This window comes from Streptomyces sp. AM 2-1-1 (assembly GCF_029167645.1).
Classification (GTDB): domain Bacteria; phylum Actinomycetota; class Actinomycetes; order Streptomycetales; family Streptomycetaceae; genus Streptomyces.
Map to the genome: position 1 here is coordinate 3,774,480 of NZ_CP119147.1, position 57,516 is coordinate 3,831,995.

Here is a 57,516-nt window from a genome sequence, read left to right on the forward strand (position 1 = left end):
ACTCCTCGACGAGCACGCGCAGATCGCCGCGATGGACCCGGCGAAGCTGCCGGCGGTCCGCGCCCAGATCTGGACGCTCATCCAGGCCGCGAAGCTCGACCACGACCTCGGGCTCGACGACCGCCCCGAGGACGAGGGCTTCGACGAGTTCATCATGCATCTCGACGGCTGGCTCTGCGAGATCAAGGACGTCCAGATCCGCGACGGCCTGCACGTGCTGGGCAACCCGCCGGCCGGCAACGACCGGGTCAACCTCGTCCTCGCGGTGCTGCGCGCACGCCAGATCTGGGGCGGTACGGCCTCGCTGCCCGGCCTGCGCGAGGCGCTCGGCCTGGACGAGTCGGCCGCCACCCGCACCGCCGCCGACGAGGTGGAGGAGCAGGCGCGCGCCCTGGTCCAGGCGATGGAGGACGCCGGCTGGGAACCGTCCGCCGTCGCGGAGGTCGCGGCCGGACACCCGTCCGCCGTCGCCGACATCCTGGACTTCGCGGCCACCGAGGTGGTGCCGCGCCTCGCCGCCACCACCGACGAACTCGACCACGCCGTTCACGCGCTGAACGGCGGCTTCGTGCCGGCCGGGCCCTCGGGTTCGCCGCTGCGGGGCCTCGTCAACGTGCTGCCGACCGGCCGCAACTTCTACTCCGTCGACCCGAAGGCCGTGCCCTCCAAGCTCGCCTGGGAGACCGGCCAGGCGCTCGCCGACTCGCTGCTGGAGCGTTACCGCGCCGACAACGGCGAGTGGCCCTCCTCGGTCGGCCTCTCGCTCTGGGGCACCAGCGCGATGCGCACCGCGGGCGACGACATCGCCGAGGCGTTCGCGCTGCTCGGCATCCGTCCGGTCTGGGACGACGCCTCGCGCCGCGTGACCGGCCTGGAGCCCATCGGCCTGAAGGAGTTGGGCCGCCCGAGGATCGACGTCACGCTCCGCATCTCCGGCTTCTTCCGGGACGCCTTCCCGCACACCGTGGGGCTGCTCGACGACGCCGTACGGCTGGCCGCCTCGCTCGACGAACCGGCGGAGCACAACTTCGTACGCGCCCACACCCAGGCGGACCTCGCCGAGCACGGTGACGAACGCCGGGCCACCACCCGGATCTTCGGCTCGCGCCCGGGGACGTACGGCGCCGGCCTCCTCCAGCTCATCGACTCCCGCGACTGGCGCACCGACGCCGACCTCGCCGAGGTCTACACGGTGTGGGGCGGCTACGCCTACGGCCGGGAGCTCGACGGGCGTCCGGCCCGCGAGGAGATGGAGACCGCGTACAGGCGCATCGAGGTCGCCGCGAAGAACACCGACACCCGTGAGCACGACATCGCGGACTCGGACGACTACTTCCAGTACCACGGCGGCATGGTGGCGGCCGTGCGCGCGCTGAAGGGCACCGCCCCCGAGGCGTACATCGGCGACTCCACCCGCCCGGAGACCGTCCGCACCCGCACCCTGGTCGAGGAGACCTCCCGCGTCTTCCGCGCGCGCGTGGTCAATCCCCGCTGGATCGAGGCGATGCGCCGCCACGGCTACAAGGGTGCCTTCGAACTCGCCGCGACCGTCGACTACCTGTTCGGCTACGACGCCACGACCGGGGTCGTCGCCGACTGGATGTACGACAAGCTCACCCAGACGTACGTGCTCGACCCGGAGAACCGGGAGTTCCTCCAGCGGGCCAACCCGTGGGCGCTGCACGGGATCGCGGAACGCCTCCTGGAGGCCGAGTCGCGCGGGATGTGGGCGAAGCCGGACCCGGCCGTCCTGGACGCACTGCGCCAGGTGTTCCTGGAGACCGAGGGCGAGCTGGAGGGCGGGGAGGACTGACAGTCCCGGCCGGACCCCTGGCGGGGGCCCGGCCGGAGTCCTCACATCCGGGGGGCGGGCTTCAGCAGGGCGAACACCGCGCCGAAGGGGTCGGCGAGCCAGGCCATCCTGCCGACGTCGGGCATGTCCGCCGCCGGCATCAGCACGGACCCGCCGTGCGACCGGGTCGCCCCGACGGTGGCGTCGACGTCCTCCACGTGGAAGTAGGGGACCCAGCGGGAGTGCCCGCCGCCGCTCGGCGCGTCGTCGTCCGCCGGAGCGACCCCGCCGAAGGTGGTGTCCTGGAGTTCGCCGTCCTCGGTGCTCAGCACCCGGTACGTCATCCCGGGCACCGGCATGTCCTGGCTCCGCCAGCCGAACAGGCCCTGGTAGAAGGCGAGGTCCGCAACCGGGTCGGCGACGTGCAGCTCCACCCAGATCAGGCTGTTCGGAGCGGAGGCGAGCTCGAAGCCGGCCGTCCGGCCGGGCTGCCAGAGGGCGAAGTCGGCGCCCTGTGCGTCCGTGACCTGGGCCAGCATCCCCTCGCCCATGACGTCCATCGGTTCCGCCCGGACCGTTCCGCCGCCGTCCCGGACGGCCTGGACCGTGGCCCCGATGTCATCGGTCTTGAAGTGGACCGTCCAGGCGGAGGCGGCCCCCTCCTCGGTGAGCGGGCCGATCGCCGCGACGGTCTTCCCCTCCACCTGGAAGAACGCGTACCCGCCCGTGTCGGGCCCGGCGGACGCGATCCGCCACCCGAAGACGGCGGCGTAGAAGGTGGCGGCCGCCTCGGTGTCGGGACTGCCGAGGTCGAGCCAGTTGGGCGATCCGGTACGGAAGTCGGTGCCGAGCATGGAGTCCTCCTGGGGAGCGGGTGGTGGCGGGGCGGAGGCCACGATGCCGATCCGGCCCGGTGGCGTACGCGCGGCTGCGCACGGGGGAACGCGGTTTCACCCGGACGCCGGTACGGCCCCGCCGGGCGAAACGCGGTTTCACCCGGACGCCGGTACGGCCCCGCCGGGCGCGGCACGGAGGGTTGTGCCGTTCGTCTTCCTGCGGTCACCCCCACCGTGCAGAATCACGGCCATGGTGACGACGGGGGAAAGGTCCGCACGCCCGGCCCGGTCGGCGGCCCGGGAGGTGTTCTCCCTGCTGTCCGGGTTCGTGGGGAGTGGGCTCTCCGGCGGCGCGCTGACGGCGCTCGTCGTCGGCGTGATCCTGAGGAGTACGGCACTGTTCTGCGCCGGTCTCGGCGCAGTGGCGGCAGCCGCCCTGCTGGTGGCCGTTCCCGCGCGGGTGCGCCGCCGGAGGAAGGGCCTGCCGGTGCGCCGGACCGCGCTCGCGCGGATCGAGAACCGGCGGGCGACCCACGGCGAGTTCGCCGACGTGCCGGTGCGCTTCGACCTCACGGTGGCCCCGGACGGGGCTCCCGCCTACCGGGTGGTCGTCCACGAGGCGGTCAATCTGGTCGACCTGCCCCAGTATCCGCAGGGCGCGATCGTCGTGGTGACCTATGACGAGGCGGAACCCTGGGCGGTGGAACTGGACCGGCGGCCGACCGGGGAGTGGGCGCGCCGGGCGGCCGGGGCGCGGATCGACACCGCCCCCGGACACACCCGGGTCAAGGCCGACGAGGCAGGCTGGTCCGGGTGCCTGGTGCTGCTCGTGGGGGTCCTGGTCGGGGTGGCCCTCGTCCTCGTCCCCCGCTGGGACGAGCTGAACGACGGCTCCGACGACGGTCCGCCCTCCCCCTCCGCGGCCGGCCCGGCGCTGCCGGGCCCGAGCACCGGCTCGACGACCCTCACCACGGTCACCGGCTCCGCGTCCTCCCCGTCGACCCTCCGCGCCGGGGAGATGCGCCGCCTCGCCAACACCCTCGCCGAGGGCATGGGTACCGAGACGGGCACCCGGATCACCATCGAGGAGAAGATGATGTCGGCGGTGGGCAGCAAGGGCGTCACCCCCGGCGGCGCCTTTCCGCTGAGCCTGCGCGGCGTGGCGTACGAACTCCTCCCCGGACTCGTCGACACGGCCCGCACCGGGCTCGGCGTCGACCGCCCCGAGAGCTGGCGCATCGACATCACCACCGACGGCGACAGCCCGGCGCCGGTGGTGCGGGTGACGGTGTCCGGGCACGGGAAGAGCGCCTACCTGCTGGCCGACGCGGTGGCCCGGATCACGGAGCGCCACCCGGCCTGAGGGTGCGCGATGCCCGGGACACGCCTGGGACGCGACCACGCCCGAGGGTGCGCGAGTCTCCCCCGCCGAGGAGTCTGCCCAGGTGGGGGAGGACGTCCGCACCGAGACGGACCGGGTACGCCACCGGGTGAACCCCCCAGGAGCGGGAAACCTCTCCTGTGAAAGACGGAGTCCCACGCCGCGGACACGCGTCACCGCGTGTCCGCGGCGTTCTGTACGAGGAGACGGAGGCAGCACGTGACGGCTTTCCTTTTGGTGCCCGGTACGTTCACCGGCGGCTGGATCTGGGACCAGGTGGGGGAGCTGTTGGGGAAGTCGGGATCGAGCGCCCACGCCGTCACCCTCACCGGCCTCGGGGCGTCGGCCGACCCGGCCGGGGCGGACACGGACCTCACCACCCACATCAAGGACCTGGTACGGATCATCGACGGGCTGGACCCGGCGGAGACCGAGGTGGTCCTGGTCGGCCACGACTACGGCATCCTCCCCGTCCTCGGTGCGGCGGCGCTGCGCCCGGACCGGGTGACCCGGATCGTCAACGTGGACGCGGGGCTGCCCCGGGAAGGCGAACCGGCACTCGTCATCGAACCCGACCAAGCGGTCCGGGAGCAGGCCGTGTCACTGGCGTCGGACCCCTCGGACGGGCCGGGCTCCCGGGTGGTCCGACCGCCCTCCGCCGAGGAGTGGCGGCAGCGGGCGGGCTCGGCCGATCTCTCCGCGGAGGCCGTGGAGGAGCTAGCACGGCGGGCGGTGCCGCAGCCGGCGGACACCCTCGTGCAGCCCTTGCCGCCGCTGGGGGCGGCCGCGCACATCCCGGTGGCGGGCGTCCTCTGCTCGGGGAACGGATCGAGCATCGAACTCGTCGAGTCCCTCGTCGGCATGGGCGAACCCCGGGTCATGACGCTGACCCGCCCCGGCGTCACCCTCTTCGAACTCCCCACCGGGCACTGGCCGATGCTCTCCGCTCCGGCCGCGCTCGCCGACGTGCTGCGGCGCGCGGCGGCCGGTGAGGGCCACCACGTCAGCGCGGAAGCCGCCGGATCGCCCGCCCATCTGGGGCCCTTCCTGCTGGACGTACCCCCGCGCGAGCGGGAGCGGGACGGCCGCGTCGACCTCTACTTCCCCGACGCCGAGGGCCCGCGCCCGGCGGTCGTCCTCGTGCACGGCGGCCCGGTGCCACCCGACGCACGGCCCACGCCCCGCGACTGGCCCACCTTCGTCGGGTACGCCGGCTACCTGGCGAGCCGGGGCGCGGTCGGCGTCACCCTGGACCACCGGCTGCACGGCCTCGGCGACTACGCCGCGGCGGCCGCCGACCTCGCCCGGGCCATCGAGCGGGTCCGCGCCGATCCGCGCGTTGACGGGGAGCGCGTCGCCCTCTGGTTCTTCTCCGCCGGGTCCCTCCTCTGTGCCGACTGGCTGGGGGCACCCCCGGCCTGGCTGCGCTGTGTCGCCGCGACCTACCCGGTACTGTCCCCGTTGCCCAACTGGCCCGGGACGGGAGGCCGTTTCGATCCGGTGCAGGCCGTGTGGACCGCAGGACCGCTGCCTTTCGTGCTGAGCCGGGTGGAGAAGGAGCGGGCCGAGATCGATGCCACCGTGGCGGAATTCCTCCACGCCGCCGAGGGGACGGATCTCCGGCTGGAGGTGATCCCGGTCCCGGACGCGCGGCACGGCTTCGAGGCGGTCGACCACACCGATCCGGCCCGCCGGGCGGTGGAGCGAGCGGTGCGCACGGTGCTCGGGCACCTGGAGGAGTGAGCCGGGCGGCGGGGGCGGCGAGGGCGTGAAGGGTGGCGTCGGGCTTCGGGCGACGGCGTGCGGGTGAGGTCGGGCGACGGCGTGCGGGTGGGGTCGGGCGACGGCGTGCGGGTGGGGTCGGGCGACGTCGCGGGTCCCGCCCGCGCTCCGTCACGGCGGTGCGAGGTCCGTCCCCTGTATTGACATGGACCTGATATATCGGGTCGGCTGGTGGGGTCGGCTTTCCCCCCACCCCACAAGGAGTCGCCGCATGCCCCTCACCCGCAGAGGTCGGCGCTCGGCCGCCCTCTCCCTCCTCGCGAGCCTGCTGCTCACCGCCGCGCCCGCGGCGACCGCACACGCCGCGACCCCGCCCTCCCCCACCGCCGTTCCGGCCACCTCGGCGGCCGGAACGCCGCGGCTCGCTGAAGTCACCGGAGTCACCAGAGTCACCGGAGTCACTGGAGGCGCAGGGGGCGCCGAAGCCGCAGCAGCCGCCGTCTGCAACAAGCAGTGCGACGGTCGCGACCCCGCTGCGGCCACCTCCGACCGGGTCCCCGTCAGCAGTGCCCTCTACGGACGGAGCGTCCGACTCCATCTCTCCGACAACGATGTCATGGGGTGGGCCTCGATCGAGAACGGTGCGGCCGGGGACGAGGTCTGGCTCGACCGCTCCTACGACGGCGGCCGGACCTGGGCCGCCGGCAGCAGGCTCGGCGCGACGAGCGTGCCCACCGGATCGAGCGGCTGGCGCACCGGCATGTACAACGTCGACGACTGGAACACCGCCGGGGTCGGCGCCCTGCGCGCCTGCGGCAAAGCCGGTGACCGACCCGAGATCACCTGCACCGGCTGGGCGCGCGTCAACTGGAACGCCTGGAGCCGCTCCACCGCGGCCGCGACCGCGCTGATGATGTCCTACGACCGGAACACCGGTCTCTACGGCGGCAACGGCTGGTGGACCTCCGCCAACGCGCTCACCGCGGTCCTCGACAACGCGCGCCTGACCGGGATGCCGAGCTACCGCTACGCCATCGCCTCCACCTACGACAAGAACCTCGGCGCGCAGGGCGGCAGTTTCCGCAACGACTACCTGGACGACACCGGCTGGTGGGGCCTGGCCTGGGTCGCCGCCTACGACGCGACGGGCGACAGCCGGTACCTCAACACCGCCCGCGCCGACGCCGACCACATGCAGGCGTACTGGAACGGGACCTGCGGCGGCGGGGTGCTGTGGAACCGGACGATGACGTACAAGAACGCCATCACCAACGAGCTCTTCCTCCAGCTCAACGCGGCGCTGCACAACCGCATACCGGGCGACACGGTGTACCTGGGGCGGGCGAAGGCGGAGTGGGCGTGGTTCCAGAAGAGCGGGATGATCAACGGCGACCGCCTGATCAACGACGGGCTCACCGACTCCTGCGCCAACAACGGTCAGCCCACGTGGACGTACAACCAGGGCGTGGTCCTCGGCGGCCTCACCGAGCTGTACCGCGCCACCGGTGACTCGGCCCTGCTGGCCACCGCCCGCACGCTCGCCGGCGCCTCCACCGTCCGGCTCCAGACCGACGGCGTCCTGCGGGAGCCCGGGGAGGGTGACGAGTGCGCCGGTGACGGACCGTCCTTCAAGGGCGCGTACGTCCGCGGCCTCGGCAGGCTGGACGCCCAGTTGGCCGACCACCCCTACGCGGCGACGCTCGACCGGTGGGCCGACGCGGCCTACGCCAGGGACCGCAACGCCCTCGACCAGTACGGCCCGCACTGGAACGGCGGCACGGGTGCCACCGACTACGGCTGCCAGCAGAGCGTCCTGGACCTGCTCAACGCGGCCGGGCAGTAGCCGGCGGCGGGGGCGGTACGGGTCGCGCGGCACCCGTACCGCCCCCGTGCGCGAGGGCGGAGGCCAGGGGGTGGGCGGCTGGGGCCCAGCCGTCGAGTCGAGACGCCGTGCGTGTGACCCGGTCGTGATGGGGGAAATCTCGTGCATGTGGCCCGGGTCACACCCGCCAAGCCGGTGAGTTCCGGTGGCGCTCCGGGTCAACCAGGTATGACGAACCCCGTGAAAGGCCCCGCGAGTTACTTCCCCTCCATCGAGAAGACGTACGGACGCCCCGTGGTGGAGTGGAAGGAACTGATCCGCTCCTCGCCCCTGACGAAGCACGGGGAGCTGGTCGGCTGGCTCAAGACCACCCACGGCCTGGGACACGGCCACGCCAACGCCCTGGTCGCCCACACCCTCGCGGAGAAAGCGGGCAGGTGACCCCGGGTGGGGTGGTGCGATCGCCGGACCTCGCGGGCACACCTTCGGCGCGAGTCCCCGTGCCTCACCGGCGCTCCCGGCGAGGATCCGATCGCGGAGAAGTGGTGGCGGCGACAGATCTTGGGCTGGCTGTCCACGACGATGGCGGCCCGGTACCAGCACGTGACGGGCGGGATCCCCGCCGACGTCGCTCAGTGGGTCGGGCTCACCCGAAAGTGGCCCACGAGGCCGACGGCAGCGGCGCGAAGAGGTCCGAAGAGTCTCGTTGAGACTACGGATGAGACCGGGAACGAAGAAGGGCCTCGCAGCAAGCTGCGGGGCCCTTCGACGTATTGCCTGGTGAGAGCAATGGCGGAGGATACGAGATTCGAACTCGTGAGGGGTTGCCCCCAACACGCTTTTCAAATGTTCGTGTGGGGGTCCGGTGGGGGGCGTAGGTGTCCTGACCTGGTGCGGAGCTGAGGGTGGCGGCACCTTCGAACGACGTCGGACGGGGGTGAACGAGACCAGAACTGAGACCATCCGAGCGAGGGCCCCGTCGGTACGGTCACTCCTCCTGGAGACGGATTGCAAGCACGGTCCCGTCGGCACGGATGGACACCGCGCTCCACTCTTTCGCTGTGCTGCGGCCCGGCCACTGGTCTCGGCGTTCGTGTACTTCGCGTCGATACTCGTTGACGCGCCCGTGGTGGAGGTGCGTGTACAGGCTCTTCTCGAGTCCGGAGAAAGCCTCCACGCGGGTGCCGTTGAGGCGGTAGATGTGGTCGGTGCCGACGAAGTCGATGTCGTGGATGCGGTGCTCCGCATCTCGCAGTCTGTCGCTGTTGGCGTGGACGTCGTGCTGGAAGTGGCGCCGCCCTTGCTCCTTGGTCAGGTACTGGGCGGTGGGTTTGCCACCTCCGGTGAAGGCGGTCAGCGTGGCCGCTTCTGTCCGTGCCAGCACGGTGCTGAACCAGTTGAACGACTCAGGCAGTACCTGGAACCCGGGGATGGTCGTCCGTTCTCGTTCCGCGTTCCGTACGACGTCGGCCACGCGGTTCTCCTGGCCCAGGGTGAGGTCCAGGTCGACTTCTGAGGTCTCTCCGGACGGGCGGAGGACGGTCGTGCCCGGCGCCTCCAGGATGTGCAAGGCGAGACTCTCCTTCTTGGGGATCTCCGTTCCGATGAGCAGGTACGGCACGGTGGTGTAGGGACCAATGTGAACGGACTCCACGTGGGCACCGGCCGTGCTGAGTTGCTTGTGCACCTGCTGAACGCTGCTGTGGGTGCCCTTCGAGGAGACGAGGAGGACCTTGGACGGCTGCCCCGGTTGCCAGGCTTCGACGAAGAAGTGGGGCCGTCGTTGCAGTGGTTCCGGGCGGGCGCCCGTTCCGGAGGTACTGCGGAGGGCCCAGCCGGCCTTCAGAGCGACGTCCGCGGGAATCACGGAGACCGAGTGGTCGGGGTACCGCGACCTGATCAATTCCTCGGCCAGCAGCGAGGCGAAGCCGGTGCCGATCTCCCCGGACTGCGTGGCCTTGTAGAAGCGCAAGAGATCGCGTCCTTCAGAGGACAGCTGCAGGTAGTCGCCTTGGTTGCCCTCCAGGGCCTGGATATAGCGCAGACTTCCCCAGTGCTCGGCCAATCCTCGTCCTGCGCCCTGCCGGGCCGAAGCGGCCCCGAGGCCGATGGCGTGAATGACCTGCCAGGGCGTGAGGGTCAGCGAACGTGGCGCGTTTCGGACAGCCCTGTAGTCGCTGCGCCGGCGAAGCGGTCCCTGCCCGTTGTCTATCCGCTTCTCGTCCTCGTCCTCCGCGGCCCCGGCGACGTGGGCGGCCAGCTCGGTGGACGAGCGAACCTGAACGTGTGAAGTCTTGCTCAGCTCGTGGAGGATCTCGCTGACAGCCTTGGATTCGTCCTTGTTCACCGTTGACCTTCCGTCGACGCCGACTGGCATGAGCCGAAGGACGGTAGGCCGCGGCAGGGGAGCGCACTCAAGTGCGCACGAGGGGCGCAGGTTGGGAACCTGGAGATGGGCGGGACGATGATCCCCGTCCGCATTCTGACCCTCGACGACGTCACAGTGCTACGACCGACCGACCACTCCGCGGTGTCGTCAGCGGATACCCGGTGGCAGGGCACCCTCCATCTGCCCCACGGGCTCCGCCCACGACCTGTTCCGGCAGACCTGCGAGAGACGGCAGTGAGCGAGGGGCGGTCCCTGGAGGCCCTGGACGAGGCGGAACTGCGCTACGTCCTCACTTTCCTGGCCGAATCGACGACGACCACCATTCGGCAGGCCCGCGTCGAGGCCATCGTCTCCGCTCTCCCCATGGTTGCGAGGAGCCCCCGATGACAGAAGCTCCCCCCTTCCTGGTCACCGTCGACGTCGGTGGAACGCTCGGCTCTGCCGACGGGCCCGGCTTGGCCATGCGGCTGGCCGAAGCATCCCCGCTACCCGCAGGGCGTGCCCGCGAGGTCATGCGGACCAGCCTCCACACCCACCCGGCACTCACCGATCCCGTGGTCGCCGACGTCTGCGAAGCCTTGCGCATACCCGTGCACGCCTTCCCCCGTGACCTTCCGCCCGCCCCGTTCCGTCTCTTCCCCGGCACGATGCGGGCCCTGCGCCAGATGAGCGCAGTAGCCACCGTGGCCACCCTGTCCAACGTCACGTGCATCGACGCCGATACCGAGGGACTGCGCGACCTCCTCTCGCCCTGGGTGACCGACTTCTTCCCCTCCTGCCGCATCGGCTATACGAAACCCGACCCGCATGCCTTCCAGGCAGTCATCGAGCATTTCGGTGCGCAGCGCGATCAGGCCATCCATGTCGGTGACGACTGGGCCTGCGACATCGAGGGAGCTGTCGCGTCAGGAATCCGTCCCGTATGGATATCCCGTGGACGCCAAGCCCCGACGAAAACATGGTCGTTGAACATGGCGTGCTGGTCGCCATCGACCTTCCGGCAGCCGCCGAACACATCACCCACCTCGCAGCAGGGACGCCCCAATGAGCCTCTTCACCGGAACCACTGCCTACTACCGACAGTTCCGCCCCGGCATCCCCGACGCCGTAGCGTCGATCCTGGACCAGGCGGCTCCCGCACGACCTGACGGCGGTCGCCGGCTTCTGGATGTCGGCACGGGGACGGGGCTGGTGGCCGAAGCCCTGCTCGAACGCTTCGACGACATCATCGGCATTGACAACGACGCCGACATGCTCGCCGCCGCCGAGACGGCCCTGCGCCCGAAACTGCCCGCAGGCTCCCACCTCGCACTTGTGGAGAGCACTGCGGAGGACTTTGTCCCGCCCACTGGTTGGCAAGCCGAACTGGTCACGATCTGCCGGGCTTTCCACTGGCTCGACCAGGCCACGGTCCTGAACCTCCTGGACAGGCAGGTGGCCCCGGACGGCGCGGTCGCGATCTTCGGGGACAACAGCTTCTGGGCGGCGGGCAGCGACTGGAAGGAGGCGACCCGAGACGTCGTCAAGAGCTTCCTCGGCGAACAGCGGCGCGCGGGATCCGGGACCTTCCAGCACCACAACCGCCCCTACAGCGAGATCATGGAGGAATCGCCGTTCAACGCGGTCGAGGAATTCCGTGTCCCGGTCGAGCGCACCTGGAGTGCTGACAGCATCCTCGGCTACCTCTACTCCACCTCCTTCGCCGCCCCGCACCTCTTCGGCGGCCGGTTGCAGGAGTTCGAGGCCGCCCTCAGGGAACGACTGGCCGACTTCAGCGACGACGACACCTTCCCCGAGGAGAACGAGTTCCTCATCCGTCTCGGTCGGCGTGGTCAAGATGCCGGCCGGTGAGCAGCGGCGGAGCTTTGGAAAGCTCACTGGTCCGCAAGTCACGGCGGACGTGGGCGATCGGTCGGTCATCTGCCTGCCGGTCGGTTCGCTGGAACAGCACGGCCCCCATCTGCCCCTCAACACCGACACCGTCATCGCCGAGCGATTCGCCGCGCGCCTGGCCGCACACGTCGCGGACCGGCACGACCTGTGGGTCGTGCCGCCCGTGCCGTACGGACTGTCCCCTGAGCACACCTGGTCACCCGGCACGATCACGCTGACTATCCCGCTCTACGCCGGTCTGATTGAAGCCCTCGTGGGGGAGTACCTCCGCGCGACACCTGCACGGGCCGTGCTGATCATCAACGGCCATGGCGGAAACAAGGGCGTCCTGGAAGCCCTCGTCCACCAGTTGCGGCGTACGCACGACGCGCCGATCTGCGTTGCCAACCCCGCTTCTCTGGGCGTCGCTCACCGCGAGGACGACGCTGCCTTTCCCGAAGTCCACGCAGGCAACCGGGAGACGGCTCTCATGCTGGCCCTCGCCCCTGACCACGTACGGCTGGACCGACTGCCCGACGAGCCCACTACAGACCTCGGCCGGCGCGAGGAGATCCAGAGCATTGTGCTCGGCCGGGGCACGACCTGGCCCTGGTCCTCGGACGATCCCGCGATCTCGGCACACGGCGTCATCGGGGGCGATCCCCGGCGAGCCACCGTTGAGCACGGCCAAGCGCTCGTCGCTGCCGCCCTCGATGCCGGCACGGACATCCTCGACCGCCTCACCCCGCGGATCGACTGACGTACGGAGGAATCCCATGAGTCTCACGACCGAGGACAAAGCCACCTTCAAACGGGACGGCGTCCTGATACGGCGCGGCCTGGCCACCCCTGACCACGTCCGGCAAGCCATTTCCGTCATCGCGAAGTCGTACCGCGAAGGGATGGCACCCGAGGACATACCTGCCTACTCCCGGCGCACCTTCACTCCGGAGCTGGGTGACAGCGCCGAACTCCTCAGCCTGTACACGCAGACCGGTGCGGCTGGCCTCGCCGCTGATCTGCTCGGTGCGACGGCTCCGATCCTCACCGCGCAGGTCCAGATCCGCGTGCCCGAAGCCGAGTTCCCCGGCGTCCAGCAGGTGAAGGCCATGCACGTCGACGGCGTCTCCTGCCCCCACCTGGATCCGCAGGAGCTCCGCACGTTCTCCCTGCTCGTCGGCGTCGTCCTCTCCGACATCAACGAACCGCGCTGTGGTGCCCTGCACTACCTGCCCGGCGGCCACATCACCATGGCCCGTTGGTTCTCCGAAGAGTGGTCGCTCGGCGTGACCGACCAGGTTCCGCCAGAGATCGACAGCGAGGACGGCACCGCGTTCCTCGGCCGGCCAGGGGACGTCCTGCTCATGCACCATCTCGTCCCCCACACCGTCGGCCAGAACCTGAAGCCGTTTCCCAGGGTGATGGCCTATTTCAGGGTCAGTCACCCCGACCACGCGGGCCGTCGGCTCGAAGCCCTCCGCGACCCCTGGCTTGACTACCCGCCCCTGGCAGATCTCCCCTTCGCTCCCGACGTCAAGGAGTAGAAACATGCGCATCATCCGACCCGAGGCACTCGACAGTGCGGCCCGCGCCGTCGAGGCCGGCGAGCTGGTCATCGTTCCCACCGCCCGCTGGTACATGATCTGCGCCGACGCGAGCAATGCCGACGCGTCGGGCAGCATCTTCAAGGGCAAGAAGCGCCCCAGTGCCAAATCCCTCGCTTACGTCGCCCCGTCCCTGGCGGTCTGCGACCAGCACTTCCATCTCAGCGATGAGGCACGGCGACTCGCTGAGTCGTTCTGGCCTGGCGACCTTGCTCTGCTCCTGCCTTGGCGGAGCTCGGAGGACGCATCCCGGCATGCCTCAGTCGGCTCCCCCGCACTCACCACGGTCGCCCCCGGAGTCCTCGGCGAACTGGCCGCAAGGGCGAAGGTGCCCATCGCCGCGACGACGGCGAACATCTCAGGCGACGCCGGCCCAGACGATCTCGGGCCCGCCATCGCCCTGGATGAAGTGCACGCCTTTCTCGCTGCCTCGGGCCTCAGGGTCTCCGTACTCGTGGACGGCGGGGTCTGCCCGGCTGCAAACCACATGACGATCGTGGACTGCTTCACTCCCGAGACGAAGCTCGTGCGTACTGGTCTCGTCCACCAACGGGCCGTTGCCGCTGCCCTTGGGCGGGAGATCAGGGCGTCGTGACGCACTTACCGCGCCGCCGTGGCCGACGTGCATCGAGCACGGCGGCATCGCTATGCCCGCTGACCGGATCGATGTGCGCGCAAGGCCCTGTTCCGGCATCCGCCAGTTGCCCCGCGCGAGGATAAGCGCATGACTAGGTGCAATTCAGACAAAAGCCCAGGTCATACCCGGTGATTCCGGGTGGTTCAGAAATGGTCCTGACAGCACGAATCGGGCCTGACGAGAAGTGAAGGAGCTGCATCATGTATGACTGCGAGGGATGCGGACGGTCCCGGCAGGGACTGTTCTTCGGCTCCGGGATCGGCGAAGCGAAGTGGTGGTGCTGGGGCTGCCAGAGCACTGACCAAAAGGAACTGATCGGCTCTCTGGCTGACCGCGCCCGGGGCGTGCTCAGCCGTGATGCTGACGGCGTGCACTGGCCCTACGGCCCGAACATCTACGTCCAGATGCGCGCGGACCTGCTGGACTGGGCGGACCGGCACGACCTCAAGAGCGGCGACACGGGGTGCTCGTCTGGGCTCCACTGGCTCGACAAGGGCCGCTGCGCCAAGAGGGACTGCCACGGCAAGCCGGGGTTCTACGACCACACCACCACGTGGCTCTCCCGAACCACCGGCAGGCCCGCTCTGGTCTTCAATCAGCCGTACGGGCAGGTGCACCCGGCCGAGGTTCGGGAGTCCGTCAATGAGTACCCGTCTCTCACGGCTGAGGTTGAGCCAGAGAGTTGGTACGGCGGGGGCACCACCGGTGTCTACATCTGGAATGACGGCAACCGCTCCGACGCTGTGCGGGCGCCACGATAACCGTACGTCGAAGGCCCCCGCTGCAAGCAGCGGGGGCCTTCGACGTATTGCCCGGTGAGAGCAATGGCGGAGGATACGAGATTCGAACTCGTGAGGGGTTGCCCCCAACACGCTTTCCAAGCGTGCGCCCTAGGCCACTAGGCGAATCCTCCGCCGCAAACAATACAAGACGTTGAGGGGTGCTCGCGAACACGTTCCCGGCAAGATCGTCGGGACGGGGTCGCGGGGTCGGGTCGGGGGGACCTCGGGGCCGGGCGGGTGGACCTGGAGGGGTGGGGATCCGCTAAGGTGGGTGTCAGCCCCTCACGTGGCGCTATCTGACTGAACTCCCCCAGGGCCGGAAGGCAGCAAGGGTAGGTTGGCTCTGGCGGGTGCGTGGGGGGCCCTTTGCGTTCCCGGGGCGGTGCTGTCGGGCTCGGGTCGGGGGCGGTTCGACGCCGGCGCTTCCGGGCGGTTCGAACGGCCGCGCACCGCAGCGGCCCGGAGATGTGATCTACCTCTCCCTCGCCCGGCCGTCGGCCGGCGTGGCCGGTGTGACCAGGGTCCCCGGTCGTGAGGGCTCGGAGCGGAGTCGGTTGTCGGTGCGTCCCGATAACCTCGTAACTGTGTCGTCCCTTGCGCTGTACCGCCGCTACCGCCCCGAGTCGTTCGCCGAGGTCATCGGTCAGGAGCATGTCACTGACCCGCTCCAGCAGGCCCTGCGGAACAACCGGGTCAATCACGCGTACCTGTTCAGCGGGCCGCGTGGGTGTGGAAAGACGACCAGCGCCCGCATCCTCGCCCGCTGCCTGAACTGCGAGCAGGGTCCGACGCCGACGCCGTGCGGGACGTGTCAGTCCTGCCAGGACCTGGCGCGCAACGGCCCGGGTTCGATCGACGTCATCGAGATCGACGCGGCTTCGCACGGTGGTGTGGACGACGCCCGTGACCTGCGGGAGAAGGCGTTCTTCGGGCCGGCCTCCAGCCGCTACAAGATCTACATCATCGACGAGGCGCACATGGTCACCCCGGCAGGGTTCAACGCCCTGCTGAAGGTGGTCGAGGAGCCGCCGGAGCACCTCAAGTTCATCTTCGCGACGACCGAGCCCGAGAAGGTCATCGGCACGATCCGCTCGCGTACCCACCACTACCCGTTCCGGCTCGTGCCGCCCGGCACCCTGCGCTCGTACCTCGCGGAGGTCTGCGGCAAGGAGAACAGCGCGGTCGAGGACGGCGTGCTGCCGCTCGTCGTACGGGCCGGGGCCGGCTCCGTCCGTGACTCGATGTCCGTCATGGACCAGCTGCTGGCCGGGGCGGGTGACGCGGGCGTGACGTACGCCATGGCCACCTCGCTCCTCGGTTACACGGACGGGTCGCTGCTCGACTCGATGGTGGACGCCTTCGCGGCCGGTGACGGCGCGGCGGCGTTCGAGGTCGTGGACCGGGTGATCGAGGGCGGCAACGACCCGCGCCGGTTCGTCGCCGACCTGTTGGAGCGCCTGCGCGACCTGGTGATCCTGGCAGCGGTGCCGGACGCCGGGGAGAAGGGGCTCATCGACGCCCCCGCCGACGTGGTCGAGCGGATGCTGGACCAGGCGTCCGTCTTCGGCGCCGCCGAGTTGAGCCGCGCCGCCGACCTGGTCAACCAGGGGCTGACGGAGATGCGCGGGGCGACCTCGCCGCGCCTCCAGGTCGAGCTGATCTGCGCCCGGGTGCTGCTGCCCGCCGCCTTCGACGACGAGCGGTCGTTCCAGGCGCGGCTGGACCGCCTGGAACGCGGGGGCGCCTTCGCGGCAGGAGCGGGAGCCGGAGCGGGGTTCGGTGCGGCGGCGGGACCCGCCGGGCCGGTGCAGGCCGCACCGCCCGCGCTGGGGTACGTACCCGGGCCCGAGGCGCACCCGCCCATGGCGCCCGCGCCCACCGCCCCGTACAACCCGCCGGCCGCGTACACCCCGCCCGCCCCGGCGCCGTACGAGGCCCCCGCCCCGCAGCCCTCACCTCAGCCCCAGCCCCAGCCGTCGCAGCAGCCTCCGGTGGAGGCGCCCGCCGCCCAGCGGCCGGGTGCCTGGCCCACCCCGACCGCCGCCGGTGGTGGTGGCGGAGGTGAGCAGGCGCGCCGCCCCGGAGGCTGGCCGACGGCTTCCACGCCGGGGGGTCCTGCCCCCCGTCCGGCTGCGGCAGCCCCCGCGGTGTCGGGCCCCCCTCACCCCCAGGCGCCCGGCGCGCCGGCCGGGGGGCAGGACATGGTGCAGGGCGCCGGTCAGGTGCGGAACATGTGGCCGGACATCCTGGAGGCGGTGAAGAACCGCCGCCGTTTCACCTGGATCCTGCTCAGCCAGAACGCGCAGGTGACCGGCTTCGACGGGACCACTCTGCAGATCGGTTTCGTCAGCGCCGGCGCCCGGGACAACTTCGCGAGCAGTGGCAGCGAGGAGGTCCTGCGTCAGGCGCTGGCCGAGGGGTTCAACGCCCAGTGGCGCGTCGAGACCGTCATCGACCCCTCCGGCGGGGGCGGCCAGCCGCCGCAGGGCGGGGGCAGCCGGCCCGGTGGCGGGGCTCCGGCGTACCAGGCTCCGCCCCAGCAGGCGTACGAGCAGCGGCCCGCGCCCGCTGCGGCGCCCCAGCCCTACCAGCCGCCGTCGCCCCAGCAGGCCCCGCCGTCGCCCCAGGGCCCGCCGGTGCAGCCGTCCCCCCGGCCTCGGGGTGGCGGCGTTGGTCAGGGACCGGGCGGTGCCGGGCCGGCGGCGGTGGCGTACGACCGGTCCGCGCCCGAGCCGGGGCCCACGGTCGCGCCGGAGGACGACATCCCGGAGGAGGACGACCCCGATTTCGTCGAGTCGACGGTCTCCGGACACGATCTGATCATCCGCGAACTCGGTGCCACCGTCCTGGAGGAGTTCACCAACGAGTAGCCGGGACGGCCGTCCGGCAGGTGGTCCGGTTCCGGCCCGTCGCCGGGGACCCGTCCCGTCCGGCGCCCTCCCCGACCCTCCTCGCGCATGTCCCGGCCGCGGTGGGCCGGTGTCCACGGACCGGCGGCCGTCGAGGCCCCCGGCCCCCGGCGGATAGGCTGCACCCCGTGAAGGTCCTCGTCATCGGCGGCGGCGCCCGCGAACACGCCCTGTGCCGCTCTCTTTCCCTCGACCCCGAGGTCACCGCTCTGTACTGCGCTCCCGGCAACGCCGGTATCGCGGAGGTGGCCGAACTGCGCCCGGTCGACGCGCTCGACGGTGATGCCGTCGCGCGTCTCGCCACCGAACTCGGTGCCGGGCTGGTGGTCGTCGGCCCGGAGGCGCCGCTGGTCGCCGGAGTCGCCGACGCCGTGCGCGCGGCCGGCATCCCCTGCTTCGGCCCGTCCGGTGAGGCGGCCCGGCTCGAAGGCTCCAAGGCGTTCGCCAAGGACGTCATGGCCGGGGCCGGCGTCCCGACCGCCCGGAGCTACGTCTGCACCACCGCCGAGGAGATCGACACCGCTCTCGACGCCTTCGGTGCTCCGTACGTCGTCAAGGACGACGGGCTCGCCGCGGGCAAGGGCGTCGTGGTCACCGACGACGTCGAGGTGGCCCGAGCCCACGCGCTGGCCTGTGACCGGGTGGTCATCGAGGAGTTCCTCGACGGTCCCGAGGTGAGTCTTTTCGCGATCACCGACGGCACGACGGTGGTGCCGCTCCAGCCCGCCCAGGACTTCAAGCGCGCCCTCGACGGTGACGAGGGCCCGAACACCGGCGGCATGGGTGCCTACTCCCCGTTGCCGTGGGCGGATCCGAAGCTGGTCGACGAGGTGCTGGAGACGGTGCTCCAGCCGACCGTCGACGAGCTGCGCCGGCGCGGTACCCCCTTCTCCGGCCTCCTCTACGCGGGTCTCGCGCTGACCTCGCGCGGCGTGCGCGTCATCGAGTTCAACGCGCGCTTCGGCGATCCCGAGACCCAGGTGGTCCTGGCCCGTCTGAAGACCCCGCTCGCCGCTCTGCTGCTCGCCTCCGCGAACGGCACGCTCGACGTGGTGCCGCCGCTGAACTGGCTCGACGACGCCGCCGTCACCGTGGTCATCGCCTCGCACAACTACCCGGACACCCCGCGCACGGGTGACCCGATCGAGGGCCTCGCCGACGTCGCGGCCCAGGACGCCCCGCACGCGTACGTCCTGCACGCCGGGACGAAGGCGGACGGCCGTACGGTCCTGAGCGCCGGCGGCCGGGTCCTGTCGGTGACCGCGACGGGACCGGACCTCGGCAAGGCCCGCGAGCGCGCGTACGCGGCCCTCGGCCGGATCCGGCTCGACGGCTCCCAGCACCGTACGGACATCGCGCGGAAGGCTGCCGAGGACGCCGGGGCCTGATCCGAGTTCTGGACACGGAAGTGGCGGTCGGGGAACACCCGGCCGCCACTTCCGTCTCCGGAGGTCCCGCGGCCTCCCGCGCTCGCGGGCCGCTCCACCCTGCCCTTTTCCCCGGCACCGCTCGGTCCTTCCCCCGCGCCGCCCGGCGCTCCCCCCGCACCGCTCGGCGCTTCCGCCCCCGCACCGCCCGGCCCCTTCGCCACCCCGGCCGTGCGCCGGAGCACGCCCTCGCGTGCGCGCTGCGTAAGCGGGGGGACGGCTTTACTCATCCTCGGCGATAAGTCAGCAGCTTTGCCCAAAGCCATTCCATCGGGTGACGGCTGCGCCATCCGGATGACCCCCGGGAAAGCCCCAACTAGGGTGCGCCGCAAGGATTCCGGCACTTGGCCCACTGACATTGCGATGTCCGTGGGCGGTGCCACAGTGGGGGAGTGAACTACACCGTCGCGGGGGCAGAGGGGGTGACTTCCGGTCGTGTCCGGTACGGAGACCGTTGAGGACCTGGGCATGCGGGCCGCCCGGGCGCGGGCCCTCGCGCTGCTGCGCATCCGCAGTAGCGCGGTGGCGCTGGCGATCCTGCCCGCGGCGGTGGCCGTGGTCATGATCGTCGCCACCGCGCAGGGACGTCTGACCGGAGTCGGCTGGAACACCGCCCGCTGGGTGGTGGGCGCGACGGCCGTCGTCTTCCTGCTGCTCGCCGCGACGGTCGCCGTCTCCGTCGCGCGCGCCCGGCCCGCGCTCAGCCCGACCGTGGCCGTGGAGGAGAAGTCGGCCCCCGACCTCTACCGTCTGGTGCGCGAGCTCGCCGACCGCATGGATGTGCCCGCGCCCTCGGCGATAGCGCTCACCCCCGACTGCGACAGCTGGCTGGAGGACCGCACCCATCCGACCGCGCGGACGGTCTCCGCGGCCCCGTCCGGGGAACCGGCCGGTGAGCGGCGCGACCGCGTCCGCGCGGCGCCGGTGCTGGTCATCGGGTCGCCGTTCCTGTGGTGGATGCGGGTGGGTGAGCTCCGCGCGGTCCTCGCTCCGGTCGTCGCCGGTACGGGCCTCGCGGCGAACCCCGACATAGCGGCGGCCCGGCGGTTCGTGCGGGGCCTGGACGGCGTGGTCGCCGACGCGGGCGCCCCGCGCACCGGGGCCGGGCGCTCCGGCGCGTTCGGCCGGCTGCCGCGCGCTTTCACCGGCTGGGCCGCCCGCCTGCTGCTCCGCAGGTGCCGGGGGCACGCCGCCGAGATGGAGCGGTGCGTCGCACTCTCCGCCTCGCTGCGCGCCCACGGCGTGGACTACGGCGTACGGGCCGTCGCCCAGGAGCAGGTGGGACTCGTCTACGCCGGCTGGGACCGGCTGCTGACCCGGGTCGCGCTGCCCGCCTGGCGGATGGGCCGGTGGCCGGCGCGGCTGGACGCGGGCGTGGTCTCCGCGCTCACCGAGCTCTCCCGGCGTGACCGGCTCGCGGAGGGTTTCGCCGCCCGCCTCGACGAGCGGCCCGCCTGCGACCTCCTCGAAGAGCCCGGTACGGCCGACGAAGCGGCGTCCCTGCTGGCCGCGCGGCTCTTCCACGGCGCCCCGGCGCAGGGCGGCGAGTGGTCGCCGGTCGACTGGCAGCGCTACCCGGAAGAGGTCGTCGACCGGAAGTGGCGCGCGGAGGCGGCCCGGCTGCACGGCGTCATGGACACCCTCGGCCCGCAGGGCCCGGGCGCGGACGGGCCCCGCCCGGCCGCCCTCGCTCCGGAAGGGCTCCGTACGGGCGGAGTCGCCGGAGCGGCCCCGTCCGCCCCCACGCTGGCGCGGGTCATCGACCACCTGGTGGGCCGGGGCGGCAGCGAGGAGCTCGCGGCCGCCGTGGGAGCGGCCGTGGCCCGCGAGGAAGCCGCGGAGGCCACGGCCCGCGCCGCCGCGACCCCCGCCCCCGGCGCACCGGCCGGCCAGACGTCCGGCGCTCCCGGGGCGAACGGCCCGGCCGTGGACCCGCTCGACCTCTGGGGTCCCGGGCCACTCCCGCTCTTCCCGCTGCAGCCGCCCCGTACGGGTACGGAGGTGCTCGCCGACCATGTGACGGCCATGGTCTGCTGCGCGGCCGTGGACACGGCGGGCGCGGCGCCCGGCCTCGACTGGCTCGACGGCCCCGCCCTGCTGGTCGACGGAGCGCGCCGCACCGACCTGGGCGCGCCGGTGCTCAGCCTGGTGGAGGACGGAGATGCGGAGCCGCTGCGCACCTGGCTGTCCGAGCTCGGCATCCGGGTGGACAAGCCGGTCCGGTTGGTCTGACGAGGCGCACACGAGGCAGGCGAAACGGTCCGCCTGCACCGCCCGTTCCGCCTTTCGCCGCCTGGACCGCCCGTTCCGCAATGCACCGCCCGTTCCGCTCGGACCGCTGAGACAGCGTGCTGCGACGAGTGTCCCGCTGCGCCCAGCCCAGCCCAGCCCAGCCCCGCAACGCCCAGCCCCGCAACGCCCAGCCCCGCCGCGCCCAGCTCGGCGGGCGCCCCGCCCCTGCGGGCCGGGACCGGCGGCCCGTGGCCGGAGAGGTCCAGGGCCGCCCCGACCCCGCTCGCGGCGGTGACGCACGGCGCTCGTGTCCGCCCGCGCGCCCCGCGCGGAGACAACACGCCTCCGGAATACGGAAATGTGTCCCGGTCGACCGCAACAGGCGCTCCGTATACGGAAATATGGCACCGTATACGCAATCGGTCCGCGCAGGCGGTGTCGACAGGGTCGTCGCCGCGCCCCGCGCACGCGCCGGGAAGTGGCGCTCGCCGCCGTTTTCGCGCCGGTGCACGCCCCCGGACGGGCCCAATACCCGGAAGGTCAGGTTCCGTTCACGTCAATTCACGACGAACGGTGACGGGGCGCGTGCGTTATGTGATGTGCTGGGATCAGCCCTGACACAGGGCGCGCCAGAGTGGTACGGGGGACGTGAGGGAGGGGCCGGTCATGGGGGCGGAGCACAGTCGCCGATGGGAGTCGGGTGCCCTCGCGCACGCCGTCAGCGATCCGTTCGGACAGGGCCCGCTGCCCTGGCTGCGCGGGAGCGAGAACTACCTCAACGACACGGGGCAGGTCGTCCCCTGGTACGCGGATCCCGAGCTCGGCCGCAGCGGCGGTGGGCCGCGCACCGCCGATGACGTGCACCGACAGGTGAAGGGGTTCGCGTCGCCCGGAGCGGCGGCGCCCGGGGAGGCCATCGACTTCCACATCACCGTCGACCCGCCGCAGCAGTTCTACGTCGACATCTACCGCATCGGTCACTACGGCGGCGACGGAGCCCGGAAGATCACCACCAGTCCGCGTCAGTCCGGCATCGTGCAACCCCCGCCGCTCGCCGCCGACAAGACTGTTTCCTGCCACCATTGGTGGCTCTCCTGGCGGCTCCAGATCCCGAGCTACTGGTCGGTGGGCGCCTACGTCGCCGTGCTGACCACCGTGGACGGCCACCGGTCGCACGTCCCGTTCACGGTCCGGGACGACCATCCGGCCGATCTGTTGCTCCTGCTCCCGGACATCACCTGGCAGGCGTACAACCTCTACCCCGAGGACGGGCGGACGGGTGCGAGCCTCTACCACGCCTGGGACGAGGAGGGCGGGCTGCTGGGCGAGGAGGAGGCCGCGGTCACGGTCTCCTTCGACCGCCCGTACGCGGGCGCCGGGCTGCCGTTGCACGTGGGCCACGCGTACGACTTCATCCGCTGGGCGGAGCGGTACGACTACAGCCTCGCCTACGCGGACGCCCGCGACCTGCACGCGGGCCGTATCGATCCAGGCCGTTACCGGGGGCTGGTCTTCCCCGGCCACGACGAGTACTGGTCGGTCCCGATGCGGCGCACCGCGGAGCTGGCGCGGGACACCGGCACCTCGCTGGTCTTCCTCTCCGCCAACACCATGTACTGGCAGGTCTCCCTGGCGCCGTCCGCGTCCGGGGTGCCCGACCGCCTCCTCACCTGCCGCAAGCGCCAGGGGCCGGGGAAGGCCGCGCTGTGGCGGGAGATCGACAAGCCGGAGCAGCAGTTGCTCGGCATCCAGTACGCGGGCCGGGTGCCGGAGCCCTCGCCGCTCATCGTGCGCAACGCCGGCCACTGGCTCTGGCGGGGGACCGGGGCCGGGGACGGCGACGAGATCGCCGGGCTGGTGGCCGGCGAGGCCGACCGGTACTACCCGCGCACCGCGCTGCCGGAGCACGAGCAGCGCATCCTGCTCGCGCACTCGCCGTACGAGGACTCCGAGGGCGCCCGGCGCTACCAGGAGACCTCGCTCTACCAGGCGCCGTCGGGGGCCCTGGTCTTCGCCTCCGGCACGTTCGCCTGGTCGCCGGCGCTGGACCGGCCGGGACACACGGACGAACGTGTCCAGCGGGCCACGGCCAACCTGCTCAACCGGATCTGCAAGCGCGACTGAACGCTCCCCGCGGCCGGCCGGGCGCCTCCGGTGCGACGCCGTCCCCCACCGGACCGCCCCACGCGGCGGGGACGCACCGGCATACGGGACAATCGGACCCGCGACCCTTGGATCAACCTACGCGGAGGCAGCGTGTCCGGTTTCGTAGAAAAGCCCGAGCCCGTCCAGGTGCCGGGCCTCACCCACCTGCACACCGGCAAGGTGCGTGAGCTGTACCGGAACGAGGCGGGCGACCTCGTCATGGTCGCCAGCGACCGCATCTCCGCCTACGACTGGGTGCTGCCGACCGAGATCCCGGACAAGGGGCGGGTGCTCACCGCGCTGTCGCTCTGGTGGTTCGAGCAGCTCGGCGACCTGGTGCCGAACCACGTCATCTCCACCGAGGTGCCGGCCGGCGCCCCCGCCGACTGGGAGGGCCGCACGACGATCTGCCGTTCGCTGCGGATGGTCCCGGTCGAGTGCGTGGCGCGCGGCTATCTGACCGGCTCCGGGCTCCTCGAGTACGACGCCTCGCGCACGGTCTGCGGCATCGGGCTCCCGGAGGGTCTCGTCGACGGCTCCGAACTGCCGGGACCGATCTTCACGCCGGCGACGAAGGCGGCCGTGGGCGACCACGACGAGAACGTCAGCTACGAGGCGGTCGCGCACACCGTCGGTGTGGAGACGGCCACGCGGTTGCGGCAGTTGACGCTCGACGTGTACCGGCGTGCCCGGGACGTCGCGCACGGACGCGGCCTCATCCTGGCGGACACGAAGTTCGAGTTCGGTTACGCGCCCGGCGCGGACGGCGTCGAGGAGCTGATCCTCGGCGACGAGGTGCTGACCCCGGACTCCTCGCGCTTCTGGCCGCTCGCGGAGTGGGAGCCCGGCCACGCCCAGCCCTCGTACGACAAGCAGTTCGTCCGGGACTGGCTGACCTCGCCGGCCTCGGGCTGGGACCGCAAGAGCGAGACCCCGCCGCCCGCGCTCCCGCAGGACGTCGTGGACGCGACCCGCGCCAAGTACATCGAGGCGTACGAACTGCTCACCGGCCTCCGCTGGTCGTAGCCCGTACCGGCCCGCGCTGGTCGTAGCCCGCACCGGCCTCCGCTGGTCGTAGCCCGTACCGGCCCGCGCCGGTCACCGTCCGCACCGGCACCCGCGTGCCCGCACCTTCGCACCGGCACCCGCGTGTTCGGGCGGGGGCGCCGCGCCCGCACGGGGGAGCCGTAACGGGAAGCCGTACCGCCGCACTCCACTGCCGCCGCCCGGTCCGAGCGGCGGCGGCAGTGTGCCGTGTACGGCTCCGAGGGGCGTCCGGCCCCGCGAGGTCCGCGGGGCCCACGCCGCCGGCCCCGCACCCCGGTCCGTAGACCCCGCGAGGTGCGCGGGCCCACCACGCGGGGCCCACCACGCCGGGCCCCGCGCCCGACCCCGTACCGGGATCCCCGCCGCGGACTACCGGGTGGTCGACAGGCCCTCCTTGACGTGCCGGGTGATCTCGTCGGCGAGGATCTCGGGCAGCCCCTTCTCGATGCCGTCGAGTGCCTGCGCGGCGACGTCCGCCGGGTCGGCCTTGCGGTCGGTGGGTACGCCGGCGGCCATGTCGGTGTCCATGTACGCGACGTGCAGGGCCGAGACGGCGATCCCGCGCGGTGCCAGTTCTTCCCGGACCGCGCGGGTGAGTGCCCACGCGGCAGCCTTCGTCGCCGCGTAGGAGCCGAGTTCGGCCGGGTGCAGCCACGACAGGACGGAGAGGACGTTGAGCACCGCTCCGCCCCCGTTGCCCGCGATGACCGGGGCGAACGCCCGTGTCACGGCGAGCGGCCCGAAGTAGTTCGTCTCCATCTCCTGCCGGACCGCGTCGGTGTGGCCCGCGATGAGGGGCGTGGAGGTGGAGATCCCGGCGTTGTTGATCAGCAGGGTCGCGTCCGGGGCGAGGGCGGCGGCGGCCCGGACCGATTCCTCGTCCGTCACGTCCAGCCGGAGCGGGACGACGCCCGGCAGGTCCACCGTCTCGGGGCGGCGGGCCGCCGCGTACACCTTCGCCCCCCGTTCGACGAGCTGCGCGGCGAGATGCCGGCCCAGTCCCCGGTTGGCGCCCGTGACCACGGCGACCGCGTTCCTCAACTCCATCGAAGCTCCTCGGTTTCGCGGCGGGAGCATGGCCCCGCTCCTTAGATGATGGCCGCAATCTAACGCGGGGGCTACGATAGATGTCAACTGGCATCCAAGCGGGGAAGCGGGGAGGTGGCCGATGGGCCGCGTGTCGCAGGCGCAGGCGGAGGAGAACCGCCGACGAGTCGTGGAGACAGCCTCGCGGCTCTTCCGCGAGCAGGGCACGCACGTCAGCGTCGCCGATCTGATGAGGGAGGCCGGGCTGACCCACGGGGGCTTCTACAAGCAGTTCGCCTCCAAGGAGGCGCTCGTCGACGAAGCCACCGCCCACGCGTTCGACGCGTACTCCCGGCACGGCGTGGGGAGCGCACCGCCCTCGGACCGGAACGAGGCCGCCCGGCGGCAGGCGCTGGTCGACGGCTACCTCTCGGTCGAGCACCGCGACGCTCCGGCCGACGGCTGTCCCGTCGCCGCACTCGCCACCGACATGGCGCGCGAGCCCGGAAACCGCGAGGCCCGGAGGGTGTACGCCGAGGGGGCGGGTGCCTTCGCCGAGGCGCTCGCCACCGAGGACCGGGACGGTCTGGCGCAACTCGCCACCCTGGTCGGTGCGTTGGTCCTCTCCCGGGCCACCGAAGGGTTCCCGGTCTCCGAGGAGATCCTCGCCGCCGCGCGCACCGCGCTGACGCCGCCCGCTCACCCTGCCGACTGATCGCCCGCCCGCCCGCCGGCCGGACCTGGCGCCGTCCGCCGGCCGGACCTGGCGCCGTCCGCCGTGCGCGCTGCGACCGGCCCCGGTGCGACGAAGAAGGCCCCGGTCCTGGGGACCGGGGCCTTCTTCCGTGGAGCGAACGACGAGGTTCGAACTCGCGACCTCAACCTTGGCAAGGTTGCGCTCTACCAGCTGAGCTACGTTCGCAGGCGCCGAAGCGCGAGGACAACTATACCCATCCCTGAGCGTGCGCGAAACGCACTGCCGCGCGACGGCTCTTCACGCCGAGTTCGGAGACCGCCGAGGAGAGGGGGTCGCGGACGGTCCCGGGGAGAGCGACGCCCGTGCGGCGATCTCCGCGACCGGGGCGCCGTCCCCCGCCGGTGCGCACACCTCGGCTTCCCGGGCAGTGAGCGGCGAGTCCCCGCGGAGATCGCGTCCGCGCCGATTCCGGGTCCGCGTAACGGCATTCGCCGTGCACGATCCGGCTGATCCCGGCCGGACGGCGGGTGCTGAGGGTCTTGGGCACGTCTTGGGCACGGAGCCGCGCACCCCCGCGGTCGGGGCCCGCTCCGGGTGCCCGGCCGCCCGTGACCACTCACGATCATGGCGTGGCGGGCCGGCGGACGGGTCCGGGGGATGTGGCCACGCTCACACCGTCCGCACCCGGCATCCGGAGCTCGAGGACCGCGACGTCGGGCCGGCGGGCCGGGGCCATGGCAACGGACCCGCCGGGGCCGGGGCCCGACGGCGGTGCGCACCGTCATCGCTCCGCACGACATCCGTCATGAGCGGGGGGCGGGTGACGGGCGACGGGGGGCGGGTGACGGGCGACGGGAGTCCGCGAGCCCGGAGGAGTCCTCAACCCGGCTGATCCGCGCGGGAGATCGGCCGGCCGGGGAGCGCCGCGCTCCGAGCAGACGAAAAAAGACCCCGGTCGGTGACGACCGGGGTCTTTCTCATGGAGCGGACGACCAGGTTCGAACTGGCGACCTCAACCTTGGCAAGGTTGCGCTCTACCAACTGAGCTACGTCCGCATTGCCTCCGCTCGGCTTTCACCGGGCGGCGCGAGCACCACTCTACCCGATCCACCGGAGTGGTCGGAAAGCGATACAGAGCGGGTGACAGGAATCGCACACTGCGCCTCCCCCCTGGAAGGGGGGTGTTCTACTACTGAACTACACCCGCACGCTGCTGTGGTTGGGGCCTTTCGGCCTTGCCCCTTGGCGTGATCCAGACTCTATCCGACCTGCGGGGGTGCAACGCAAGTCGGCTCCCCCACGAATGTCGCGGCGGGGTCCTGGGGGCCGCCGGTCCGGAGGCACTGGCGGCCCTCCGGACCCCGGTGCCGGGGCCCGCCCACCCGTCAACTCGCCTGTTCGAACGCCTCGTAGACCTTCTTGGGGATGCGGCCCCGGGCCGGCACCTCCATCCGGTGCGACCGCGCCCAGGCGCGGACGGCCGCCGGATCGGGGGCGAGGGACGTGTGGTGGTAGGAAACGGGAGCCTTGCCGTGCTTTCCGGCATTTGTCTGCTTTCGACCGGCGGCCACGTACGGCGCCAGGGTCTTCCGCAGCTTTTTCGCGTTGGCGGGATTGAGATCGATCTCGTAGGACTTCCCGTCGAGGGCGAAAGTGACCGTTTCCGCCGCCTGTCCTCCGTCGATGTCGTCGGAGAGCGTGACCACTACGCGCTGCGCCACGGATATCGGTCCTTTCCTACGGTGCCCGCGCGGGTGAGTGCGCGGACACGGGCCTTCCGGCGGCTTGGGGTGGTGACGTGGAACCGGGCCGGGCTCCGGGTCGCCGGCCGCCGGCGCCGCGGTGCGGGGTCGCCCCGCAATTCCGGTGGGTGGACGACGGCGGTCGCGGCACCTCGTCGCGCTGCGGAAGGCCGCCGTGCACTCGGCACGCGGACGCTCCTTCGCCGTGCGACGCACCGCATCCGACGCCGCGCCCTCATCCACCACGCATTGCGGGACCGCCCGGAGGCGTCGGTGTCCCGTGTGTTCCCGGGGCCGTGTCCCTTTCCCTGGTAATCATTTGTACAGCGGTGAAACGGCATTGTGAAGCCCGCCCAATTGTTTCGCGTGTCCGTCCGCAATCGGCCGGGATTTTTTCCCCGGACTTTTCCCCGGAGTGGTGGTGATCGATATCCGCGCGTGCTCCGCGGGACCTTGTCTACCCGCGTAGAACTTTCCGCCAGGTACGCTGACAGGACCCGCGGGGGTCTGGGGAACCCCCCGGAGAACCAGCCGCACCACACCATTGGGAGTGCCAGTGGCACGCGTCGTAGTCGACGTCATGCTCAAGCCGGAGATCCTCGACCCGCAGGGACAGGCGGTGCAGCGCGCACTGCCCCGTCTCGGCTTCGAGGGAATCGCCGACGTACGCCAGGGGAAGCGTTTCGAGCTTCAGGTCGAAGGGCCGGTCGACGATGCCGCCCTGGCCCGGATCAACGAACTCGCCGAGACCTTCCTCGCGAACACCGTCATCGAGGACTTCGTCGTGAAGGTGGAGTCCGAGGAGGCCGCGAAGTGACCGCTCGTATCGGCGTCGTCACTTTCCCCGGCACCCTCGACGACCAGGACGCGCTGCGCGCGGTCCGGGTCGCCGGGGCCGAACCCGTGTCGCTGTGGCACCGCGACAAGGACCTGCACCAGGTCGACGCGGTCGTTCTCGCGGGCGGCTTCTCCTACGGCGACTACCTGCGCGCCGGGGCCATCTCCCGGTTCTCGCCGGTCATGGAGCCGATCATCGAGCAGGCGAAGGCCGGCATGCCGGTCCTCGGCATCTGCAACGGCTTCCAGATCCTGACCGAGGCGCACCTGCTGCCCGGCGCGATGCTGCGCAACAACCACCTCCACTTCATCTGCCGCGACCAGAAGCTGCGGGTGGAGAACGCGGGGACGGCCTGGACCGCGGACTACGCGGACGGCCAGGAGATCTCCGTACCGCTGAAGAACATGGACGGCCGGTACACCGCCGACGAGCGCACGCTCGACGAGCTGGAGGCCGAGGGCCGCGTCGCGTTCCGCTACGTCGACGTGAACCCCAACGGCTCGCTCCGTGACATCGCCGGCATCAGCAACGCCGCCGGCAACGTCGTCGGCCTCATGCCGCACCCCGAGCACGCGGTGGAGCCGCTGGTCGGCACCGGCGGCACGGACGGCCTCGGTTTCTTCACCTCGATCATCAAGAAGCTGGTCAACGCATGAGCCTGGATACGGTCAAGCACGCGGCCGAGACCCCGGACGACGAGCAGCCCTGGAAGGAACTCGGCCTCAAGGAGGACGAGTACGCCCGGATCCGCGAGATCCTGGGCCGCCGTCCCACCGGTGCCGAGCTCGCCATGTACTCGGTGATGTGGTCCGAGCACTGCTCCTACAAGAGCAGCAAGGTCCACCTCAAGCAGTTCGGCGAGAAGGTCCCGGCCAACGACGCGATGCTCGTCGGCATCGGCGAGAACGCCGGTGTGGTCGACGTCGGCCAGGGTTACGCGGTCACCTTCAAGGTCGAGTCGCACAACCACCCGTCGTACATCGAGCCCTACCAGGGCGCGGCGACCGGCGTCGGCGGCATCGTGCGCGACATCCTCGCCATGGGTGCCCGCCCGATCGCGGTCGTCGACCCGCTGCGCTTCGGTGCGGCCGACCACCCCGACACCAAGCGCGTCCTGCCGGGCGTCGTCGCGGGAATCGGCGGCTACGGCAACTGCCTCGGCCTGCCGAACATCGGCGGCGAGGTCGTCTTCGACGCCTGCTACCAGGGCAACCCGCTCGTCAACGCCGGCTGCATCGGCGTGATGAAGCACGAGGACATCCACCTCGCGCAGGCCTCCGGCCCCGGCAACAAGGTCATCCTCTACGGTGCCCGCACCGGCGGCGACGGCATCGGCGGCGTCTCGGTCCTCGCGTCCGAGACCTTCGAGTCGACGGGTCCCGCGAAGCGCCCGGCCGTCCAGGTCGGCGACCCCTTCCAGGAGAAGCTCCTCATCGAGTGCACCCTGGAGATCTTCAAGGAGAAGCTCGTCGCGGGCATCCAGGACCTCGGCGGCGCCGGGCTCTCCTGCGCCACGTCCGAGCTGGCCTCCGCCGGCTCCGGCGGCATGCGCGTCGAGCTGGACACCGTGCCGCTGCGCGACTCCTCCCTCTCGCCCGAGGAAATCCTCATGAGCGAGTCGCAGGAGCGCATGTGCGCGATCGTCGAGCCGCAGCACGTGGACCGCTTCCTGGAGATCTGCGAGAAGTGGGACGTCATCGCCACCGTCATCGGTGAGGTGACCGAGGGCTCGCAGCTGGAGATCTTCTGGCACGGCGAGCAGATCGTGGACGTTCCGCCGCGGTCCGTCGCGCACGAGGGCCCGACCTACCACCGCCCCTTCGCCCGTCCCTCCTGGCAGGACGCGCTCCAGGCCGACGACGCGGGCAAGCTCGCCCGCCCGGCGAACGGCGACGAACTGCGCGCGCAGGTGCTCCAGCTCGTCTCCTCGCCGAACCAGGCGTCGAAGACGTGGATCACGGACCAGTACGACCGGTTCGTGCAGGGCAACACGGTGCTCGCGATGCCCGAGGACGCCGGCATGGTCCGCATCGACGAGGAGACCAACCTCGGTGTGGCCATGGCGACCGACGGCAACGGCCGCTACGCGAAGCTCGACCCGTACACCGGCGCCCAGCTCGCGCTGGCGGAGTCCTACCGCAACGTCGCCGCATCCGGCGCCAAGCCGCTCGCGATCTCGGACTGCCTGAACTTCGGTTCGCCCGAGGACCCGGACGTCATGTGGCAGTTCGCCGAGGCCACCCGCGGTCTCGCGGACGGCTGCCTGGAGCTGGGTACCCCGGTCACCGGCGGCAACGTCTCGCTCTACAACCAGACCGGTGACACGGCGATCCACCCGACGCCGGTCGTGGCCGTGCTCGGTGTGATCGACGACGTCACCCGGCGCACCCCGGTCGCGTTCGCGCAGGAGGGGCAGCTGCTCTACCTGCTCGGCGACACGCACGAGGAGTTCGGCGGCTCGGCCTGGTCCGAGGTCGTCCACCAGCACCTCGGCGGGATGCCGCCCAAGGTCGACCTGGGCCGCGAGAAGCTCCTCGGGGAGATCCTCATCTCGGCCTCGCGCGACGGCATGATCGACGCCGCGCACGACCTCTCCGACGGCGGTCTCGTCCAGGCGGTCACCGAGTCCTGCCTGCGCGGCGGGAAGGGCGCCCGGCTGGTCGTCCCGGACGGTCTGGACGCGTTCACCTTCCTCTTCTCCGAGTCGGCGGGGCGCGCGGTCGTCTCGGTGCCGCGGAGCGAGGAACTCCGCTTCAACGACATGTGCGGGGCGCGGGGTCTGCCCGTCACCCGCATCGGTGTCGTGGACGGCGAGGAGATCGAGGTGCAGGGTGAGTTCAGCATCCCGCTGGACGAGCTGCGGACGGCGCACGAGGGAACGATTCCGGCGCTCCTCGCCTGAGTCCTCCCCCCTGAGCCCTCCTGGGGCCTTCCTCCCGAGGCACGTACGCCGCTGCCCCCGTCCGGTCCGCCGGGCGGGGGCAGCGCGTTGTCCGGGGCCGGGTCGTCCCTAAGGACGGGGCGCCGGACGCCGTGGGCGGGGACGCCCTTCGGCAGCCGTACGCTCGGTGCCATGCCGCCGTCACGCAAGCGCGCCCGCCGCTACGACCCCGACCGCACCCGGACCGCCGTACTGGACCAGTTCGCACAGGTCCGCCGGGCGGTGGCCGGGCTCTCCCCCGAGCAGCTCGCGCTGCCGGCCCGGCCCGGCGACCGGACCGTGCGCGAACTCACCGTCCGTCTCGCGACGGCGCTCTCCTCCGTCAGCCGGAGTCTGGAGCTGCCCGAGCCGCGCGGCGCCAAGCCGGAGTTGACCCCGGTCGCGTGGGTGCTCATGCCCGCGGCGCGGGCCGACCGGACCGACGAGGAGACGCGCGCCCTCGCCGCGTGCCACCCCGATCCGGCCCTGCTCTTCGACGAGGTCGCGGCCGGCTTCGCGGCGGCGGTGGCCTCGGCCTCGCCCGACCGGCTGGTGGCCACCCCGGCCGGTTCGATGCGGCTGGGCGACCACCTGGTCACCCGGACCGTCGAGTTGATCGTGTCCACGGACGACCTGAACGCCGCGACCGGCCTGGACATCCCGTACGACCGGCAGGCCCTGGCCGCCGCCACCCGGCTGCTCGCGGACGCCCTCGCCGAGCGGGCGCCCGGTGGCTCGGTGGAGGTGCGGGTGCCGCCGTTCGCCGTGGTGCAGTGCGTCGGCGGCCCCCAGCACACCCGCGGTACGCCCCCGAACGTCGTCGAGACCGACCCCCTCACCTGGGTCCGGCTGGCCACCGGACGGGCCGGCTGGGCCGGGGAACGGGAGGCCGCACGGGTCTCCGCGAGCGGCGAACGCGCCGATCTGGGCGGGCTGCTGCCCCTGACGAGCTGAGCCGGCCCCCTGTCCGCGCCGCCGCTCGCTGTCAGGCGCGGGCGGCGGTACGGGCAGGGGGCGCGGCGGATCACGGGGGACGGGGGAGGGAGCGGGTATCAGGACGGGTACGGCAGCAGCTCCGCGTCGGTCCGCTCCCAGGAGGCCCGCAGTTCGGCGAGGAGCGCCGGCTTCTCGGCGGCCCGGTTCGCCTGTTCCCGCTGGTCCTCGCGCAGGTTGAAGAGCTGGTCGGCGCCGCCCTTGCCCCGGTAGTACTTCCAGTCGCCCCGGCGCACCGCGCGCTCGCCGCGCACCCGCCAGAACAGGTCGCGCTCCGCCACCCGTTCGCCCCGCAGCAGGTAGCCACCGAGGCTGGTGCCGTCCAGCGGGTACGCCGGGGCGGGACGGGCGCCCGCGATCTCCAACAGCGTTGCGGTCCAGTCCGGCGAGAACACCGGCACGTCGCTGACCTGCCCGGCGTCGATCCGGGCCGGCCAGCGCAGCAGTGCGGGCACCCGGATGCCGCCCTCCTGGAGGGAGCTCTTGCTGCCGGAGAGCGGCCACTGGTAGGAGAAGCGCTCGCCGCCGTTGTCGCTGGCGAAGAAGACCAGGGTGTCCTCCTCCTGACCCGACTTCTTCAGCGCGTCGAGCACCTTTCCGACCGAACGGTCGAGGTCCTCGACCATCTGCCGGTACTTCTCGACCGAGCCGCCGTCGTTGTGGAAGAGGGCGGCTCGATTGCCCGCCTTGATCTGCCGGACGACCTCCGCGCTCTCCTCGGTGTCGCCGTCCGCGATCCACGGCCAGTGCGGGGTGGTGAAGTTGAGGTTCAGCAGCCACGGCTTGTCGTGGTCGCGCCGGACGTACTCGCTCGCCCGCTCGGTCAGGATGCGCGTGTAGTAACGGAGGTCCTTGTACTCGGCGTCGCCCTCGTAGAGGTCGTACTCGCCGCCGAGACCGAGCTTGGAGTAGTACTCCAGCGCCCCGCCGAAGTTGCCGAAGAACTCGTCCCAGCCGGACTTGGTGGGGCTGTAGTCCGGCAGGTAGCCGCAGTGCCACTTGCCGATCAGCGCGGTGGCGTAGCCGGTGCCGCGCAGCAGTGAGGCGAGCGTCGGGTGCGTCGGCTCCAGGCCCACCGACCTGTCCGCGATCGGCTCGGCGAGACCGCCGGCCGTGCGCCCCGGATAACGGCCGGTGTAGAGGCTGAAGCGGGTGGGCGAGCAGGTGGCGGAGCCGGAGTACGCGTCCGTGAACCGCACGCCCTGGCGCCCGAGGCGGTCCAGGTTCGGCGTCCTGATGTGCGGGGCGCCGTACGAGGACAGGTCGGCCCAGCCGAGGTCGTCGCCGAGGATGTAGAGGATGTTGGGGCGCCGGGAGTGCTTGCCCCGCGCCGCCCGGAAGGGCTTCTCGGCCACCGCCTCGTGGGGTGCGGACCTCTCCTGGCCGGCGGCCGGGGCGGCGGACGCGGGTCCGGCCGCCGCGCCCACGGCGACGCCGGCGGCCGTGGCGCCGACGGCGGTGGTGAAGGCGCGACGGGGGAAGGAGCCGGAGGGCTCGGAAGGACGGGGGACCGCGTTCTGGTCGGAAGGCATGACGACTCCGGGCAAGGGGGTCCCGCCGGATCACCGGCGCGTGGGGGCGCGCTCGGCTCCGTACGGGAACGGGCGGGAGAGCAGGGGGACGAAGGGGGTGTCCGGCGGACGGGGCGGAGCGTCACGGGGGCGTGCCCCGCGGTGCGGCACGTACGCCCGGGGTGGACACGCCTCCTGGGTACGCGTGCCGGGTCCGTCCGTCCGTGCGCTGGTCCCCGTGCGTGCGCGGTGAACGCCTGCGGGGCGTCAGCGGGTGAGCGGTGTCAGCGGGTGCACGGCGAGGGCGCGCGGACGGAGTGCCCGGAACCGGGCGAGGGCCCGGCCGGCGCGGCGACCGAGGACGCGGCGGGGGGCCGGGGGGTGGATCAGGAGCAGCGACAGATGGCGCTCGCCAGGCGTCCCAGATCGACGTGGCGGCGCTCCACGAGCGTGACCGAGAGATCACCGAGGGGCTGCATGGCCCGGAGCCTGCCGTCTCGCTGTGTCCGTGTCAACGAGCGTCTCGTTCTGCGGACAGCAGTACCGTTATCCGGACAGGGCGCACGCGTCGGCGGCGTCGGCAGGGGCGTCCGAGCCCGCTGTCCGCCCCGCGCGGTGTGAGGCTCGCCACCCGGTGGACGGCCGCGGGGACCCGGGCCCGGCCTTCGGCCCACCTCACCCAGCGCGACGGAAGGCCGGGGCCGGTGCTGGTCGTACCGGCTCCGCCCCGGGTCCTCGGGGGCCGCAGCGCTGGGGTCCGGCACCCGGGGGGCTCGGCGGGGCGCGCTCCGGGGCGCGGCGGTGATCACCCGGGGTGATCGAAGGGATCGGCCGGAAACGGACTTCCCGCTCCACGTCCGCGCACGTCCGGGCGGCCCCGGCCACCGGTGCTCGCTCCGTCCCCAATTCGGACCAGTGGTCGACCTCGCCTACACTCGGTGGCGTGCCTCGTGGTGATGGACGACTCAACCACGACCTGCTCCCCGGCGAGAAGGGCCCTCAGGACGCTTGCGGCGTCTTCGGGGTCTGGGCTCCCGGCGAAGAGGTCGCCAAGCTCACCTATTTCGGACTGTATGCCCTGCAGCACCGTGGACAGGAGTCCGCGGGCATCGCAGTGAGCAACGGGTCCCAGATCCTGGTCTTCAAGGACATGGGACTGGTCTCGCAGGTCTTCGACGAAACGTCTCTGGGGTCGCTCCAGGGCCATATCGCGGTCGGTCATGCCCGTTACTCCACCACCGGTGCCTCGGTGTGGGAGAACGCGCAGCCGACGTTCCGTGCCACCGCGCACGGCTCGATCGCCCTCGGCCACAACGGCAACCTGGTCAACACGGCCCAGCTCGCGGAGTTGGTCGCCGACCTGCCGCGCAAGGACGGCCGTGCCACCCAGGTCGCCGCGACCAACGACACCGACCTCGTGACGGCGCTGCTCGCCGGGCAGACCGACGACGACGGAAAGCCGCTCACCATCGAGGAAGCCGCCACCCAGGTGCTTCCCCAGGTCCGCGGCGCCTTCTCGCTGGTCTTCATGGACGAACACACCCTCTACGCCGCCCGGGACCCGCAGGGCATCCGCCCGCTCGTCCTCGGCCGCCTCGAACGCGGCTGGGTCGTCGCGTCGGAGTCCGCCGCCCTCGACATCTGCGGCGCCAGCTTCGTCCGCGAGATCGAGCCGGGCGAGCTGGTCGCCATCGACCAGAACGGTCTGCGCACCTCCCGCTTCGCGGAAGCGAAGCCCAAGGGATGCGTCTTCGAGTACGTCTACCTGGCCCGTCCCGACACCGACATCGCCGGGCGGAACGTCTACCTCTCCCGCGTCGAGATGGGCCGGCGCCTCGCCGCCGAGGCCCCCGCCGACGCGGACCTGGTGATAGCGACACCGGAATCCGGCACCCCCGCCGCGATCGGTTACGCCGAAGCCAGCGGCATCCCGTTCGGCGCCGGACTGGTCAAGAACGCGTATGTGGGGCGGACCTTCATCCAGCCCTCGCAGACCATCCGCCAGCTGGGCATCCGCCTGAAGCTGAACCCGCTCAAGGAAGTCATCAAGGGCAAGCGCCTGGTGGTCGTCGACGACTCGATCGTCCGCGGCAACACCCAGCGCGCGCTGGTCCGGATGCTCCGCGAGGCGGGCGCCGCCGAGATCCACATCCGGATCTCGTCCCCGCCGGTCAAGTGGCCGTGCTTCTTCGGCATCGACTTCGCGACCCGCGCCGAGCTCATCGCCAACGGCATGTCGATCGACGAGATCGCCACGTCGATGGGGGCGGACTCGCTCTCGTACATCTCGATCGACTCGATGATCGAGGCGACGACGATCCAGAAGCCCAACCTCTGCCGCGCCTGCTTCGACGGTGAATACCCGATGGAGCTCCCGGACCCGGAGCTGCTCGGCAAGCAGCTGCTGGAGACCGAGCTGGCCGCCGGCCCCGCCGCCACCGCGGCGGCCGACGCGCTGCGTCGTCCGTGATCCGGACCGGCCGGCGTTCCCTCCAGCCCCGTATTCCCACACGAAAGATCCCGGGCAATGTCTGAGACAACAGGTGCTTCCTACGCGGCGGCCGGCGTCGACATCGAGGCCGGCGACCGCGCGGTCGAGCTGATGAAGGAGTGGGTGAAGAAGACGAAGCGCCCCGAGACCGAGGGTCTCGGCGGTCTCGGCGGTTTCGCCGGCCTCTTCGACGCCTCCGCCCTCAAGCGCTACGAGCGCCCGCTGCTGGCGTCCGCCACCGACGGCGTCGGCACGAAGGTCGACCTCGCGCGGCAGATGGGCGTCTACGACACCATCGGCCACGACCTGGTCGGCATGGTCGTCGACGACCTCGTCGTCTGCGGTGCCGAACCGCTCTTCATGACCGACTACATCTGCGTCGGCAAGGTGCACCCCGAGCGTGTCGCGTCGATCGTGAAGGGCATCGCCGAAGGCTGCGTCCTCGCGGGCTGCGCCCTCGTCGGCGGTGAGACGGCCGAGCACCCCGGGCTCCTGGGGCCGGACGACTTCGACGTCGCCGGCGCGGGTACGGGCGTGGTCGAGGCCGACCTGCTGCTCGGCCCCGACCGCATCCGCGAGGGCGACGCGGTCATCGCCATGGCCTCGTCCGGTCTTCACTCCAACGGGTACTCGCTCGTGCGCCACGTGGTGTTCGACCGGGCCGGCTGGAGCCTGGACCGCCAGGTGGAGGAGTTCGGCCGCACCCTCGGCGAGGAGCTGCTGGAGCCCACCCGGATCTACTCGCTGGACTGCCTCGCCCTCACCCGTACGACCGAGGTGCACGGCTTCAGCCACGTCACCGGCGGTGGCCTGGCGAACAACCTCGCCCGGGTGATCCCGGCCGGGCTGCACGCCACCGTGGACCGGTCCACCTGGACCCCGGGCGCCGTCTTCGACCTGGTCGGCAAGGCCGGCAAGGTCGAGCGGCTGGAGCTGGAGAAGACGCTGAACATGGGCGTCGGCATGATCGCGATCGTCCCGGCGGACTCCGTGGACGTGGCACTGACGACGCTGGCCGACCGCGGGGTCGACTCCTGGGTCGCCGGTGAGATCACCGAGCGCGGCGACCACGCCACGGGTGCCGAACTGACCGGCGACTACGCACGCTGATCACGCGGGACCGTGCCGGAGGGCGGGCGACAGCGGTCGTCCGTCCGCCCGGGAGGCTCCGTCCGGGCGTCGTCGCCACCCGGGCGCGGCCGCTCCCCCGCGAGGGATCCCGGCCGCCTCGGACCCGACGTGCGTGCGCGGGCCTCGGAAGACCCCCACCCCACCGTGTCCGGACAGCACAGAACCCGGTCCGGGACGGGCCCGGACCGGGTTGTTGTGTCAGCGCGAGGTCAAGCGCCGCGGCGCTGGGACGAGGGACCGGACTCCTCGTCCTCGTCCTCGTCGTCGTTGTACAGACTTGCGTACTGTGCGTACGGGTCATCTTCCTCGTCGTCGTCCTCGAACGGCTCGGCGTTCGGTGGCTGACTCGAAGGTGATGCGCCCAGCTCATTGGCCAGACGTGACAGGTCGGTTCCGCCGCTGCTGTACTTCAGCTGGCGGGCGACCTTTGTCTGCTTGGCCTTTGCCCGGCCGCGCCCCATGGCTCGACCCCCTCGGTGACGGGGCTCGACGGCCCCAGAGTCTTGACACGCGTTCATGTTTCGGGACGGCCCCTCGGATGAGAGTCCGTACCCGTAGGGCTTCAACGGTACCTGCTTCCGTGGCCATACGGTACGCCGCCCGCGTCTTGCGCCCCGGTGCAGGACCAGTGAGGAGCCCCGTCCTCGCTGGTCAACTGCGATTTTAACCTCTTGTGGGCCTCCGACCCGCCGACCGGGGTGAGTCTTGTCTCGCCGGCCGGCGGGCGGTCGTCAGGAGCGGGCGGGACGACGTGCTTCGGCCATCCTGCGTTCGGCGATCCGGTCGGCGGCGGCGGCCGGCGGAATCCCGTCCTCCTTCGCACGTGCGAATATGGCCAGCGTGGTGTCGAAGATCTCCGCCGCCTTCGCCTTGCAGCGGTCGAAGTCGAAACCGTGCAGCTCGTCGGCGACCTGGATCACGCCGCCGGCGTTCACCACGTAGTCGGGGGCGTACAGGATCGCGCGGTCCGCGAGGTCCTTCTCCACACCCGGGTGCGCGAGCTGGTTGTTGGCCGCCCCGCACACCACCTTCGCCGTGAGCACCGGCACGGTGCGGTCGTCCAGCGCGCCGCCGAGCGCGCAGGGCGCGTAGATGTCGAGCCCTTCGGTGCGGATGAGCGCGTCGGTGTCGGCCGCGACGGCGATCCCGGGGTGCGCGTCGGTGAGCGCGCGCACCGACTCCTCGCGCACGTCCGTGACGACGACCTCGGCGCCGTCCTCCAGGAGGTGGCCGACCAGGTGGCGGCCGACCTTGCCGACCCCCGCGACGCCGACCTTCCGGCCGCGCAGGGTCGGATCGCCCCACAGGTGCTGGGCCGATGCCCGCATCCCCTGGAAGACACCGAACGCGGTGAGCACGGACGAGTCACCCGCACCGCCGTTCTCGGGGGAGCGGCCGGTGGTCCAGCGGCACTCGCGGGCGACGACGTCCATGTCCGCGACGTACGTGCCGACGTCGCAGGCCGTGACGTACCGCCCGCCGAGCGAGGCGACGAACCGGCCGTAGGCGAGCAGGAGTTCCTCGGTCTTCACGAGGTCGGGGTCGCCGATGATGACGGCCTTCCCGCCGCCGTGGTCGAGCCCGGCCATGGCGTTCTTGTACGACATCCCGCGCGCGAGGTTCAGCGCGTCGGCGACGGCCTCCGCCTCGGTCGCGTAGGGGTGGAAACGGGTGCCGCCGAGGGCCGGGCCCAGGGCGGTGGAGTGGAGGGCGATGACGGCCTTGAGGCCGCTGGCCCGGTCCTGGCAGATGACGACCTGCTCATGGCCTCCCTGGTCCGAGTGGAACAGGGTGCGCAGGACGTCCACGGGCGCGTCGTGCGCGCCGGGTACGCCGGTCACATCGGTCACGGTGGTGACTCCCAAGTACGAAGCGGCGGAACTGGAAGGGGACTTCTGAGGGTGGGAAGGCCCCGGCGGGCCGGCAGGACCGGCCCGTCCGGTCCTGAGCGTAGGCGCTGCTCACGCGCGGATCGCCCTTCTGCCGTGGATCACCCCCCGGGGGAGTACCGGCGTGACACGATCAGCTTCATGTCGGTGGTGTCTTCGGTGCTCGTCCCTTACACGTCCTATCTGCGGGTGTACGAGCCGCTCGCCGCCTTCCCGGAGGCCGAGCGCGCGCACTGGACGCGCTACGCGCAACGTGCCGTCTTCCCCACGGCCCAGGACGAACTCCGCCGTTCCCTGGCGGATTTGCTGCCCACGCCGCCGGTCGGGGTGAGCCCGCACGAGAGCGCGGACGCCTTCGTGACGGAGCTCGACGGGATGGTCTGCGTCTGCCCGTGGCGGACCCGGCTGCGCGGCTGGCTGGCTCTGGGGGAACTCGAGGAGATGTTTTCGGCCAATGTGCTGGACGCCGTCCTGCCTCCGGTGATCCGCGAGCAGCAGGCCGCCGACCATGAGCGGTGGCAGCGGCGGAACCCGGACGCGCGGCCCTGGATCAGGACCGCGGTCTGGCACGTACCGGTCCGCTGGTTCGTGCTCTTCGCCGACGGGGAGCGGGAGTACGGCGCCCCGGACGGCGCGGGCGGCCCGGCCTCGCTGCGGTACCGGACCCCGATGGTGGAGGCGCGCCGCCGGCTGGCCCGGGGGCTGCGGACCCTGCGCGAGACCGTGGACGACGGCTCGCTGGCGGACGGTCTGGTCGACGTGGGGCGGTGGCTGGAGGAGTTCCACCCCCGGTCGCTGGTCGAGCTGGACTACGCGGGGCTGGTGCACGCGGTGCCGGCGGAGCGGCTCGCCGAGGACCGGTCGGCGGCCGACGCGGCCGAGGGCATCGCGGCACTGCGCGCCGGCGACACCGACCGTGCGGCGGTGGCGTACGGCCGGCTCGCGGAACGCTGGCGGGCGGTGCGGGACCTGCGGTTCGCCAACTGACCGGAGCGCCGGTTGATCGCGTCTTCCTCACCCCGTGTCACCCCGAGGGGCGATACGAATCGCATCACAGCGGCATGAAAAGCCCGAAGGTGGGCAACTTCCTGCCGAGGCGGTCAATGGGGATCAATCGGTCCGAACCATCCCCGTACGGCCCACCGCCTCCTCCGCCAGGAAGGCCGGCCCCGAGCGGGCGGCCCCGACCGGGAAGGGAGTTGAGGGATCGGATGATCACCGGCGCGGGATGCCCGCACGCACGCGAACCCACGGAGTGCACCGGGAGACGCGGGGCCGGGGCGTGACCCGGCGGGGTTCCGCCCACGGCCCAGGTGTGCGGACCGGGGGCGTGAGGGTGGCCGGCTGACGCCCCGTGAGGCATGTCCCCCGGGACGGAAGATACGGGTGGAGCGGGGGCTACGGCTCACGTCCTAGGTCTTACGTCCTGAACCGGTCGATTGGCCGCAAGCGTGACGGACGGCACTAAGGCCGCCCTTGCGCCCATCCCCACCCCTCGTGCCAAAATAGGACAAGGAGTCCCGGGAGGGCTCTGTCCGTCCAACTATGGGCGGATTGCTCTGCATTGCGCGCTATGGGGGTCCAGTGGCTCCTGATCGCCCTGTGACTGATCGTTACTGACGAGTGACTGTCCGCTATGGCATGGTCCATCGGCATCCGTCGCTGATGAACACCTGGGAGGGCAATTCCATCGGTTTGGCCGACGTGGCTGGACGGATGGTGTAGTTGTAGTGCCGAGGACAAGCCGTTCGTCCTATAACCGACTCGGTCCCCGTCCGCCATTTCGGGCAACGTGGGCCAAGGTGCAGAATTTAGAGGAAAGAACCGAGATGGTTCGGTTCTCCCGAGGAGGCCGCTCATGACCGCTCGCACCCCTGATGCCGAGCCGCTGCTGACCCCGGCTGAGGTTGCCACGATGTTCCGCGTGGACCCGAAGACGGTCACCCGTTGGGCCAAGGCTGGCAAGCTCACGTCCATCCGCACGCTCGGTGGACATCGCCGATACCGCGAGGCAGAGGTCCGCGCACTGCTTGCGGGTATTCCGCAGCAGCGCAGCGAGGCCTGAAACACCCCTGTCGCCGCTTCACGACCGGGCAGCTGACGGCCCCCCAACCGCCGCCGCCCACCCCTGGCTCCATACGACGGGCGCCCGCCCCAACGGGCGCCATACCTGTGCGATGCGGGTACGTCGTCAAGATCGCGCTGGACTCCGCCGGGTCCAGCGCGGTCTTTTTTTGTGCCCGGACGCCTGTGCGGTCGGAACGGGAGGCGTGTGCGGCCGTCACGGTCGTCCGGCGGGCGCGGCCGGCACATGCCGGACGGAACGGGCCGTCACGTCGCGCTCCGCCCTGCGGCGGGCCTTGCGGGCCGGTGTCGCCCCTGCGCGTACGAGTTCTCCACCCAGGGTGCCACGCGGCCTCATCGGCGGGTGCGGGTGGGGTGTGGGCGCCCGTGTGGGTCCCCGTGCGGCCCGGTGGAGGGGTCTGCCCGGAGGCGGGGGAGCTGCCCGCACGGGCCGGGGGAAACCGGAGGGATGGATTCCACGGGAACTCTCCGGTGGAGTGCAATTGCACATATTAAATTCGACACTTGTAGGAAGAGGGTAAAGTCACCCTGTCCAAAAACTTGTTCAGTGACTCCCGTCACACTGCTTGCCGCTTGCCAACGTCCAGCCTGCCACCGCGAGAAGACGGAACGCCTCGCCGATGGTCAGGAGACCGGGGGTCTTCGGTCCTCCGTCCGGGTGGTCTCCGCACCCGGTCCGGTGGTCGGGACGGGCGCGGCCGAGGGCGCCCGGAGGGCTCCCCGGGAGCCGCCTGGTCCGCCGGGCCCCGGAGACGTGCTCTCGCGCCCGTCACGGCCTCCTGAGCGCCCTTCAGCTCCCCCGGCCCTCGCCCGTCTTCCCCGGGGCCCTCGGCTCCCGGACGGCCTCCTCGCGCCCGCACCCGGGGCCGGTCGCGGGCTCCGGGCGGCGAGCGGGCGCCGACGCGGGGCGGGCCGGCGCCACCGGAGGCGGTGCCGACCGACGTGACGGCGGTCGCCGGTCGCCGCCCGAGGGGGCCCGCAGCAGCGCCCGGACCTCGTGTCCCGCTTCGCACGTGTGCACGGTCGCCCCCGGGGGGCCCGCCGACGGGAAGACGGAACGGCACGGCCCGTACGTTCCCCGGTGCACGTGACCCACGGGCGGGCCGGCCGCCGAAGCGGACGTCACGGAGGCGGAACGCACGAAGGCCCGGATCTGATGATCCGGGCCTTCGACATGTGCGGTCCTGACGGGATTTGAACCCGCGGCCTCCACCTTGACAGGGTGGCGAGCACTCCAAACTGCTCCACAGGACCTTGCTGTCGTTCTCGCTTCCGTACTCTCGTCCGGCTGCGAAACAGGACTGTACAGGAGGTCGGCGGGCCAGGTCGAATTCACCCGGCGTGACGGCCTGCTCACCGACCCGAAGGGCGGTGAGCAGGCCGGATCCCCCGACGGCACGGCCTACGGTGCGGCGGCGTCGATCGCCTTCACGATCCGCTTGTCCGACACCGGGAAGGCCGTTCCCAGCGCGTGCGCGAAGTAACTGACCCGCAGCTCCTCGATCATCCAGCGGATGTCGAGCACCTCCTGCGGCACGGGCCGCCCCTGCGGCAACTGCTCCAGCAGCCAGGCGTACTCGTCCTGCATCTCGTGGACCTTCTCCATGCGCGTGGTGTCGCGCTGGACCGAGGTCGGCATCTGCTGGAGCCGGCGGTCCGCCGCGACGAGGTAGCGCATCAGGTCGGGCAGCCTGCGCAGCCCGGTCGCGGTGACGAAGCCGGCCGGCACGAGCCGTGCCAGCTGCTCCCGTACGTCCGCGACGTTCTTCACCAGCGTCAGGCTGTTCGTGGCCTTCAGACGGCGCTCGCAGGCCTGCCAGGCGGCCAGGATCTGCTGGACCTGGCCGACCGTGCGGACCGTGAGGTCGACCAGGTCGGCACGGACCTTGTCGTACAGGGCGGTGAAGGCCGCCTCGTCCCAGGCGGGGCCGCCGTGGGCGGCGATCAGGCGGTCGGCGGCGGCGGTGGCGCAGTCCTCGAAGAGGGCCTGCACCGAGCCGTGCGGATTGCGCGACAGCGCCAGCTTCTGCTGGTTGGTGAGCTTGTCCGAGGCGAACTTCGCCGGGTTGACCGGGATGTTCAGCAGGATGAGCCGACGGGTTCCGCGCCACATCGCCTGCTGCTGCTCGGCCTCGGTGTCGAAGAGCCGTACGGCCACCGTCCCGCCCTGGTCCACCAGCGCCGGGTACGCCTTGACCGGCTGCCCGGCCCGCCGGGTCTCGAAGACCCGGTCCAGCGTGCCGATGGTCCAGCCGGTGAGCCCCGAACGCTCGACGGAGACCCCCGAGGGCCCCGCGGTCGCCGCGGCGGCCTGGGAGAGCGCCTGGCGGGCCTTCGGGCGCAACCGGAGCTTGAGCGCGTCGAGGTCCTTGTCCTCGGCGACCTTGCGCCGCCGCTCGTCGACGATCCGGAAAGTGATCTTCAGGTGTTCCGGTACCCGGCCCAGGTCGAAGTCGTCCGCGGTGACCGGCACCCCGACCATCCGCTGGAGTTCGCGGGCGAGCGTGGTGGGCAGCGGCTCCTGGAGCGGGACGGCCCGGTCGAGGAACTTGTCCGCGTAGTTGGGGGCGGGCACGTAGTGGCGGCGGATCGGCTTGGGCAGCGAGCGGATCAGCTCGGTGACGACCTCCTCGCGGAGCCCCGGGATCTGCCAGTCGAAGCCCTCGGAGGTGACCTGGTTGAGCACCTGGAGCGGGATGTGGACGGTCACGCCGTCCGCGTCCGCGCCGGGCTCGAACTGGTACGTCACCTTGAACTTGAGCTTCCCCTGCCGCCAGGAGTCCGGGTAGTCGTCCTTGGTGACGGCCCCGGCCTTCTCGTTGATGAGCATGGAGCGCTCGAAGTCCAGCGCGTCCGGCTCGTCCCGGCGCTTGTGCTTCCACCAGGAGTCGAAGTGCGCGCCGGACACGATGTGTTCGGGGATGCGCTGGTCGTAGAAGTCGAAGAGCGTCTCGTCGTCCACGAGGATGTCGCGGCGCCGGGCGCGGTGCTCCAACTCCTCGACCTCGCCGAGGAGTTTGCGGTTGTCGTGGAAGAACTGGTGGTGCGTCCGCCAGTCCCCCTCCACCAGGGCGTTCCGGATGAAGAGGTCGCGGGACGCCTCCTGGTCGATTCGGCCGAAATTGACCTTGCGCTGGGCGATGATCGGTACCCCGTAGAGGGTGACCCGCTCGTAGGCCATCACCGCCGCCTGGTCCTTCTCCCAGTGCGGCTCGCTGTAGGTGCGCTTCAGCAGGTGCTGGGCCACCGGCTCGATCCACTCCGGCTCGACCTTCGCGTTGACGCGCGCCCAGAGCCGGGAGGTCTCCACCAGTTCGGCCGACATCACGAACCGGGGCTGCTTCTTGAAGAGCGAGGAGCCCGGGAAGATCGCGAACTTGGCGCTGCGCGCGCCCAGGTACTCGTTCTTCTCGGTGTCCTTGAGACCGATGTGCGAAAGCAGACCGGCCAGCAGCGAGGTGTGCACCGCCTGCTCGGGGATGGCCCCGCCGACCGTCGGCTCCTCGACCTTGATGTCCATCTGCCGGGCGACCGTGCGCAGCTGGGCGTAGATGTCCTGCCATTCGCGGATGCGCAGGAAGTTGAGGTACTCCTGCTTGCACATCCGGCGGAAGCTGGCCGAACCGCGCTCCCTCTGCTGCTCGCGGACGTAGTCCCAGAGCTTCAGGTACGCCAGGAAGTCCGAGGTCTCGTCCTTGAACCGGGCGTGCTGCTGGTCGGCCTGCGTCTGCTTGTCCGAGGGCCGCTCGCGCGGGTCCTGGATGGAGAGCGCGGCGGCGATGACCATCACCTCGCGGGCGCAGCCGTTGCGGTCGGCCTCGATCACCATCCGGGCCAGGCGCGGGTCCACCGGAAGCTGTGAGAGTTTGCGGCCGAGCGGGGTGAGCCGCTTGCGCGCGTCCTTCTCCGCGGGGTCCAGCGCGCCCAGCTCCTGGAGCAGCTGCACCCCGTCGCGGATGTTGCGGTGGTCCGGCGGGTCGATGAACGGGAACTTCTCGATCTCGCCGAGGCCGGCCGCGGTCATCTGGAGGATGACGGAGGCGAGGTTGGTCCGCAGGATCTCCGCGTCGGTGAACTCCGGCCGGGTCAGGAAGTCGTCCTCGGAGTACAGCCGGATGCAGATGCCGTCGGACGTGCGCCCGCAGCGGCCCTTGCGCTGGTTGGCGCTGGCCTGCGAGATCGCCTCGATCGGCAGCCGCTGGACCTTTGTGCGGTGGCTGTAGCGGGAGATGCGGGCGGTGCCCGGGTCGATCACGTACTTGATGCCGGGGACGGTCAGCGAGGTCTCGGCCACGTTGGTCGCGAGGACGATGCGGCGGGTGACGCCGCTGGGGGTCCGCTGGAACACCCGGTGCTGCTCGGCGTGGGAGAGGCGCGCGTAGAGGGGGAGCACCTCGGTGTGGCGGAGGTTGCGCTTGCCGAGCGCGTCGGCCGTGTCGCGGATCTCGCGCTCGCCGGAGAGGAAGACCAGCACGTCGCCGGGGCCGGCGGAGTGGAGCTCGTCCACCGCCTCGCAGATCGCGGTGATCTGGTCGCGGTCGGCGTCCTCGCCGCCCTCTTCGAGCAGCGGGCGGTAGCGGACCTCCACCGGGTAGGTGCGCCCGCTGACCTCGACGATCGGGGCGTCCCCGAAGTGCCGGGAGAACCGCTCCGGGTCGATCGTCGCCGAGGTGATGACGACCTTCAGGTCCGGGCGCTTCGGCAGCAGCCGGGCCAGGTAGCCGAGGAGGAAGTCGATGTTGAGCGACCGCTCGTGCGCCTCGTCGATGATGATCGTGTCGTACGCGAGCAGCTCGCGGTCGGTCTGGATCTCGGCCAGCAGGATGCCGTCCGTCATCAGCTTCACGAAGGTCGACTCGGGGTTCACCTGGTCGGTGAAGCGGACCTTCCAGCCGACGGTCTCGCCGAGCGGGGTGTCGAGCTCCTCCGCGACCCGCTCCGCGACCGTGCGGGCCGCGATCCGGCGGGGCTGGGTGTGCCCGATCATGCCGCGTACCCCGCGCCCGAGCTCCATGCAGATCTTGGGGATCTGGGTGGTCTTGCCGGAGCCGGTCTCGCCCGCGACGATCACGACCTGGTGGTCGCGTATCGCCTCCAGGATCACGTCCTTCTTCTGGCTCACCGGAAGCTGGTCCGGGTACGACACGGTGGGCAGCCGGGAGGCGCGCGCGGCGAGCCGTTCGGCGGCCTTGCCCGCTTCGGCCGCGATCTCGTCCACGACGGACTGACGGGCCTCGGGCTTGCGGATGCGACGCGCCCCTTCGAGACGCCGGCCGAGCCGGTGCGCGTCACGGAGCGAGAGCTGTCCGAGCTGGGACTGGAGATCAGCGAAGGAAGTAGACATACGGATCCCAGGATCTCACCCGCGCCCGAAGAGTGGCGAACCGATTTCGCACCGCCCGGGTACGGGCGTCCCGCGACCCCCGCGCCGGTACGCCCGTCCGGGCGGGGTGCGGCACGTACGATCTGCGGCAAGTCGACCGTTTCGAGGCCACCGGGAAGGGGCCCGCACGTGTCCCGTACGACGTGCCCGCGCCCGGCGAGCCGGACCGCCGTGCCGCGCCCCGGCATCCGGATAGCCCCGGGTGGCCGCGCCCGCTGAGCCGCACCGCCGCCGGCCGCCCCCTCTTCTCCGCCGCCCCGCATCCGTACGACGCTCCCGGAGTGCCGCATGCCCCTGCCCCAGAAGAAGAGCCGGTCGAGGAAGCCGCTGCTGTTCGGCTCCGCGGTCGTCCTCGCCGCCGCCCTGCTCGGTTACGTCTCGTACCGGGCGACCGACCCCGGCCCGTCCCCGTCCGCCACGGCCGGCGAGTCGGCCCGGCCCGAGGCGGGGGAGTACTCCGAGACGGCGAAGCTCGCCCGCCGCGAACCGGGCGACCCGCTGGCGCTCGGCCGTACGGACGCGCTCGTCGTCCTGGTCGAGTACGGCGACTTCCAGTGCGGCTACTGCGCCACGTTCGCCCGGGACACCGAGCCGGCCCTGGTCGACGCCTACGTGGCCGACGGCACCCTGCGCATCGAGTGGCGCAACTTCCCGATCTTCGGCGAGGAGTCCGAGGCCGCCGCCCGCGCCGCCTGGGCCGCGGGCCGGCAGAAGCGCTTCTGGGAGTTCCACCGGGCCGCGTACGCCGAGGGTTCCCGGAAGAAGGGGTTCGGTCCCGAACGGCTCACCGCCCTCGCGAAGGAGGCGGGGGTGGCGGACCTGGAGCGGTTCCGCACCGATCTCGACAGCGCCGAGGCGGCGGAGTCGGTCGGCCGGGACCAGGCCGAGGCGTACGGGCTCGGTGCCACCTCCACGCCGTCCTTCCTCGTCAACGGCCGCCCGCTGGCGGGCGCCCAGCCCGACGCGACCTTCACCTCCGCCATCGAGGAGGCCGCCGAGGCGGCCCGCACCGGCTCCGCCGTGCCGACCGAGAGCGTCGGCCAGGCGGGGAACCGGGCCCGGTGACGGCCGCACCGGTCCGACCGGCCCGCGTACCGGACGGACCGGTGCGGCGGGTTGGACCGCGCCGGTGGGGTGGACAGGGCCTCGGGGCGGGCCGGAAACGGCGGAAGCCCCATCCGTGGGGATGGGGCTTCCGGGAGGTGGCTGGGGCCGGGATCGAACCGGCGACCTATCGCTTTTCAGGCGATCGCTCGTACCAACTGAGCTACCCAGCCACGCAGCTCCTGAGAACTGCAGCGGTCCTGACGGGATTTGAACCCGCGGCCTCCACCTTGACAGGGTGGCGAGCACTCCAAACTGCTCCACAGGACCAAGCAATGTGCGAGACAAGTCTCGCACACGGTAAAGCGTGCCCCCAACGGGATTCGAACCCGTGCTACCGCCTTGAAAGGGCGGCGTCCTGGGCCACTAGACGATGAGGGCTAAAGGCCCACCGGCTTGCTTTCCAGCGCGTCGGGGACGTGAGAAGCATATGGGATCCCGGAGCTAACGCCAAAACGGTTTCCCGGCGGGGTCGTGGCGGCGGTGCGGCGAGGTCACGGGGAGGGCCGGCGCTCCCCGGCCGGGGAGGGGGCGGCGGGGACCGGGGAGCCGGGCGAAGAGGGCGTGGCGGGGGTGGGGGAGCCGGGGCTCGCGGTCCCCGAGGGGGTCGCCTCGGGGGTGTTCTCCTCCGGCAGGTGGCGGCTGACCTCGGCCGTCGTCAGCCCCAGTCCGCCCAGCGTGATCTCGTCCCAGGCCTGCAGACGGCGGGTCGCCCGGTCCAGGTAGAGGACCGAGGCGCGCACCTTCTCCGGCTTCTCGTTCTGGACGGCGCGCAGGCCGCCGCCGCCGGTGGACCCCTCCACCTTCAACCGGGTGCCGAGCGGGAGGACCTCGTTGACCCGGTGGTGGACGTGGCCGGCGAGGACGAGCGGGACCGTGCCGTCCGTCTGCCGGGCCGCCTGGGGATCGTGCGCCACCGCGATGTCCACCGGGGTGCCGGCCCGGGTCTGGTCGCGGAGGGCGGAGGCCAGCCGGAGACCGGCCATCCGCTCGGCCGCCTCACCGCCCCGGGCCAGCGACCGGTCGGGGGTGAACTGGGGGTCGCCGGTGCCCGCGATGCGCAGCCCCGCGACGGTCACCGTGCTCCCCTCGTCCAGCACGTGCGCGTTCTCGAGGCCCCGGAGGTAGGTCTGCGTGTCGGAGGAGTCGTGGTTGCCGCGCACCCAGACGTACGGGGCGCCGAGGTCGCGGACCGGATCGAGGAAGCCGTTCTCGGTGGTGGTGCCGTGGTCCATGGTGTCGCCGGAATCGATGATCACGTCGATGCCGTACTGCTCGACGAGCGAGGCGACGATGTGCCAGGACGCCGGGTTGAGGTGGATGTCCGAGACGTGCAGGACCCGCAGGGTGCCCGGGTCCGGCTGGTAGACGGGGAGCGTGGAGGTGGCGTCGTACAGCCGGGAGACGTTGGTGACCAGCCGGGCCAGCTCCTGCTGGTAGACGTCGAACTCGGTGACGATCGAACGGGCGTCGCCGACCACCGAGGGGGCGCTGGAGAGCAGCCCCGAGAACTTCGGTTCCAGCACCGACTTCGGGTTCCAGGTGGCGTACGCGCTCACCCCCGACGCGGTCAGCAGCACCAGCGCGAGGCCGCCGGCGGCCAGCGCCGGGCGCGGGCGCCGGTAGACGATCAGGCCGAGCGCCGTCGCCCCGGTCAGGACGGCGACCACCGACCGCACCGCCAGCTCCCGCGCGCCGGCCGCGATGTCCTCGGTGACCTCGTCCTGGAGCCCGGAGAATCGTTCCGGCTTCTCCACCAGCCGCTGCGAGCGCTCGGGATCGAGGCGGTCCACGTCCACGTCGAGGCGGACGGGAGCGATGTGCGAGTCCAGCTCCAGCGCGCCGAGCGGGGAGACGTCCACCCGGGTGCCCCCGGTGAGCGAGGGGCGCAGGGCCATCGTGGTGTCCATGGGGCCGACCGGCGTACGCACGTCCCCCACGACCAGCAGCCCGAGCCAGGCGCCCAGCACCACCACCGCGAGCATCGCAAGCCCCCGCACCAGCGGGCGCGGCCGGCGTCCCGCGAGTTCGGGCACCGGCATCGGGGCGGTCCGGCGGCTCCGCCGGGAGCGGCCGGACCGCGAACGGGCCGCACGGGCGGACACCGAACGGGACGGACGGAACGGGACACGAACCATTGGACCCGTATGCCCGGTCCGCCCTCCGGCCATGCGGCGGGGGCGGGGCACGCCCGCGTACGGGTTGCGGGAGCGGCGGACAGTGCTCCTCCCCGGTCGTACGGGCGCGTAGGGGGGCGTACGGGACGTAGCGGACGTGCGGCGGACGGGCGGGCGCGCCGGGGCGGGCGTGCGTGACAATGGCGGGGTGCTGGAGATGACGCGCGAGCAGTTCGAAGAGCTGGTGAGTGAGGCGCTCGACCGGATCCCGCCGGAGCTGACGCGGCTGATGGACAACGTCGCGGTGTTCGTCGAGGACGAACCGGACCCCGGCGACCCCGAGTTGCTCGGGCTCTACGAGGGAACGCCGCTCACCGAACGGGGCGAGTGGTACGCGGGCGTCCTGCCGGACCGGATCACCGTCTACCGCGGCCCGACGCTGCGGATGTGCGAGACCCGCGAGGACGTCGTCGCGGAGACCGAGATCACCGTGGTCCACGAGATCGCCCACCACTTCGGGATCGACGACGCGCGGCTGCACGCGCTGGGTTACGCGTGAGCCGTCCCGGCGAGCCCCGCCGGGACGAGCCCGTCCTGCCCGCCCTGCCGGGGCCCCGCGAGGCGGCGGTGGTCGCCGTCGTGGCGGCCGGCGGAGCGCTCGGCGCCACCGCGCGGTACGCGGCGACGCTGGCCTGGCCCACCGGCGCGGGGGCCTTCCCGTGGACGGTCCTCGCCGTCAACGTCGCCGGCTGCGCGCTGATCGGCGTCCTCATGGTGCTGACCGTCGAGCTCTCCGTGGTCACCCGCCCGCTGCTGCGCCCCTTTCTCGGCGTGGGCGTCCTCGGCGGCTTCACCACCTTCTCCACGTACGCGGCCGACGTCTCGAAGCTGCTCCAGCGTCAGGAGGCGGCGACGGCCCTGGCCTACGCCGCCCTCACGGTGATGGGGGCGCTCGGCGCGGTCGGGGTCGCTGCGGCGGCGACGCGGGCGTGCGTGGCCCGCGTCCGGCGGGCGGGCGGGGACACGCGGTGAACTGGCTGCTGGTGATCGTCGGCGGGGCGGTGGGCGCGCCCCTGCGCCACCTGACGGACCGTCTGGTGCGCCGGTACCACGGAGCGGGGCTCGCGTACGTCTTCCCCTGGGGCACCTTCACGGTCAATGCCGCGGGCAGTCTGCTGCTCGGGGCGCTGACCGGCGCGGCCGTCTCCGCGCCGGCCTACGCCCTGCTGGGCACGGGGCTCTGCGGGGCGCTGACCACGTACTCGACCTTCTCCTACGAGACGCTCCGGATGGCCGAGACCGGACGGGGCTTCCTCGCGGGGGCCAACGTGGTGGCCTCGCTGCTGGTGGGGCTCGGCGCGGTGTTCCTCGGCGCGGAGGTGGCGGGCGGGGCCGGGTTCGGCGGGTGACGTCGGCGGGGGAGTGGAACGGGTGCGGCGGGGGCGGGTGCCGGGTGCCGGGTGCGGTGGCTGACGTCCGTGGGGACGTGGCGTCTCCGGGCGGTCTCGTTCGGGTGGGCCTCATGCGGGTGATGACCGGCGGATGAGGCGCACCGCTCGCGCCGTGGGCGTGTCCCAGGCGGGGTCCGGGGAGTTGGGCACCACGCACCCGTTCCCACGTTCCCGTCCCGGAGGTGCCCCGTGCGCCCGTTGCCCGTTCCCGCCCGCTGGGCGGTTCTCGCCGCGCTGATGCTGGGCGCCTCCACCGGGTGCGTGAGCGTCGACGCGGAGAAGACCGGGCCGCGTCCCTCGCGGTCCGCCGGTGCGGCCGGTGCGGTCGAGGAGCAGGACAGCGGGGTGGCCGGTACGTCCGGCCGCCCGGGCCCCGGTGACGGCAGCCGTCACCACACCGACCGGGGCAAGGACGGGAAGCCTGATCCCAAGCGCGCCGATGATTCCGCCTCGCCCAGCCCTTCGGCCAAGAAGCCGGCGCCCGGCAGGCCCACGCCCAGCCGGGACGGGGACGGAGGCGGGGCAGTGGTGGTGGTGCCGCCCGGGATCACGGCGGGACCCGGGGACCCCGGCGTCACGGCCGCTCCGGTCACGCCCGACCCCACACCACCGCCGGTCACCGACCCGGCCCCGGGCGGGGACACGGGTGGCCCGGGTCAGCCGGCGGAGTCACCGGACGTGCCGGAGGAACCCTCGCCACCCGCGGCCTCCCCGGTGGAGTGAGAAGCCGGAGTGAGATGCCGGTGCGGAGTGCCGGGGTGGAGCGGTGCGGCGCATCGGGAAGTACGCCGGAGCGGTGCGGGGGAGCGCGTGCGCGGAGTGCGTCGGTGGGCCCGTTCCGGCGATGCGCCGGGCACGTGGTCCGGTCGAGTGGTTCGGGCGAGTGGTTCGGGCGACGACGTCGGCCTCGACCAGGCCCGGGCGGCGCTGCGGACAGGCCGCCGGGATGATCGCTCCGATAGCATCACCGCAGGTCAGAGCCGTATGGCAGCGCTTGCTCGGGAGGCGGTTTGCGCAATACGGGGGAGAGTGCGTATGGTAGTAGATCGTTTGATCCTATGCCCGGCGCCGACACAGAAGAGCGCCGTGTGGCGCGTACTCTCCCTTGCCGTGGCTGGACCGCATTGAGGCGGTCGACATTGCGAAAACACGGAGTTACGGGCGCGTGCCGAGACTCCGGAAGGTTTCGCATTTCGCATGTCAATTTCCAGTTCTGACCACGCCGTCATGTCCGAAGACATCGACAACACCGAGCTCGCCCAGGTCGTCGAGCTCCCCACCGAGGCCGTCGTGGCCGAGGTCGCCCCCGCCCCCGTCGAGGTGACCGGCGAGCAGGCCCCCGAGGCCGTCTCCACCGAGGCCGAGGCCGAGGCCGCCACCGTCGAGACCGGGTCCGTCTCCGACGAGACCGTCTCCGACGAGGTCGCGGAGTCCGACGAGGACGCCGAGCCGACCCTCACCTTCGCCTCCCTGGGCCTGCCCGACGGCATCGTCCGCAAGCTGGCGCAGAACGGCGTGACCAGCCCCTTCCCGATCCAGGCCGCGACCATCCCGGACGCCCTGGCCGGCAAGGACATCCTGGGCCGCGGCCGTACCGGCTCCGGCAAGACGCTCTCCTTCGGTCTGCCGACCCTGGCCGCGCTCGCCGGTGGTCACACCGAGAAGAAGAAGCCCCGCGCGATCATCCTCACGCCGACCCGTGAGCTCGCGATGCAGGTCGCGGACGCGCTCCAGCCGTACGGCGACGTGCTCGGCCTCAAGATGAAGGTCGTCTGCGGCGGTACGTCCATGAGCAACCAGATCTACGCCCTGGAGCGCGGTGTCGACGTCCTCGTCGCCACCCCGGGCCGTCTGCGCGACATCATCAACCGCGGCGCCTGCTCGCTCGCGAACGTCCAGGTCGCCGTCCTCGACGAGGCCGACCAGATGTCCGACCTGGGCTTCCTGCCCGAGGTCACCGAGCTGCTCGACCAGATCCCCGGCGGCGGCCAGCGGATGCTCTTCTCCGCCACCATGGAGAACGAGATCGGCACCCTGGTCAAGCGCTACCTGACCAACCCGGTCACGCACGAGGTCGACAGCGCCCAGGGCAACGTCTCGACCATGTCGCACCACGTCCTCGTCGTGAAGCCGAAGGACAAGGCGCCGGTCACGGCCGCCATCGCCGCCCGCAAGGGCCGCACGATCATCTTCGTCCGCACCCAGCTGGGCGCCGACCGCATCGCCGAGCAGCTCATCGAGTCCGGTGTGAAGGCCGACGCGCTGCACGGCGGCATGACGCAGGGTGCTCGCACCCGCGTCCTGGAGGACTTCAAGAAGGGCTTCGTCAACGCCCTGGTCGCCACCGACGTCGCCGCCCGCGGCATCCACGTCGACGGCATCGACCTGGTGCTGAACGTGGACCCGGCCGGCGACCACAAGGACTACCTGCACCGCTCGGGCCGTACCGCCCGTGCCGGCAAGTCCGGTGTCGTCGTCTCGCTGGCGCTTCCGCACCAGCGTCGCCAGATCTTCCGCCTGATGGAGGACGCGGGCGTCGACGCCTCGCGCCACATCGTCCAGGGCGCGGGCGTCTTCGAGCCCGAGGTCGCCGAGATCACCGGCGCCCGTTCGCTCACCGAGGTCCAGGCCGACTCGGCGAACAACGCCGCCAAGCAGGCCGAGCGCGAGGTCGCCGAGCTGACCAAGCAGCTGGAGCACGTGCAGCGCCGCGCCGGTGAACTCCGCGAGGAGGCCGACCGCCTGGTGGCCCGTGCCGCGCGCGAGCGGGGCGACGACCCGGAGCAGGCGGTGGCCGAGGCCGTCGCCGAGGCGGAGGCCGCCGTCGAGGCAGCCGTCGCCGTGCCGGAGCAGCAGCCGGCGGTCCGCGAGGAGCGCCGTGACGAGCGTGGCAACTACGAGCGCCGCGACAACCGCGGTGGTGACCGTGGTGGTTACCGCGGTGGCAACGACCGTCGTGACGACCGTCCGTCGGGCGGCTTCCGTTCCGGTGGCGACCGTCCGTCGGGTGGTTTCCGTTCCGGTGGTGACCGTCGTGACGACCGTGGTGGGCGTCCGTTCCAGGGTCGTGACGACCGTCCGTCGGGCGGCTTCCGTTCCGGTGGCGACCGTCCGTCGGGTGGTTTCCGTTCCGGTGGTGACCGTCGTGACGACCGTGGTGGGCGTCCGTTCCAGGGTCGCGACGACCGTCCGTCGGGCGGTTTCCGTTCCGGTGGCGACCGCCGTGACGACCGCCCCTCCGGTGGCTTCCGCGCCGGCGGTGACCGTCGTGACGACCGTGGTGGGCGTCCGTTCCAGGGTCGCGACGACCGTCCGTCGGGCGGCTTCCGCTCGGGTGGCGACCGTCGTGACGACCGCCCCTCCGGTGGCTTCCGCGCCGGTGGCGACCGTCCGGTCAACCGCGACCGTCGTGACGACCGCCCGACCGGCGGCTTCCGCTCCGGTGGCACCGGCGACCGCCCGCAGGGCCGTCGTGACGACCACCGCGGTGGCGGCAGCACCGGTACGAGCACCGGCAGTTTCGGCCGCCGTGACGACAAGCCCCGCTGGAAGCGCAACGGCTGACCGGTCGTCCACGACCTGACGGCTTCCTGAGCCGTTGACCGTCCACCAGGGCCCGTACGACACCGCGAGGTGTCGTACGGGCCCTGGTGCGTGTCCGGGCCCGCACGGTGCCTCCGGCGACCGTGCCCCCGGCCGGCGGGTGGCGCGGCCCGCTTCGGCCGGCCCCTTCCGCCTGCTCACGAGGCCGCGATCCACCGCCCCATGACCACCCGACGGCCCGGCTGCCCGGCACGACGGACCCTGACGGGATACCGGCTCGGCTCGCGGGTTCGGGCGGGCTATGCTCGTGGGTGATCCGGTAAGGGCCGTTAGCTCAATTGGTCAGAGCAGCGGACTTTTAATCCGTTGGTTGTGGGTTCGAGTCCCACACGGCCTACCGATCGCAGGGCGGGGAGACCTCCTCGGACCTGCTGCGAAGCGCCCCGATCGGCTCCGGCCCGCCGGGGCGCTTCGTCGCTACCGGCCGCGTGCGCGCGCGAGGGCCGCGTTGACGGTCATGCCGGGGCGCCCGGGTGGGCCTTCGACTGCAAGCGCGAGGCGGCGTCCGCCCAGAGCGGCATGCCGAAGACTCCGGCGACGGCTCCGTCCTCGTACCAACCGGTGCCGGACAGCCAGACCTCCAGCCACTCGGCGAGGCTGCCCGCGTCCACGAACCAGGCTCCGGACAGGTCCTGGTCGCGGATCGCGTTCGGTTCGAAGAGCAGGACGGCAGCGTCCTCGCTCAGGCAGTCGACCGCGGCGACCATGGCGCAGCCCCAGTCCAGGACGGGTACGACCCCCCCGGGGCCAGGACCACCAAGTGTCCGCGTCGGCGGGCGGAAGGCGATCGAGATAGCTCTCCACCACGGTGGTTTCGTCGTCGGACCCGGGCGCGGGTGTGAGCGACAGCAGGGATTCCTCCGGGCCGAATCCCCCGTTGCCCACCTGCCGGTACAGCGCGGCGAGGTGGGGGTGGAGCCGGAATCCGAGCCGGTTCTCCGCGGCCGTCAGTTGGAGGGCGGTGAGGGGTGTCTGGAGGCGTTCGCTCTTCGCGGCCTCGGCCGCGACCCGTCCGAGCAGATCGTCGAAGTCGTTCATGCGGCCCATCCTCGCCGCTCGGCCGTCGCCCCCACGGTCGGAGGGTCCGGCGGAGGGGTCCGTCGGGTCGGCCGAGCGCGTCCCCTCAGCCGAGGATGCCCATTCCGCCGGCCTCGGCCTCCGTTGCGGTGCCCGGGACGGTGACCTCGACGGGGCGGCCGAGGTCGGTGAGGGTCAGCGTGCTGACGGACGTGGCGGCGCCCTCGATCCGCAGCGACATCCGGATCCGCGTGGCGCGCCCGTGCCCGTCCACCCACACGTCGACGGGTACCGGGATCTCGCCGCCCACCATCTGGCGCAGCGTCTTCGCGGTCGTCAGCGACTCCTCGGACATCTCCAGCGTCAGGGCCTCGAAGGGGAGCCGGCCGCGGTAGTGCGTGGTCGGCGTGGAGCCCGTCTTCTCCTCGCCGGCCGCACGGAAGTCCGTGCCCATGGCGGCCTGCCGCAGCGTGTACTCGGGGTCGTTGGCGGGAGACCGGAGGATGTGCTGGGCTTCGAGGTCGTCCCGGTCGACGACGGACCACCCCCTCGTCCCGCTCCCTGCCGTGCCCCGCAGATAGACCTTCCCGTCGGCGAAGACCTCGTCGAAGCGGGCCGCCGACGCCGGCTCGACGTCTGTGGTGCCCCGGTGGTGGACGAAGTCGTGCGCGCCGCCGCCGGATATGACGTAGGTGGCGTCGGCGCCCGTGCCCAACTCCGTGCGGTGCGCGGTGCGTGCCGTGGTGCGGCCGGTCGCCTCGACGGCGGCGAGGACGAGCCGCGTGGGGTCGCTCTCCGGCGTGGGGGAGACGCTCTTCGCCGGGTTGATCGGGTCCGCCACACTCGCCCGCTCCGTCGCGCCCGCGCTCTCGGTGGAGGAGGACGTGCCGCAACCGCCCGCGAGCAGCGCGGTGCAGACGA

44 protein-coding genes, 9 tRNA genes, 1 other RNA gene and 1 pseudogene (2 of these 55 running past the window's edge) are annotated in these 57,516 nt (G+C 71.9%); 34 read left to right on the forward strand and 21 right to left on the reverse strand.

The genetic code is table 11. The annotated features are described in order from the left end of the window. Positions 1-1,813, forward strand: the 3' portion of a protein-coding gene (cobN, locus tag PZB77_RS16400) for a cobaltochelatase subunit CobN (RefSeq protein WP_275493346.1). Its footprint begins 1,796 nt before the window's first position; the window shows 1,813 of its 3,609 coding nt (coding positions 1,797-3,609); its start codon lies off the left edge, out of view; the stop codon is at positions 1,811-1,813. A gap of 41 nt (positions 1,814-1,854) precedes the next feature. Here cobN and PZB77_RS16405 read toward each other — a convergent pair whose 3' ends face one another. Then, positions 1,855-2,646 (reverse strand): VOC family protein, encoded by a 792-nt coding sequence (locus PZB77_RS16405; protein WP_275493347.1) that lies wholly within the window; start codon positions 2,644-2,646, stop codon positions 1,855-1,857. Positions 2,647-2,878: 232 nt separating this feature from the next. Here PZB77_RS16405 and PZB77_RS16410 point away from each other — a divergent pair, with 232 nt between their 5' ends. The 4 genes from PZB77_RS16410 to PZB77_RS16425 all read left to right on the forward strand — a co-directional run bounded on the left by PZB77_RS16410 (position 2,879) and on the right by PZB77_RS16425 (position 7,994). Beyond that, a complete protein-coding gene (locus tag PZB77_RS16410) occupies positions 2,879-3,991 on the forward strand; it encodes a hypothetical protein (protein WP_275493348.1) in 1,113 nt (370 codons plus the stop codon). A gap of 237 nt (positions 3,992-4,228) precedes the next feature. After that, entirely contained in the window at positions 4,229-5,752 is a 1,524-nt protein-coding gene (locus tag PZB77_RS16415; protein ID WP_275493349.1) for an alpha/beta fold hydrolase, read from the forward strand. A 250-nt stretch (positions 5,753-6,002) separates the two neighbouring features. After that, complete coding sequence (locus tag PZB77_RS16420) at positions 6,003-7,574, forward strand: glycoside hydrolase family 76 protein (protein WP_275493350.1); 1,572 nt, start codon at positions 6,003-6,005, stop codon at positions 7,572-7,574. A gap of 207 nt (positions 7,575-7,781) precedes the next feature. Further along, entirely contained in the window at positions 7,782-7,994 is a 213-nt protein-coding gene (locus PZB77_RS16425) for a DUF4287 domain-containing protein (RefSeq protein ID WP_275493351.1), read from the forward strand. Between the two features lie 547 nt (positions 7,995-8,541). Here PZB77_RS16425 and PZB77_RS16430 read toward each other — a convergent pair. Further along, positions 8,542-9,900: a hypothetical protein gene (locus PZB77_RS16430; RefSeq protein WP_275493352.1), complete on the reverse strand. Its 1,359-nt coding sequence runs from the start codon at positions 9,898-9,900 to the stop codon at positions 8,542-8,544. A 276-nt stretch (positions 9,901-10,176) separates the two neighbouring features. Between PZB77_RS16430 and PZB77_RS16435 the strand changes: the two genes are divergently transcribed. From PZB77_RS16435 to PZB77_RS16465, 7 genes are all read left to right on the forward strand, one after another. Next, positions 10,177-10,329 carry a hypothetical protein gene (locus PZB77_RS16435; RefSeq protein WP_275493353.1) on the forward strand — a complete coding sequence of 51 codons (153 nt, stop codon included), beginning with the start codon at positions 10,177-10,179 and terminating at the stop codon, positions 10,327-10,329. After that, positions 10,326-11,090: an HAD family hydrolase gene (locus PZB77_RS16440; protein WP_275493354.1), complete on the forward strand. Its 765-nt coding sequence runs from the start codon at positions 10,326-10,328 to the stop codon at positions 11,088-11,090. The genes PZB77_RS16435 and PZB77_RS16440 overlap by 4 nt, the downstream gene beginning before the upstream one ends. Further along, entirely contained in the window at positions 10,987-11,793 is an 807-nt protein-coding gene (locus PZB77_RS16445) for a class I SAM-dependent methyltransferase (protein WP_275493355.1), read from the forward strand. The genes PZB77_RS16440 and PZB77_RS16445 overlap by 104 nt, the downstream gene beginning before the upstream one ends. After that, positions 11,780-12,574, forward strand: a complete 795-nt coding sequence (locus PZB77_RS16450; protein WP_275493356.1) for a creatininase family protein — start codon at positions 11,780-11,782, stop codon at positions 12,572-12,574. Before PZB77_RS16445 ends, PZB77_RS16450 begins: the two co-directional genes overlap by 14 nt. 16 nt (positions 12,575-12,590) lie before the next feature. Further along, on the forward strand, positions 12,591-13,358 hold the full coding sequence (locus PZB77_RS16455) for a phytanoyl-CoA dioxygenase family protein (protein ID WP_275493357.1): 768 nt from the start codon (positions 12,591-12,593) through the stop codon (positions 13,356-13,358). Between the two features lie 4 nt (positions 13,359-13,362). Next, positions 13,363-14,013, forward strand: a complete 651-nt coding sequence (locus PZB77_RS16460) for a Sua5/YciO/YrdC/YwlC family protein (RefSeq protein ID WP_275493358.1) — start codon at positions 13,363-13,365, stop codon at positions 14,011-14,013. 242 nt (positions 14,014-14,255) lie between these two features. After that, positions 14,256-14,816 carry a hypothetical protein gene (locus tag PZB77_RS16465; protein ID WP_275493359.1) on the forward strand — a complete coding sequence of 187 codons (561 nt, stop codon included), beginning with the start codon at positions 14,256-14,258 and terminating at the stop codon, positions 14,814-14,816. A 64-nt stretch (positions 14,817-14,880) separates the two neighbouring features. On the opposite strand, the gene PZB77_RS16470 is transcribed toward PZB77_RS16465, so the two are convergent. Then, positions 14,881-14,968, reverse strand: a tRNA-Ser gene (locus tag PZB77_RS16470). A gap of 143 nt (positions 14,969-15,111) precedes the next feature. Here PZB77_RS16470 and ffs point away from each other — a divergent pair. The 6 genes from ffs (at position 15,112) to PZB77_RS16500 (ending at position 24,576) form a co-directional block, all read left to right on the forward strand. After that, positions 15,112-15,206, forward strand: an RNA gene (ffs, locus tag PZB77_RS16475) — signal recognition particle sRNA small type. Between the two features lie 215 nt (positions 15,207-15,421). Beyond that, a complete protein-coding gene (locus PZB77_RS16480) occupies positions 15,422-17,707 on the forward strand; it encodes a DNA polymerase III subunit gamma and tau (RefSeq protein ID WP_275493360.1) in 2,286 nt (761 codons plus the stop codon). 167 nt (positions 17,708-17,874) lie between these two features. Then, positions 17,875-19,134: a phosphoribosylamine--glycine ligase gene (gene purD / locus PZB77_RS16485; RefSeq protein ID WP_275493361.1), complete on the forward strand. Its 1,260-nt coding sequence runs from the start codon at positions 17,875-17,877 to the stop codon at positions 19,132-19,134. A gap of 474 nt (positions 19,135-19,608) precedes the next feature. Next, positions 19,609-21,405 carry a hypothetical protein gene (locus PZB77_RS16490; protein ID WP_275493362.1) on the forward strand — a complete coding sequence of 599 codons (1,797 nt, stop codon included), beginning with the start codon at positions 19,609-19,611 and terminating at the stop codon, positions 21,403-21,405. 666 nt (positions 21,406-22,071) lie between these two features. Then, positions 22,072-23,529, forward strand: coding sequence for a N,N-dimethylformamidase beta subunit family domain-containing protein (locus tag PZB77_RS16495; protein ID WP_275493363.1), 1,458 nt, complete (start codon positions 22,072-22,074; stop codon positions 23,527-23,529). Between the two features lie 132 nt (positions 23,530-23,661). Then, positions 23,662-24,576 (forward strand): phosphoribosylaminoimidazolesuccinocarboxamide synthase, encoded by a 915-nt coding sequence (locus PZB77_RS16500; protein ID WP_275493364.1) that lies wholly within the window; start codon positions 23,662-23,664, stop codon positions 24,574-24,576. A gap of 390 nt (positions 24,577-24,966) precedes the next feature. On the opposite strand, the gene PZB77_RS16505 is transcribed toward PZB77_RS16500, so the two are convergent. Further along, positions 24,967-25,644 (reverse strand): SDR family oxidoreductase, encoded by a 678-nt coding sequence (locus PZB77_RS16505; protein WP_275493365.1) that lies wholly within the window; start codon positions 25,642-25,644, stop codon positions 24,967-24,969. Positions 25,645-25,765: 121 nt separating this feature from the next. On the opposite strand from PZB77_RS16505, the gene PZB77_RS16510 reads away from it, so the two are divergent. Next, positions 25,766-26,338, forward strand: coding sequence for a TetR/AcrR family transcriptional regulator (locus PZB77_RS16510; protein WP_275493366.1), 573 nt, complete (start codon positions 25,766-25,768; stop codon positions 26,336-26,338). Positions 26,339-26,469: 131 nt separating this feature from the next. Here PZB77_RS16510 and PZB77_RS16515 read toward each other — a convergent pair. The 5 genes and pseudogenes from PZB77_RS16515 to PZB77_RS16535 form a co-directional block, all read right to left on the reverse strand. Continuing rightward, positions 26,470-26,545, reverse strand: a tRNA-Gly gene (locus PZB77_RS16515). A gap of 22 nt (positions 26,546-26,567) precedes the next feature. Further along, a pseudogene (locus tag PZB77_RS16520) lies at positions 26,568-27,065 on the reverse strand (LuxR C-terminal-related transcriptional regulator); the annotation flags it as partial. A 235-nt stretch (positions 27,066-27,300) separates the two neighbouring features. Then, positions 27,301-27,376, reverse strand: a tRNA-Gly gene (locus PZB77_RS16525). Positions 27,377-27,455: 79 nt separating this feature from the next. Continuing rightward, positions 27,456-27,527: transfer RNA gene (locus PZB77_RS16530), tRNA-Gly, on the reverse strand. Positions 27,528-27,705: 178 nt separating this feature from the next. Beyond that, positions 27,706-28,041, reverse strand: a complete 336-nt coding sequence (locus tag PZB77_RS16535) for an Lsr2 family protein (protein ID WP_275493367.1) — start codon at positions 28,039-28,041, stop codon at positions 27,706-27,708. A gap of 577 nt (positions 28,042-28,618) precedes the next feature. On the opposite strand from PZB77_RS16535, the gene purS reads away from it, so the two are divergent. The 4 genes from purS to PZB77_RS16555 all read left to right on the forward strand — a co-directional run bounded on the left by purS (position 28,619) and on the right by PZB77_RS16555 (position 32,774). Next, the gene (gene purS, locus PZB77_RS16540; RefSeq protein WP_266706271.1) at positions 28,619-28,879 is read left to right on the forward strand and encodes a phosphoribosylformylglycinamidine synthase subunit PurS; all 261 of its coding nucleotides are present in this window, start codon (positions 28,619-28,621) and stop codon (positions 28,877-28,879) included. Next, positions 28,876-29,556: a phosphoribosylformylglycinamidine synthase subunit PurQ gene (purQ, locus tag PZB77_RS16545; protein WP_275493370.1), complete on the forward strand. Its 681-nt coding sequence runs from the start codon at positions 28,876-28,878 to the stop codon at positions 29,554-29,556. Before purS ends, purQ begins: the two co-directional genes overlap by 4 nt. Then, positions 29,553-31,802: a phosphoribosylformylglycinamidine synthase subunit PurL gene (purL, locus tag PZB77_RS16550; RefSeq protein WP_275493371.1), complete on the forward strand. Its 2,250-nt coding sequence runs from the start codon at positions 29,553-29,555 to the stop codon at positions 31,800-31,802. Before purQ ends, purL begins: the two co-directional genes overlap by 4 nt. A 171-nt stretch (positions 31,803-31,973) precedes the next feature. Next, the gene (locus PZB77_RS16555) at positions 31,974-32,774 is read left to right on the forward strand and encodes a sterol carrier family protein (protein WP_275493372.1); all 801 of its coding nucleotides are present in this window, start codon (positions 31,974-31,976) and stop codon (positions 32,772-32,774) included. Between the two features lie 98 nt (positions 32,775-32,872). Here PZB77_RS16555 and PZB77_RS16560 read toward each other — a convergent pair whose 3' ends face one another. Together PZB77_RS16560 and PZB77_RS31260 are read right to left on the reverse strand one after the other, a co-directional pair. Continuing rightward, complete coding sequence (locus tag PZB77_RS16560; RefSeq protein ID WP_275493373.1) at positions 32,873-34,345, reverse strand: sulfatase-like hydrolase/transferase; 1,473 nt, start codon at positions 34,343-34,345, stop codon at positions 32,873-32,875. Between the two features lie 365 nt (positions 34,346-34,710). After that, positions 34,711-34,803, reverse strand: a complete 93-nt coding sequence (locus tag PZB77_RS31260; RefSeq protein WP_327269069.1) for a putative leader peptide — start codon at positions 34,801-34,803, stop codon at positions 34,711-34,713. 464 nt (positions 34,804-35,267) lie between these two features. Here PZB77_RS31260 and purF point away from each other — a divergent pair, with 464 nt between their 5' ends. Together purF and purM are read left to right on the forward strand one after the other, a co-directional pair. Then, a complete protein-coding gene (purF, locus tag PZB77_RS16565) occupies positions 35,268-36,794 on the forward strand; it encodes an amidophosphoribosyltransferase (protein WP_275493374.1) in 1,527 nt (508 codons plus the stop codon). A gap of 57 nt (positions 36,795-36,851) precedes the next feature. Next, complete coding sequence (purM, locus tag PZB77_RS16570) at positions 36,852-37,925, forward strand: phosphoribosylformylglycinamidine cyclo-ligase (protein WP_275493376.1); 1,074 nt, start codon at positions 36,852-36,854, stop codon at positions 37,923-37,925. A gap of 230 nt (positions 37,926-38,155) precedes the next feature. Here the strand turns inward: purM and PZB77_RS16575 are convergent, their stop codons facing one another. Continuing rightward, positions 38,156-38,407, reverse strand: coding sequence for a DUF3073 domain-containing protein (locus tag PZB77_RS16575; RefSeq protein WP_275493377.1), 252 nt, complete (start codon positions 38,405-38,407; stop codon positions 38,156-38,158). Positions 38,408-38,677: 270 nt separating this feature from the next. After that, complete coding sequence (locus tag PZB77_RS16580) at positions 38,678-39,796, reverse strand: Glu/Leu/Phe/Val dehydrogenase dimerization domain-containing protein (protein WP_275493378.1); 1,119 nt, start codon at positions 39,794-39,796, stop codon at positions 38,678-38,680. 180 nt (positions 39,797-39,976) lie between these two features. On the opposite strand from PZB77_RS16580, the gene PZB77_RS16585 reads away from it, so the two are divergent. Then, positions 39,977-40,822, forward strand: coding sequence for a hypothetical protein (locus PZB77_RS16585; protein WP_275493379.1), 846 nt, complete (start codon positions 39,977-39,979; stop codon positions 40,820-40,822). An 871-nt stretch (positions 40,823-41,693) separates the two neighbouring features. Beyond that, positions 41,694-41,900, forward strand: coding sequence for a developmental transcriptional regulator BldC (gene bldC, locus PZB77_RS16590; RefSeq protein ID WP_003949541.1), 207 nt, complete (start codon positions 41,694-41,696; stop codon positions 41,898-41,900). Between the two features lie 1,199 nt (positions 41,901-43,099). Here bldC and PZB77_RS16595 read toward each other — a convergent pair. Together PZB77_RS16595 and hrpA are read right to left on the reverse strand one after the other, a co-directional pair. Continuing rightward, positions 43,100-43,174, reverse strand: a tRNA-Asp gene (locus PZB77_RS16595). Positions 43,175-43,322: 148 nt separating this feature from the next. Continuing rightward, on the reverse strand, positions 43,323-47,264 hold the full coding sequence (gene hrpA, locus PZB77_RS16600) for an ATP-dependent RNA helicase HrpA (RefSeq protein WP_275493380.1): 3,942 nt from the start codon (positions 47,262-47,264) through the stop codon (positions 43,323-43,325). A gap of 327 nt (positions 47,265-47,591) precedes the next feature. Here hrpA and PZB77_RS16605 point away from each other — a divergent pair, with 327 nt between their 5' ends. Further along, on the forward strand, positions 47,592-48,368 hold the full coding sequence (locus PZB77_RS16605; RefSeq protein ID WP_275493381.1) for a DsbA family protein: 777 nt from the start codon (positions 47,592-47,594) through the stop codon (positions 48,366-48,368). A 138-nt stretch (positions 48,369-48,506) separates the two neighbouring features. Here the strand turns inward: PZB77_RS16605 and PZB77_RS16610 are convergent. From PZB77_RS16610 to PZB77_RS16625, 4 genes are all read right to left on the reverse strand, one after another. Next, a tRNA-Phe gene (locus PZB77_RS16610) sits at positions 48,507-48,580 on the reverse strand. 22 nt (positions 48,581-48,602) lie between these two features. After that, positions 48,603-48,677 (reverse strand) — tRNA-Asp (locus PZB77_RS16615). A 38-nt stretch (positions 48,678-48,715) separates the two neighbouring features. Further along, positions 48,716-48,788 (reverse strand) — tRNA-Glu (locus PZB77_RS16620). 113 nt (positions 48,789-48,901) lie between these two features. Beyond that, a complete protein-coding gene (locus PZB77_RS16625) occupies positions 48,902-50,449 on the reverse strand; it encodes a metallophosphoesterase (protein ID WP_275493382.1) in 1,548 nt (515 codons plus the stop codon). Between the two features lie 283 nt (positions 50,450-50,732). Between PZB77_RS16625 and PZB77_RS16630 the strand changes: the two genes are divergently transcribed. The 6 genes from PZB77_RS16630 (at position 50,733) to PZB77_RS16655 (ending at position 55,915) form a co-directional block, all read left to right on the forward strand. Then, positions 50,733-51,083 (forward strand): metallopeptidase family protein, encoded by a 351-nt coding sequence (locus PZB77_RS16630; RefSeq protein ID WP_275493383.1) that lies wholly within the window; start codon positions 50,733-50,735, stop codon positions 51,081-51,083. Positions 51,084-51,118: 35 nt separating this feature from the next. Then, the gene (locus PZB77_RS16635; RefSeq protein WP_275496089.1) at positions 51,119-51,556 is read left to right on the forward strand and encodes a CrcB family protein; all 438 of its coding nucleotides are present in this window, start codon (positions 51,119-51,121) and stop codon (positions 51,554-51,556) included. Beyond that, the gene (locus PZB77_RS16640; protein WP_275493384.1) at positions 51,553-51,933 is read left to right on the forward strand and encodes a CrcB family protein; all 381 of its coding nucleotides are present in this window, start codon (positions 51,553-51,555) and stop codon (positions 51,931-51,933) included. The genes PZB77_RS16635 and PZB77_RS16640 overlap by 4 nt, the downstream gene beginning before the upstream one ends. A gap of 231 nt (positions 51,934-52,164) precedes the next feature. After that, positions 52,165-52,698, forward strand: a complete 534-nt coding sequence (locus PZB77_RS16645; RefSeq protein ID WP_275493385.1) for a hypothetical protein — start codon at positions 52,165-52,167, stop codon at positions 52,696-52,698. A gap of 504 nt (positions 52,699-53,202) precedes the next feature. Beyond that, positions 53,203-55,539, forward strand: coding sequence for a DEAD/DEAH box helicase (locus tag PZB77_RS16650; RefSeq protein ID WP_275493386.1), 2,337 nt, complete (start codon positions 53,203-53,205; stop codon positions 55,537-55,539). 302 nt (positions 55,540-55,841) lie between these two features. Further along, positions 55,842-55,915 (forward strand) — tRNA-Lys (locus PZB77_RS16655). 118 nt (positions 55,916-56,033) lie between these two features. On the opposite strand, the gene PZB77_RS16660 is transcribed toward PZB77_RS16655, so the two are convergent. Continuing rightward, positions 56,034-56,285: a hypothetical protein gene (locus tag PZB77_RS16660; protein ID WP_275493387.1), complete on the reverse strand. Its 252-nt coding sequence runs from the start codon at positions 56,283-56,285 to the stop codon at positions 56,034-56,036. Positions 56,286-56,701: 416 nt separating this feature from the next. After that, on the reverse strand, positions 56,702-57,516 hold the 3' portion of the coding sequence (locus PZB77_RS16665; RefSeq protein WP_275493388.1) for a hypothetical protein. 28 nt of this gene lie beyond the right edge of the window; 815 of the gene's 843 nt are visible here — the last part of the coding sequence; the start codon falls outside the window, past its right edge; its stop codon occupies positions 56,702-56,704.

Bases quoted from the DNA above. Each gene is read 5' to 3' on its own strand.
- PZB77_RS16405 (WP_275493347.1), bottom strand. From the start codon at position 2,646: ATGCTCGGCACCGACTTCCGTACCGGATCGCCCAACTGGCTCGACCTC.
- PZB77_RS16410 (WP_275493348.1), top strand. From the start codon at position 2,879: ATGGTGACGACGGGGGAAAGGTCCGCACGCCCGGCCCGGTCGGCGGCC.
- PZB77_RS16420 (WP_275493350.1), top strand. From the start codon at position 6,003: ATGCCCCTCACCCGCAGAGGTCGGCGCTCGGCCGCCCTCTCCCTCCTC.
- PZB77_RS16425 (WP_275493351.1), top strand. From the start codon at position 7,782: ATGACGAACCCCGTGAAAGGCCCCGCGAGTTACTTCCCCTCCATCGAG.
- PZB77_RS16440 (WP_275493354.1), top strand. From the start codon at position 10,326: ATGACAGAAGCTCCCCCCTTCCTGGTCACCGTCGACGTCGGTGGAACG.
- PZB77_RS16445 (WP_275493355.1), top strand. From the start codon at position 10,987: ATGAGCCTCTTCACCGGAACCACTGCCTACTACCGACAGTTCCGCCCC.
- PZB77_RS16450 (WP_275493356.1), top strand. From the start codon at position 11,780: ATGCCGGCCGGTGAGCAGCGGCGGAGCTTTGGAAAGCTCACTGGTCCG.
- PZB77_RS16455 (WP_275493357.1), top strand. From the start codon at position 12,591: ATGAGTCTCACGACCGAGGACAAAGCCACCTTCAAACGGGACGGCGTC.
- PZB77_RS16460 (WP_275493358.1), top strand. From the start codon at position 13,363: ATGCGCATCATCCGACCCGAGGCACTCGACAGTGCGGCCCGCGCCGTC.
- PZB77_RS16465 (WP_275493359.1), top strand. From the start codon at position 14,256: ATGTATGACTGCGAGGGATGCGGACGGTCCCGGCAGGGACTGTTCTTC.
- PZB77_RS16495 (WP_275493363.1), top strand. From the start codon at position 22,072: ATGGGGGCGGAGCACAGTCGCCGATGGGAGTCGGGTGCCCTCGCGCAC.
- PZB77_RS16505 (WP_275493365.1), bottom strand. From the start codon at position 25,644: ATGGAGTTGAGGAACGCGGTCGCCGTGGTCACGGGCGCCAACCGGGGA.
- PZB77_RS16510 (WP_275493366.1), top strand. From the start codon at position 25,766: ATGGGCCGCGTGTCGCAGGCGCAGGCGGAGGAGAACCGCCGACGAGTC.
- purL (WP_275493371.1), top strand. From the start codon at position 29,553: ATGAGCCTGGATACGGTCAAGCACGCGGCCGAGACCCCGGACGACGAG.
- PZB77_RS16555 (WP_275493372.1), top strand. From the start codon at position 31,974: ATGCCGCCGTCACGCAAGCGCGCCCGCCGCTACGACCCCGACCGCACC.
- PZB77_RS16560 (WP_275493373.1), bottom strand. From the start codon at position 34,345: ATGCCTTCCGACCAGAACGCGGTCCCCCGTCCTTCCGAGCCCTCCGGC.
- PZB77_RS31260 (WP_327269069.1), bottom strand. From the start codon at position 34,803: ATGCAGCCCCTCGGTGATCTCTCGGTCACGCTCGTGGAGCGCCGCCAC.
- purM (WP_275493376.1), top strand. From the start codon at position 36,852: ATGTCTGAGACAACAGGTGCTTCCTACGCGGCGGCCGGCGTCGACATC.
- PZB77_RS16575 (WP_275493377.1), bottom strand. From the start codon at position 38,407: ATGGGGCGCGGCCGGGCAAAGGCCAAGCAGACAAAGGTCGCCCGCCAG.
- PZB77_RS16585 (WP_275493379.1), top strand. From the start codon at position 39,977: ATGTCGGTGGTGTCTTCGGTGCTCGTCCCTTACACGTCCTATCTGCGG.
- bldC (WP_003949541.1), top strand. From the start codon at position 41,694: ATGACCGCTCGCACCCCTGATGCCGAGCCGCTGCTGACCCCGGCTGAG.
- hrpA (WP_275493380.1), bottom strand. From the start codon at position 47,264: ATGTCTACTTCCTTCGCTGATCTCCAGTCCCAGCTCGGACAGCTCTCG.
- PZB77_RS16605 (WP_275493381.1), top strand. From the start codon at position 47,592: ATGCCCCTGCCCCAGAAGAAGAGCCGGTCGAGGAAGCCGCTGCTGTTC.
- PZB77_RS16625 (WP_275493382.1), bottom strand. From the start codon at position 50,449: ATGCCGGTGCCCGAACTCGCGGGACGCCGGCCGCGCCCGCTGGTGCGG.
- PZB77_RS16650 (WP_275493386.1), top strand. From the start codon at position 53,203: ATGTCCGAAGACATCGACAACACCGAGCTCGCCCAGGTCGTCGAGCTC.
- PZB77_RS16660 (WP_275493387.1), bottom strand. From the start codon at position 56,285: ATGGTCGCCGCGGTCGACTGCCTGAGCGAGGACGCTGCCGTCCTGCTC.